Raw genomic sequence first — 57,671 nt, forward strand, 5'->3', positions numbered from 1 at the left:
TGTTGAAGTTATTGTTCGTGGTATGGAACGCGTTTCAAGAGATGTCGTTTGTAAAAGAAGTGTTCCTTCTGTTGTACTAGAGGAGCAGGCGACTTCATCTTTTGTTGAAAGTTGCGCAGAGCATTCAGTTAAGAGTTCTCAAACGGGAGTTTTTGGATCTCCACTTGATTCTCGTTATACTTTTGAAAGTTTTGTTGAGGGGGCTTCTAATCGTGTTGCTTTAGCCGCTGCGCGTTCTATTGCGGAGGGGCATAAAAGTGCTTTACGTTTTAATCCTCTTTTTATTCACGCATCTGTTGGCTTAGGAAAAACACATTTGCTTCAAGCGATTGCTGCTTCTGCATTGAAGCGTTTAACGTCTGCGCGCGTTATTTATTTAACTGCTGAATATTTTATGTGGCGTTTTGCAACAGCTATTCGTGATAATGATGCTCTTTCTTTTAAAGAACAGCTTCGTGATATCGACCTTTTAATTATTGATGATATGCAGTTTTTACAGGGTAAGTCGATACAACATGAGTTTTGCCATTTGCTTAATATGTTGCTTGATAGTGCAAAACAGGTTGTTGTCGCTGCAGATCGTCCACCAGCAGAATTAGAATCGCTTGATCTTCGCGTTCGCTCTCGTCTTCAGGGAGGGGTGGCCCTTGAAATTGAAGCACCAGATTATGAAATGCGTTTGCAAATGTTGCGCCAGCGGTTGAAGGTGGCACAACAAGATGATGGCATGGTATCAATTTCTGATGATATCTTGGAATATATTGCGAAAACGGTTTTAGGGTCGGGGCGTGATATTGAAGGTGCATTTAATCAGCTCTTGTTTCGTCAATCTTTTGAGTCTGATTTATCTTTAGAGCGGATTGATGAGTTATTAGGTCACTTGACACGTCCTGGTGAACCTAAGCGTATTCGGATTGAAGAAATTCAGCGTACGGTAGCACGCCATTATAATGTTTCTAAACAGGACTTGTTATCTAATCGTCGAACACGTACGGTTGTGAAGCCACGGCAAGTTGCAATGTATTTAGCAAAAGTATTAACTCCTCGCTCGTTACCAGAAATTGGGCGCCGTTTTGGTGGGCGTGATCATACAACAGTTTTACACGCTGTGCGTAAAATTGAAGATTTGGTTTGTGGTGATCAGACCTTGGCTAAGGAACTTGAATTGCTTAAGCGGTTGATTGGAGAACAGGCTGTATAGTGTTTATCGTTTCTTTCCTTGGAGAGACTTTAAAGAATTTAATGAAAAGATTTATTTTTTCTTATGCAGGAGTGACTTGCCATTTTAAGAGAGGTTTAATAAACTCTAGCAGGCGATTCTTAAAGAGGGTCTATTCTTTAAGTCTAAAGAATTCTTATAGTTTTTAGTAAATCATACGGGGCTTTTATGCGTATTACAGTTGATCGCAGTCAATTTCTCAAGTCTCTTGGTCGGGTTCACCGTGTGGTAGAGCGCCGTAATACTGTTCCTATTTTATCGAATGTGTTGATTGATGCAGAAAATGGCCGTGTACAGTTAAAAGCAACAGACCTTGATTTAGAGGTTATGGAATCTTTTGCAGTTAATGTTAAACAAGCTGGAGCAACAACTGTTCCAGCACATTTGCTTTATGATATCATTCGAAAACTTCCTGATAGCAATGAAGTTGTATTATCCGTCGATGAGAATCAAGCAGGTACAATGTCCGTGGTTTCGGGTTGTGCACATTTTCAGCTTCAATGTCTTCCGAAGTCAGACTTTCCAGAGTCGCTTCCTGGGCAGTTTGGTTATCGTTTTTCTTTATCGGCATCAGGCTTAAAACATTTACTTGATTGTACACAATTTGCTATTTCTACTGAAGAAACCCGTTATTATCTTAATGGTATTTATTTCCATATTATTAATGATGATGTTTTGAAATTGCGTTTGGTTGCAACTGATGGTCATCGTTTGGCACAAGTTGAGATGGAAGCTCCTTCGGGAGTTGAGGGAATGCCTAGTGTTATTGTTCCCCGTAAAGCTGTAGGAGAATTGCAAAAACTTCTTTCAGAAGAAAATGATAGTGATGTGTGTATAGAGCTTTCAGAGACAAAAATTCGTTTTTCTATAGGCTCTGTGATTTTTACATCAAAATTAATTGATGGAACATTTCCGGATTATCAACGTGTTATCCCTCTTGGAAATGATAAAGAATTAATTGTTAATAGGCAGGACTTTTCTTCTGCCGTTGATCGTGTTTCAACGATTTCAAGTGATCGGGGGCGTGCAGTTAAATTAACGATTGAGCATGGACAGTTAAGGCTTGTTGTTAATAGCCCAGATTCGGGCAGTGCAGAAGATCAATTATCAGTAACTTATGCATCTGAACCGCTTGAGATAGGGTTTAATTCACGTTATCTTTTGGATATTGCTGGGCAGCTTTCAAGCGATGAGATGGTTTTTATGTTGGCTGAGGCTGGAGCACCCGCTCTGATTCGTGATAATGATGATGTGGATGTGCTCTATGTACTGATGCCTATTCGCGTTTAGGGGCGGTTGTTTTGCAATGTATGGCCAGTCATGTGCACAAAGTGGCAGTGAGGCAGCTGAAGCTTTTACGTTATCGCAATTATTCTTTTTTCAATATTCATTTTTCTGGTCAGCATGTGGTTTTTACTGGCCATAATGGTGCTGGTAAGACGAATCTTTTAGAGGCGTTATCTTTTCTTTCTCCTGGCCGTGGTTTGCGGCGCGCTGTTTATTCTGACGTTAGCTTTGTAGATGGTGGTGGAGGATTTGTTGTATTTGCGCGTCTTGAATGCGCTCTTTATGGTGAAGTAAAGATTGGTACAGCTTTCGAGGTTAGTGATAACAGTCGAAAGGTCCATATTAATGGTGTGAATGAGTCGAGTGATTGCCTAACAGATTATTGTCATATTAGTGTCCTAACACCGTCTATGGATGGTCTTTTTACAGGTCCTTCACTTGAGCGCCGTAGTTTTTTGGATCGTATGGTTTTGGCGATTGATCCCTTGCATAGGCGCCGCATAGCCGATTATGATAGAGCTATGCGCGCACGTAATCGTTTGTTTTTAGATGGAAATGAAGATTGTGCTTGGTTTGATGCTTTAGAAAAGCAGATGGCAGAACTGGCGACAGCTATTTCTGCGGCGCGTGTTGATGTTATTCGTCTTTTAAATGACATGTTTACGCAAATGCCATCACAGATACCTTTTCCACGAGCTTTTTTGCAAATTGATGGTTTTTTGGAAACAGCTCTTAGTGAAATATCAGCAACTGAAGTTGAAGAACAATTTTGTGATCGATTACGGCATAATCGCGCAATGGATCGTGCTGCTGGTCGGACGTTAGAAGGACCACATCGTGCAGATTTGCAGGTTTTTTATGCTGATAAAAATAGAGCAGCAACATCTTGTTCAACAGGTGAACAAAAAGCGCTGCTGACAGGTTTAGTTTTGTGTCATGCACGTCTAACAGGTATGATATCGGAAAGATCTCCCATTCTTCTTCTTGATGAAATGGCTGCCCATCTTGATTCGCATCGACGTGCTGCTCTATTTGATATTCTTGATGATTTAGCTGTACAAACATTTATGACAGGAACAGATCGTCTTTTATTCGATGACTTAAAAGGACGCGCAGAATTCTTTGAGATTAAGGATGGAGCTTTATTGCCATAAAAACATGCTAAATATTTTTTTAATAAGTGATAGGTCTGAAAGAAAAGGCTTGCTATGTCAGAGATAATAACAATTTTAAATGGTCCTAATTTAAATTTTCTAGGTCAACGTGAGCCAGAAATTTATGGAATTGAAACTCTAGAAGATATTGAAAAAAGATGCAGAGAATGGGCAAAAAAAAATGATATTATAATAAATTTTTATCAAAGTAACTGTGAAGGGCAATTAGTAGCATGGATACAAGAAGCAATAGAGGCAAGTTCTGGATTGATCATTAATCCAGCGGCTTACAGTCATACATCTGTTGCACTTCTTGATGCCCTAAAAATGTTTTCAGGGCCGAAAGTAGAAGTTCATTTATCTCATATTTATCAGCGTGAAGCTTTTCGTCACCATTCTTATACATCTGCAGGTGTAGACGCTGTCATAACTGGGTGTGGAGGTGATGGATATTGGTTTGCACTTGAGTATATTGCAAAACAATTAAGCAAAACAATTAAATTGTGATAGATAAAGAGTAGGCGTTTAATAAGAGTAATATAGGCATTGAATTCTCTTGATAATTATTTTCAAATCTGTACAATGTGAGGTATATATTTATGACAATTTTTAGTGCGTATGACGGGGGTAAATAAAGGTGAAAAGCTTTGTTAGACAATTAGAAATGCTTGTGATTTTAGGGGGAGCACTGCTTTTGTCTGGTTGTAAAATTGATGTTATACAGCCATCAGGTTATGTTGCACGTCAACAGCTCATTTTGATCGTTGTTTGTGTGGTGGTGATGCTTTGTATTGTCATCCCAGTTATGGTGAGTGTGGTATTTTTAGCTATAAAATATCGTGCATCGAATATGAAAGCGGACTATTCTCCTGATTGGGCGCATTCAAATAAAATTGAAGCATTGATGTGGGGTATTCCAGTTGTAATTGTAATGGTTTTAGGTTCATTAACAGCTTATTATACCTATAAGCTTGAACCTACAAATCCTCTTCCAGTGGAAGTTGTGGGTGAAGGAAAGCCATTACAGATTGATGCTGTTGCTCTTGATTGGAAATGGCTTTTTATTTATCCTGAATATGGTGTTGCATCGATTAATGAGATTTATGCGCCTGAAGGACGTCAAGTTTTATTGCAATTAACGTCAGAGAATTCTGTCAATGCTTTTTGGGTTCCCAAATTGGGTACAGTTCTTTACGCTATGCCGCAGATGAATGCTAAGTTGCATTTGGTCGCTGAAGAGCAAGGAGTATTCAAAGGAGCTTCAGCAAATTACAGTGGTGATGGTTTTTCGAGTATGCGGTTTAAGTGGCATTCTGTGTCTTTGCAGGATTTTGAGGATTGGATTGTAAAAGCTCGGGCTAATGGTCGAGTACTTGATCGTGCATCTTATCGTCAACTTTCTATTGCGCCTCGTATGGGTGATATTGCTGCGAAGGAAAAAGATGCTGAAGTTCGTTATTTTGCACCTGTTGAGAAGCGGCTTTACTATCGTGTTGTTAATCGATGTGTCGATGAAAAGACGGTATGTAATGAAGATTTAATGAAACGTGCTGCTGCTCAGACGCTGTGGGGTGCACTATGTTCAGTATTTGATCCTGATGTTATTTAACAGAGTCAATAAAGTAAAGAGCCCTTTTAACAAAGGTTTCTTTTAAACTTGAATTTCATTTGAAATGGGTTGAGAAATGTTTGGAAGACTTACAGATCCTACGGCAGGTGCTTTTCATGCGCTTGCACATGAACCGATCGTTTTGTATACATGTATTGCGATTGTTTTGGTTGGTTTAATTGCTGTTATTGCTTTAACAGCACTTGGGTGGTGGGGAATTCTATGGCGAAATTGGATTACAACGGTTGACCATAAACGCATAGGTATTATGTACATCGTTCTTGGAATTATTATGCTTGTTCGCGGTTTTGCGGACGCACTTATGATGCGAACGCATCAAGCTTTAGCTCTTGGGAGTGAAACAGCGGGTTATTTGCCCCCTGAGCATTTTGATCAAATTTTTTCGGCGCATGGTACGATCATGATTTTTTTCATGGCCACGCCTATTTTATTTGGTCTTTTTAATTATCTTATACCGCTTCAAATTGGTGCGCGTGATGTTGCTTTTCCCTTTGCAAATAATCTAGGTTTTTGGATTACGGCTGCGGGGGCAATATTAATTAACATATCCCTAGGTGTTGGTAATTTTGGTCGTGGTGGTTGGCTGATGTACCCACCTTTTACAGAATTGCAAACGAGTCCAGATACAGGGGTAGATTATTATTTATGGTCACTTCAGCTTTCTGGTATTGCAACAACAATGGGATCAGTAAATTTTATTGCAACGATGATTAAAATGCGTGCTCCTGGAATGACAATGATGAGAATGCCTATTTTCTGTTGGAGTGCTTTTGTCAGCAATGTTCTTATTTTAGTTATTTACCCTGTCTTGGCTGTAGCATTTGCACTCTTGGCATGCGATCGTTATTTGGGCATGAATTTCTTTTCTAATGTTGGTGGCGGAAATCCGATGGTATGGATTAACTATGTTTGGGTTTTTGGTCATCCTGAGGTTTATGTTTTGGTTGTTCCTGCTTTTGGAATTGTTTCTGAGGTTGTGTCAACTTTTTCTTCAAAGCGCCTCTTTGGTTATACTTCGATGGTATGGGCCATGTTGGTTATTTTGATTCTTTCGCTTCTTGTTTGGGGACATCATTTTTTCACAATGGGTGGCGGTGAAGCTGTAAATACTTTCTTTGGTATTGCGACAATGATCATCGCAGTTCCAACAGGTGTAAAAGTCTTTAATTGGCTGCTTACGATGTATAAAGGTCGAATTCGCTTTGAGCCTCCAATGCTTTGGTGCATGGGCATGATCTTTACATTTGTTGGTGGTGGATTAACCGGTGTTTTATTATCTATTGTCCCTGCTGATTGGCAGTTTCATAATTCGCTCTTTTTGATAGCACATTTCCATCATACAATTATTGGAGGTGTGGTTTTTGCGTACTTAGCGGGGATTGCATTTTGGTTTCCAAAAGTTTTTGGTTATAAACCAAATCGCATACTAGGTATTGCATCTTTTTGGTGTTGGTTTATTGGTTTTTACCTTGCCTTTTTCCCCGTTTATGCGCTTGGTTTAATGGGGGCGACGCGTCGTCTTCAGCATTACATGGAACCTAGTTGGCAGCCGATGTTTATTATTGCTGCATTAGGTGCTTGTATTATCTTACTTGGTATTCTTTGTTTTGTGTTACAGGTTGTTTTGGCGATTTGGTACGGTATTAAGCATAAAGGTCACTTACCGGTAACATTAAATGATTCTTGGGGTGATGCACGTACACTTGAATGGTTTACCTCTTCACCGCCTCCTTCCTATAATTTTGCCCTCCTTCCAAAGATACAGTCTGATGACGCTTATTGGAATATGAAGAAAAGTGGTTATCAACGGCCGACAAGTGGATTTACAAAAATTCATATGCCATCAAATACATCTGCTGGAATTATTGCGGGATTCTTCTCATTAGTTGTTGGTTTTGCACTTGTTTGGCATATTTGGTGGCTTGTTGCGGTTGGACTGGTTGGTTTTATTGCAACGCTTGTGTGTCATTCATTAACAGGTGATCATCATGGTTACTATATTCCAGCTGAAGAAGTGCAAAAAACTGAAGATGCCTTTACGGCTGTTCTTAAAGAACAAGGAGTGACAGTATGAGTGCTGTAACAATGAATAACGCGAGTACTATAGATGAACTTCACCACGATAGTAGCTCGGTAATGACGTTTGGTTTTTGGGTCTATATTCTTTCAGACTTAATCCTGTTTTCGACATTGTTTTCAAGTTTTGCTGTATTTTCTGCTTCTTATGGCGGTGGTAAAGCGGGTAATGAGTTTATAGATTTAAAGTTTGTTTTGGTTGAGACTGCTTTCTTGTTGTTTTCATCCGTCACTTATGGCTTTGCAATGGTACAAGCACATAAAAATAACATCAGTGGTGTGCGTTTATGGATGGCTATTACCTTTGTATTGGGGTGTTGCTTCATTGGTATGGAACTTTACGAATTTCATGAACTTTTGAGTGAGGTTTTTTATTACGATCCAAATGCTTATGCGGGTATTGATCCTGCAACAGGTTTACAGCTTTTTGGACGGGAAATTCTCTCTGCTTATTGGTCAGCATTTTTTGCTTTGGTTGGCACCCATGGACTTCATGTAAGTGTTGGTCTTCTTTGGATGGTTGTGATGTTTTTTCATCTTCGTCGTAATGGTTTGGATCAGAACAATAAAACACGTTTAGCATGCCTTTCCATTTTTTGGCATTTACTTGATATTGTATGGATTGGTGTTTTCACCATGGTTTATCTATTAGGAGCGTTGTGATGAGCGTGCAAAATGAAACACATGGTCCCAGTACTGGTTCCTATTTGGTTGGTTTTATTCTGGCTGTATTTTTCACTTTGGGTTCTTTTGTTCCTGTGATGTATGGAATGATGGAAAGTTGGGCAGTTAGTACAAAGGTTGCGTATCTTATTGGGATGGCGATTATTCAGATTATAGTACAAATTGTTTTCTTTTTGCACTTGAATTCTGGTCCAGACGCCAAGTGGAATTTAAGCGCGTTATGGTTTGCTGCTATTTGCGTTTTTGTTATTATTGGGGGAACTTGGTGGGCTATTTCTCATTTAAATTATAATATGATGGGTGGTTCAGGACGTGTTATTGAACCGGAAATATCAAGTAGAGATGATTCTTCAGTGTCTGAGCAGTTATCAAACAAAGATATATCCGTAAGAAAACAGCCAGAAAAGATACAGGGTTCAGAAATGCCCATTGGGCAGGATCTAAGTACGCAAACTCCTGTAGATCAAGCAGCTAGTTCAGAAATGCCCATGGGGCAGGGTCTAAGTACGCAAACTCCTGTAGATCAAGCACCTGGTTCAGAAGTACCCATGGGGCAGGATCTAAGTACACAAACTCCTGTAGATCAAGCACCTGGTTCAGAAATACCCATGGGGCAAGGTCTAAGTACACAAACTCCTGTAGATCAAGCGCCTAGTTCAGAAATACCCATGGAGCAAGGTCTAAGTACGCAAACTCCTGTAGATCAAGCGCCTAGTTCAGAAATACCCATGGGGCAGGGTCTAAGTACGCAAACTCCTGTAGATCAAGCACCTGGTTCAGAAATACCCATGGGGCAAGGTCTAAGTACACAAACTCCTGTAGATCAAGCGCCTGGTTCAGAAATACCCATGGGGCAAGGTCTAAGTACGCAAACTCCTGTAGATCAAGCGCCTAGTTCAGAAATACCCATGGGGCAAGGTCTAAGTACGCAAACTCCTGTAGATCAAGCGCCTGGTTCAGAAATACCCATGGGGCAAGGTCTAAGTACGCAAACTCCTGTAGATCAAGCGCCTAGTTCAGAAATACCCATGGGGCAAGGTCTAAGTACGCAAACTCCTGTAGATCAAGCGCCTGGTTCAGAAATACCCATGGATCAAGATCCAAATACACAGTTTCCTGTGGAGTAGTTGTTAGAAATATCTATGGAGCTGATGCGGCATGTATCAGCTCGTAGAAGAAATTCGTAGGATATAAAGAAGGGAAGAAATACAAGATATCAGTGGATATGAGTATCATTATTTTGAATATACTTTTAATTTAAAAGAGAAAGTCCGTGGGGTATTTAGTCAAGCTTTAATTTTTGAGACAAATAGCTATTTGTAGAATATACAAAAAGTGATGTTTGTAAAATTTACTACAAAGAAAGAGAATGTGAGAAACAAGTTTTTATGTTGTGTGAGATAAAAAAACACGAAGCAGTAATGTTTTTAGATTTACAGAATTTATATTAAAGATAGCATTAAAGTTATTTGTAATAATAATATGCAATTGAAATCAAAAATTTAGAGAATAATCAGAAAACTTAATGAAAACCGTTGCAATGACAGTTATTGGTGCTGGTTCTTTTGGTACTGCATTAGCGATAGCTCTTGCCCGTAATGGTCATAATGTTTTACTTTGGGGATATAGTCCTCAACATATCAAAGAATTACAGGAACAACGTTGTAATCAAGTATATTTACCCGATATTCGATTTCCTGACAATTTATTACTTGAAGCTTCGCTTGAAACTGCAATAACGGCGAGTCACAATATATTAATCGCAGTTCCAAGCCATGTATTTCATCAAGTTTTGTGTAATATTCAGCCTTATTTAGATCAGCATTCACGTGTTATTTGGGCTACAAAAGGTTTAGAACATGGTACTGGACGTTTTTTACAAGAGGTTGCTCGTGAGATTTTAGGTGAAAAAATTCCTTTAGCTGTTTTTTCTGGACCAACTTTTGCTCAAGAACTAGCTATTGGTTGGCCTACTGCAATGACGATAGCAGCTTCTGATGTTGAGTTTGGTAAAGAATTGCAGCAACTTTTTTATTGTGACAAAAGTTTTAGAGTTTATAAAAGTTCAGATATGATTGGTGTTCAATTAGGGGGAGCAGTCAAAAATGTTATTGCTATTGGTGCAGGAATATCAGATGGCATAGGTTTTGGGGCAAATGCACGAATAGCTCTTATCACACGAGGACTAGCTGAAATCAGTCGTTTAGGGGGGGCTATGGGTGCTGAGCTTTCCACATTTATGGGAATGACAGGCTTAGGTGATCTGGTTTTGACATGTACTGATAATCAGTCACGTAATCGTCGTTTTGGAATACTTCTTGGTAAAGGAATAGATATAAAAGAAGCGGAAAAACAAATTGGTCAGGTTGTGGAAGGATACTTAAATACCAAGGAAGTACATACGTTGGCGCAGCGTATTGGGGTAGAAATGCCCATTGTAGAACAAATTTATCAAATTCTCTATTGTGGTAAAAACATAACTGAAGCGGCAAATACATTACTAAGCCGCGCCCTCAAGGACGAAATACAATGATATCCTGTTTTTTAATAATTCAAATCGTAAAAAATAGAAACATGCTATGATAGACATATAAAATAGATTTTATTGATGGTTGTATAAGGTAGTCATATTCCAGCAAATTATAGATTCATATCATTCGATTCTTTATGAAACATGGCTGAAATATAAAAGTTTTTGCTTTTATCTAAGAGCTATCTCTTTGAAGATAAATTATCGTTTCCATTTACACATGTTTATGTAATGTAATGAACAAGATATTTTTATTGTCTCTTAAATTCATCTCACAATGATATTTGCAAACAGAATAATACAAGACTCATTAGGTAGAAGCATCTTATTTATGTAACGTATAAGTTAAGAATATCGGGGCAGGGATATTGTGAATCTCTGTTTTTGTAATTCTTTAAAACAAGAAGACAATCTAATTTGGGAAGAAGATGAAATTTTAAAGCTGAAAATCAGTTCCCATTTCTACAATCATTTTTAAATTCAATTTTACGCTATCTAAAGCAATATCTTTTAAATAATGGAGATTATCTCACACCTTTATTTTTCTCATTTTTTAATGAAAGCATTTCTCTGATGTGTCAGGTAAAATAGAACGCCCAAAAAAACACGATAGCTGTTGTATATTCACGCGCTTGTTTTAAAGAGACCTCTCTTAAAACTTCCAAGTCCACTTCGCGACGGTAACCGTGAATAGTGTAACGATAAAGCTATTGTGCACATCCCCATCTTTACGTTTATGAAGGAGGAAGCCGAGCATCATTACACCCCCCAATGTTGAGACAGCTCTAAGCACTTGAAGCTGTTCAGTAGAAATATTTAAGTCTTTTATTTTCTCACATGTCAATTCTGTTTTTTATATGCAAGAAATGATTTTTGGAATTATAACTTTGAAAGTCTAAGATTGAAAAAAATATTATTGTACTTGTTTGTGGCTGTCATTTACACTGAAAAATAATGTGATTATAAAGATAAAAAATTGATTTATATAAATAATTCATTTTATTTTTGTATTGAGTTAATTAAAAATATGTGTTTGCTTGTCACAAGCGGGTTAGTATGTGGATAAAAATTATTAAAGATACTTCTAATGAATCATCTCAAGTGTCAAGGGTTGTTTCAATATTAGAACATGGCAAGTAAAATGACGGTGTCGGTTTGTCATCTGTATAAACATTAAAATGGTGGTAAAAAAAGGATTTTATGTACTTCACAGGGATTTTTTATACGTTCTACAGGTACCATTGTGAAATGGAATGGCGTGCATTGAGAGATATCTTTAAAAAATGCATGAAGGAGAAACAGCTATAGTGTTTTTGGGTGTTCTATTTTACCTGACACATCAGAGAAATGCTTTCATTAAAGAACAAGAAAAATAAAGGTGTGAGGTAAAGCGTAACCTCCATTATTAAAAAAACATTGATGTACATGCTTTTAAAATCGTAAAGCCTCATTAAAGAATAATAGTAAGATTAATGATTGATTTCTTTACGCCTTCATATTCGTCCTAAATTAGATTGTATTTGCGTTTCAAGAATAAATCAAACGGTAGGAATATTTTTTTCAATTTGCTACACAAAAGCTGAAACTAAGGATTTTAATAATTCTCTAATCTCTGTTTCAAACTACGGTAGCATGAGGGCTGGATATTGATTTATAAGCAACGACAAAAGCGTATGCTTTAGTAAGGTAAATAACGTCATAAAATACACACTTTATCAACCATGGATTGAAGAAATACTCCGGCTTTTTATAAAATATTTTGCGAAACAAGGCATCGTACATCTGGTTTTGTATTGACTTATTCTTACAAACATTTGCACATATGCCTTACGTCATATTATTATAAGTCAATACACTATTATATAGCTGAGAAAGTACTCAATACCCGATTAAAGCACTATGTACATGATTTATTTTCTTTTTTAGTGCAATGAAATAAATTTTATTCTTCTTGGGAATCGTCACTTTTTTTCAGTTCTTCAAGTATTGGCATAGACATGATGTTATAGCCTGAATCAACATAATGGATTTCACCTGTAACACCTGATGATAAGTCAGAGAGTAGATAAAGAGCAGATTTTCCAATTTCATGAATATTTACGGTACGCCGTAATGGGGCATTACGGCGTTGATGTGAAAATATTGCCCGCGCAGCTGCAATACCATTACCTGCTAAAGTTCTAACAGGACCAGCGGAAATCGCATTGACACGGATATTTTGAGGACCAAAGTCCGCTGCTAAATAACGTACCATAGCTTCTAAAGCTGCTTTAGCAACACCCATGATGTTATAATTAGGCACAACTTGCTGTGAAGCACCGTAGGTAAGAGTTAAAAGTGTTCCTCCATTGGGCATAAGCTTACCCGCGCGCTGAGCAATTTCAGTAAAGGAATAAGCTGAAATAACCATCGTGCGTTGAAAGTTTTCACGTGTTGTAACATCAACGTAACGCCCTTTTAGCTGAGTTTTATCTGAAAAACCAATGGCATGGACAATAAAATCAATTGTTTTCCATTCTTTTTCAAGTTGCTCAAAGACGTAATCAATATTTTCACTTTTTTCAACGTCACACTCTAGCACTAATTTGCACCCAAGTTTATCTGCTAGGGGATGAACACGTTTTCCAAAAGCATTTCCTTGATAAGTCAACGCTAATTCCGCTCCTGCTTGTGCGAGCTGACAGGCAATGCCCCAAGCAATTGAATGGTCATTCGCAATTCCCATAATAAGGCCGCGTTTGCCCTCCATCAAACCTTTCATATTATTCTCCGTAAGACCGTACTTTTTTCAATTACTAAGAGCTTTTGTTTATACATAACGTTGGAAAACAAGCGTTGCATTGGTACCGCCAAAGCCAAAAGTATTCGACAATACGGTATTCAGTTGTTGATGATCACGTCGTTCACGAACGATTGGCATATCAGCAAAAGCTGGATCAAGTTCTTCAATATGGGCACTTTCACAAATAAAATTATGATTCATCATTAACAATGTATAGATTGCTTCGTGAACACCTGCTGCTCCCAAGGAATGTCCTGTTAGAGACTTGGTAGCAGAAATGGGGGGACATTGATCACCTGCTCCAAAGACACGACGGATAGCTTCTATCTCAGGAGGATCACCAACAGGAGTTGCTGTCGCATGGGGATTGATATAATCAATTTTATTATTGACTGTTGCAAGAGCCATGCGCATGCACCGCTCCGCTCCCTCTCCTGATGGGGCAACCATATCATGTCCATCGGATGTCGCACCGTATCCAACGATTTCTCCGTAGATTTTTGCACCACGTGCTTTAGCAAGTTCTAAATCTTCAAGGACTAAAACGCCAGCCCCTCCAGCAATGACAAAACCATCACGATTAACATCATAAGCACGTGAAGCTTTGTGAGGAATGTCATTATATCTGCTGGACATAGCGCCCATGGCATCGAATAAAACAGATAGTGTCCAATCCAAATCTTCGCAGCCACCGGCAAAGATGCGCTTTTGTTTACCATATTGAATCATTTCGTAAGCATTACCAATACAATGATTGGAGGTAGCACAAGCTGAAGAGATTGAATAATTGATTCCCTTTATTTTAAAGAAAGTTGCTAATGTTGCAGATGCTGTAGAACTCATCGCTTTAGGGACAACAAAAGGTCCAACACGTTTTGGGCCTTTTTGGCGTGTAATGTCAGCAGCTTCTACGATTGAATGTGTTGAAGCACCTCCAGAACCCATAATAATACCCGTGTGTTCGTTCGATACTTCATGCGGTTCTAGACCCGCATCAGCAATCGCCTGATCCATGGCGATGTGATTCCATGCTGTTCCACGCCCATGAAAACGTAGAGCACGTCGATCTACGAGTTCTTCTATATTAATATCGGGTTTGCCATAAACTCTGCTACGAAAGCCTAATTCGGCATATTGAGGTGCGTAAGAAATTCCGGATTTTGCTTCACGTAAACTGGTTAAAACATCTCTAGGGTTATTTCCAATCGCGGAGACAATTCCCATTCCGGTTACAACAACTCGACGCATTCATACCTCCTCGTTCCATACAGAATAGTGAAAAGTTCTTTCTGACGGAAATAACGTTCAATCTTCTTTGAATAAAGCAACGCGTAAATCATTCGCCTTATAAATAGTCTCTCCATCTGCTTTTAGCCACCCATCAGCTATTCCTAAGACTAAATTTCCACGTCGAATACGCTTAAAATCTATTTCATATTCAAGAATTTTGGTTTGTGGAGTTACCATCCCTGATAACTTTACTTCACCTGTTGATATTGCTCTTCCTTTTCCTGGTTCGCCTAGCCAACCAAGAAAAAAACCTGTTAATTGCCACATACCATCCAGTCCGAGACATCCTGGCATGACGGGATCGCCTATAAAGTGACAATTAAAGAACCACATGTCTGGTGTAATGTCAAATTCGGCGCGAACCATTCCTTTATCGTATTTACCATCAGTTTCACTAATTTGAGTGATTCGATGAATCATCAACATTGGCGGTGCTGGCAATTGCGCATTACCTCTACCAAACATTTCGCCGCGAGCGCAGCTTAGAAGCTCTTCATATGTGTAGCGAGACTTTTGTTCAGCCATTGTTACTCCATTTATTTGCATATATCTTTAATTTCTGCGCTTTTCCCAACCTACTTTTAGAGCAAATTTTAAAGAGAGGGAAATGATTTTATATCATTTTTAATGACAAAAGCCTTTTTTTATGTATTCTACATAGGTAATTATTTAAAAATGGAATACAAGATTACACCATACTATTCCCATTTTTTTGTATTTTGATCTTATTTAGCAGGAATGTATTTGGGTTTGTAATATGTCAGTGAGTGCAGACAATTTAGATATGAATGAAGAGCAACAGTGCACAAAAGAGTGTGGAAAAATTGTGCAATATTATTCCATTTCTATGTTAGAAAAACGTTTGCGTCAAAATGGTCTGCGTCCAACACGTCAGCGGTTGGAACTTGCACATATGATTTTTTCTCAAGGAAATCGTCATATTACTGCTGAAGAGCTCTATGAGGAAGCGGTGAGGGCAGGTGTACCTGTATCTTTAGCAACGGTTTATAATACGCTTCATCAATTTACGGAAGCGGGATTATTACGGATTATTGCCGTAGAGGGCTCAAAAACTTGGTTTGATACCAATACCTCTGATCACTACCATTTTTATATAGAAGGTGAAAATCGTATTCTTGATATTCCTTACAATTTGGAAGAATCTCCCATTATTAGAAATTTGCCTAAGCCACCAGAGGGTATGGAAATTTCACATGTTGATTTAATCGTGCGATTGAAACCAAAAAATCGATCTTGTGATAGGCAGTGAGGATATTCAATAAGGAATAAAATTAAACTTATTGAGTTTGAGTATTCACCAGCCTTTTACTTTTTCATCAGGATAGATTCCCCATAACTGTGGTTGTTGAAGCCATCCGCGCGTATTATTAATATTTAGTTCGCACCATTGTCCATCACATTGGCGGATATTACCAATGACATTAGGTTCTACTTCTGCTACAAGTTCTGCGTTGTCGGTGGGGTTTTTTCGTAGCATCAGTCTTTTAGTTTTATCTTTTTGCCATGGAATAGTTATGGCAGTTCGCTTTCCCGATAAAAGCGATTGATACACCCACCCCTCATCGCCTTCTGCATCACGAATTTTGCGCCATTGATCATATTCTTGAATGATTTCAATAGGTAATCCCTTCTTTTTGTAGGTAAAAATGATAGAATAGTTGCTTCCTGGTCCGACGCGTACATTAACGCTGGTGGGTTTAATCGAAGCAAATCGCGGAAGTGGTAAACCACTGGGCCCTAAATTTTGATTAAATGTTTGTGCATGCAACAAATGAGGTGAACCTAATACAATGACTGTTGCTATTAAGATACATGATGCGAGTATTGAAACGCGAAACCAACGAGAATTTTGCACACCGAACTCCTTTATTTCATCATATATTGGAAATTTAAAATCTGAAAGATAAGACTGGAAACTGATAAAAAGTATGACACACTGCTCGTTAAAGAGATCTAAACGATGAAAAAATTGCTACAAAAATATCAAAATAAGGAAAACAAAAGCTTGTATTTCTTAGTGCGTATCTTTTTTATGAGGGGATAGATATAAATAAACATTGGATTTTTATGTAGCTGTACGCGTGATAAAACAGTAAAGTATTACTGGAGCCTTAGCAGTTTTTGTACAGGAAATTAGGGCTAAAGTATTGCATCTCTTTTCTGAGTTTGTTTCTCGAAGTAAAAGTGCATGTATGCATACTACGAACAAAGAGCTGTTCAGAAAGGGATTATTGTGTGGCTTGAAAAGAAGTTTTGAATGAACAAAATAATACGATAAATAAAACATTTAAGCGTAAAAATATGAGCTACATTATAGAGTAGATTGATATATGAAGGGCTAATTTTAACAGGACACTTTTTCGTGATAATTCCATTTATAAAATTTGCTACACTCTAATCTTATGCCATGATAATGCTTATCCGTATGGTAGATAAGCGGGCTTCATCGTTCTATTTACCAGCTTTCAATGTTATGCAGTTCCTATTATTTATAGTGTTCATAAGAAGCATTTTTGTTTTTTCTTAAATAGCTTTTATTCTATTTGCATACGGATCCCGCTTATGATGTACAAGAAGATAATCTTGATTGATTCAATATGAGAAGGCATTGAGAAACTTTACGTTATTCAGAATTATTAATTAATATGAAAAACAATTACTTATAATAACAAATCACTGCGTTAAAAACTTTAACTCGTTATTTAAATTGTAAAAATATTTCCATCAACAATGGTAATAAAAGGCACATTCATCCATCTTAAAATACAGTGTTTTCTCTGTTTATTGTCAAATTTCTTTTTCTCTAACTCAGTATAGACGAAAGTTGAAAGAAATAGAAGGGCTTATTCGATACAATTATGAGGGTAATTACATAAGTGATGAATAGAAGAAATTTATCAAGAAAAAAGAATTTATAGTTCAGTGGTTGAAATTCGTCATCCTTTAGAGAGACAGAATCAAGAGATATAAAAAGTTATGGAATTATATCGTTTCGTTACATAACTGAAGGGAAAGAGGATTATGAATTTGATATTATATTTTACACACAATCGCATATTGCGATAGTTATTTTTGTTTTGTAATCAGATCTAGGATGATCGAAAGATGTAGAATATTTAATGACAAAAAAGAAGTTCATCATGAAATTTGTACATAAGAAGCAGTGATGTAAGAGATATCCAGAAGGAGAAAATTATAGTGAAAAGTGATAATAAAACACCTCACACTCAATTCACATAGGAAAAAGTCGCTTAAATATCTAAAGTGTAGTTTGTTATCTATTTTTAAAATATAAGAGTGAAATAAAAACCACCTTTATGATAGAAATCTTATTATTTTCAAATAACTAACATATTAGATAACATTGTACACAAAAACCTACACACAAGCAATTTATTGCAATCGCCTATGAAGAAAAATTTTCTAGTAGCTTATTACCTATTGGTTATGCAGTTATATAATATCATAAAGTATATTACTTTACCGCAACAGTTCGTCCGTTACTAACAAAACCTTCTCTTTGTGCACGCTTACGAGCAAGCTTACGTGTACGACGAATAGCTTCAGCTTTTTCACGAGCACGCTTCTCAGATGGCTTCTCATAATAACTACGCATTTTCATTTCACGGAAGATACCTTCACGCTGCATCTTTTTTTTCAACGCACGGAGCGCTTGGTCAACATTATTATCACGAACGAGTACTTGCACTATCTATCCTGCTTTTTTCAGTGTCATAAATGATAGGAAAAAACCTACGTCCTTTTAAAGGCATATCCAAAAGGACAAGCACTTATATCATATAAATAAGACATTTGTCTATATCGCTTTTTAAAATTCTATTTTTTTTACAATAAAACGCTTTTTATAATGAATGATAGAATTTACGGTTATAAATTTATGAAAGTCCTTGTATTTGATCATTTTCGTCAAGATGAATTTTTTCAGCCGCGGGATAATGGGGTAGTCCCGGCATGGTCATAACATCTCCACAAATGACAACAATAAAACCGGCTCCCGCACAGAGACGAACTTCTCGTATGGGAATTTCAAAATCAACAGGAGCGCCGTATTGCTTGGGATCAGAAGAAAAAGAATAAGGTGTTTTTGCCATACAAATAGGGTAGACGCCAAACCCCTCTTTTTCCCAAGATTCAAGTTGTTTGAGAATAGGGGCTGAGATGATGGCGCCACGTCCACCGTATAGCTTTGTTATAATACAATTAATTTTTTGAACGAGTGGAATATCATCTTGATAGAGAACTTTAAAATCAGAATCGTGCTTTTCAATCAAGGTAACGAGTTCTTGTGCAAGTTCTATAGCGCCTTTTCCACCTTGTTCCCAATGCTTACAGATAATAGCTTTGTGTCCAGTTGTTGCAACTATTTTTTGTAATGTTTTTATTTCAGCATCGCTATCGCTGTCAAAATGATTGATAGCCACAACACAAGGAATACCGTAGTGCTTCATATTTTTTATGTGTCGTAAAAGATTGGCAGCTCCTTTTTCTAAAGCGGTAATATTTTCTTCTGTCAGGTTATTTTTATCCAGACCACCGTTCATTTTTAATGCACGAATAGTTGCGACGATCACTGTAGCATTTGGTACAATACCTGCTTGCCTACATTTGATATTGAAGAACTTTTCTGCTCCAAGATCTGCTCCAAACCCTGCTTCTGTGACAACATAATCCGCAAGTTTTAAAGCAGTTTTTGTTGCTATAACTGAATTGCAACCATGAGCAATGTTGGCAAAAGGTCCTCCATGAACGAGAACAGGATTATTTTCAATTGTCTGTACGAGATTGGGTTGTATAGCATCTTTGAGAAGAACTGCCATTGCACCTTCCGCATTGAGATCAGCAACGGTGATGGGCGTTTTATCATAACGATAAGCAACAATAATTTTTTTGAGTCTTTGTGTAAGGTTTTCTAAATTTTCAGAGAGACAAAGAAGCGCCATAATTTCTGATGCAACAGTAATATCAAAACCTGCTTGACGTGGAAAACCATTTGTTATGCCCCCCAATGAAATGACAATATCGCGCAATGCACGGTCATTCATATCAAGAACGCGTTTCCAAACAATGCGACGTGGATCAATGTTTAGAGTATTTCCCCAATAAAGATGATTATCTATCATTGCGGCAAGAAGATTATGAGCAGCTGTAATAGCATGAAAATCACCGGTAAAATGTAAATTAAGGTCATCCATTGGAATGACTTGCGCATAACCACCACCAGCAGCACCACCTTTTACACCAAAACAGGGACCTAAAGACGGTTCTCTCAAGGTAGCTATTGTTTTTTTACCAATAAGATTAAGAGCATCACTTAGTCCAACTGTTGTTGTTGTTTTGCCTTCTCCGGCAGGTGTGGGATTGATAGCTGTGACAAGGATAAGTTTACCGTCTGGATTTTTATTAAGCGATTTTATGTATTCAGAAGAAATTTTAGCTTTATCATGGCCATAGGGAATGAGATTTTCATGTGAGATACCAATTTTTTGTGCAATTTCAACAATATGTTGCTTTTTAGCAGTGCGAGCAATTTCAATATCAGTTTTAGGCATGGAAAAATTCTTTAAATTTATCTTTTATTAATATTCGAGATCTGTACCCCATGGGTTAATTAGAAAAATTCATAGAGAACAGAAAATATTAAGATATCATAGAAGTCGATGATATGCCATGCAAGAGATAATGCTAAAGAAGCACAAGAAGAGTTTTATTGTTTTTTAGGAAAAAGAATCACTTTGCTTTTAAGCAGTAAAAATACGTTTAATTCAATTAAAAATATTGCAGAAAGAAGCTGTGGTTTGCAACAAAATGCTGATGATATTAATGGATACCATAAGTGTTTTATAGTGGTACGTTTGAGAAGTAGTTTATTTATTCTTTCCAATAACACACTGAAAAAGTTTCACATGGTGGTAACCCGGAATTTATGGCGGCACATTTGAAGTCACTCTTAAGATGGGACTGCTAGGAATAAAATATCCAGCAACATCCAGTTATGGAACAGTTAGAAATAAGAACGTAAAAAATTACCTAACTGATTAGAGAGTATAATCCGGAAGAGACCAAAAACAAGCGCATAGATTGAAAAAAGAAAACAACAATACACGCTACTCATGCAATCGCTACGATTATTAGCTAATAAAAGCCCTTAGGGCTGAATTGAAGGACTCATAACATCTTATTCTAGCAAAATGGCTAAAGAAACGACTCACAACAGAATGAAATAACAAAATACAAAGATAGATAAAAACAAATCACAAAATAAAGAATTTAAAAAGTCTGCTTTATAAGTAAGATATTGATAGATGGCGCACCCGAAGAGATTCGAACTCCTGACCCCCAGATTCGTAGTCTGGTGCTCTATCCAGCTGAGCTACGGGTGCATATATTTCAATTTTTTACATTGTCTAAGACAAAGGGTTCCTAATCGTTTCATTAAAGAAATGCAAGTGAAACTTGGATAGTAATAAAAAAATCTCTCTTTTTTATGAGATATTTTAAAAATATTATGGCTTCAGTTGGTTTTGATATGAACATTTTTTTGTTGTGACCATACAAAGCAATATGAACGATAGTTAACTTGACGTTTTTATAGATGAAAGATAATCAAGCAGAGATGAGATCTGTTTTTTGCGGTGGGGGTAAGACACACACACCCGCTGTTGGGTTTTTGTGTAAAACGCCGATATTACTGTTGAAAACTATTTCAGATAAACATGACACAGCAAGGGCGGATGTATGGCGTTATTAAAAAAGAGCTTTCCATTAGTGTTTTTAATCGTTGTTTTAACGGTTACTTATTGGGCTGGAAAAAAGAGTGCAGAACAACCCATTTCTATGGTGGATAAAACAAAAGTATCAGATAAAACTTCAAATGGAAAAATGGGAAGGCCACCGGTAAATGTTGTCGTTGATCTTGTAAAAATTCAAGATTTTTATGAACAACTTAACGTTTTAGGGAGTGGAAAAGCTCTTGCAGAAGTTGAGCTTACCCCTTTATCCTCAGGTGTTATTGATAAGCTTTTTGTATCAGCAGGTACAAAAGTACAAGCCGATGATGTGATTGCAAAGCTTGATTCTAAAAAAGAAGAAATAGCGGCTGCAAAAGCAAAAGTGCAACGTGATAACAATGCGTTAACGCTTTCGCGCATTCTTAAATTACGCGCCAGCAATACAGCAACGGAAGTTCAAGAAATTATGGCACGCTTAGAGTTGGATAACGCAAATTTAGTTTTGCGTAATGCTGAATTAGATCTCGATCGGCGAACAATTCGAGCACCGATTCCTGGAGTTGTTGGTATTTTGCCCGTTGATGCGGGGAATAACGTGACCCTTAATACTGTAATAGGCCGTATTGAGAATAGAGAACGTATTTTGGTCGATATATGGGCCCCTGAACGATATGTGTCGCGCATCCATAAAGGAGATGAGGTAACGGCAACGTTAGTCGCGCAGCCAGATATGTCTTTTGTTGGTCATATTTATGCGATTGATAATATCGTTGATCCAGAAAGTCGCACACTTCATGTTCAGGTTGAAATCAATAATGAAAAAGATACGCTCATGTCTGGTATGTCCTTTTCTGTTGCCTTGCAATTTCATGGTGGTTCTTTTCCTGTCGTTAATCCTCTTGCAGTTCAATGGAATAGTAAAGGGTCATTCGTTTGGCGTGTGAGAGAAGGGAAAGTAGAGGCTATACCCGTATCAATTATTCAGCATAAAGCAGATCAAGTTTTCGTAAAAGCACCCCTAGAAAATGGTGATCAAGTTGTCATTCAAGGGGTGCAAATGCTTTATCCAGGAAGTAAAGTAACGATTGATGATCCAAAGTCTCATCAACAGCAATTACCAGCAGTTTACGGAACGGATATACAATGAGCCAAGAATTGAGCACAAAACAGCCTACGTCAAAGGTGGAGCAAGGTGGTCTCATTACCTTATTTATTCGCAGACCGGTTTTTACTTTTGTTTTAAATGCTATGATCATCATTGCAGGATTTGCAGCATGGTTAAATGTTGATGTAAGAGAATTACCCGATGTTGATACTCCCGTAACGACGGTTGTGACGGTGTTTTCTGGTGCGTCGGCAGAAACAATTGATCGTGAAGTTACAAAAGTTATAGAAGATGCCGTTTCTCGTGTTTCAGGTGTTAAGACGATTTCTTCAACGTCTTCTTTTGGGCGCTCCCGTGTACAGATTAATTTTAATGTTGGTGTTGATTTGAATGTTGCGGCATCTGATATTCGTGATGCTCTCTCCCGTATTACCTATTCTTTACCGAAAGATGCGGATTCGCCTTTGATTATTAAAGCAGATTCGAATGCTGCTGCCATGATGTATTTGGTTGTGACGTCACCAACAATGAGTGTTGATGATTTAACCACGATTGTAAACGATCAGATTGTTGATGCAATTTCTGCTGTTGATGGTGTTGGTGATGTACAGGTCGATAGTGCTCGCACAAAGATTTTTCAGATTGATATAGATCAAGCAAAACTTGCAAGTTATGGATTAACTGTAGCAGATATTTCACGTGTTCTTGCTGATATGACAACAGATGTGCCAGTAGGGTCATTACGCAATTCTAAGCAAACTTTAGTTGTACGTGCTACTGCACGTTTAACAACACCAGAATCTTTTGAACAAGTTGTTTTAAAGCCTCATGTGCATCTTGGTGATGTTGCGCATGTTACTTTATCGCCGGATATAGAAACAGTTATTCTTCGTATCAATGGAAAGACAGGTATTGGATTAGGTATCGTGCGTAAAGCACAATCCAACACTCTTAATATTTCTGAAGGTGTGAGAGCCGTTGTTGATAATCTCAAAAGTATTGTTCCTTCTTCTGTACATATAGACGTTATTAATGACGATGCAATTTTTATTAAAAGCGCTCTTCATGAGGTTGAAGTTGCATTGGTCATTGCTATTTTGAGCGTTATCTTGGTCATTTTTCTTTTTCTCAGAGACATTCGTGTAACGCTGATACCTGCTGTATCTCTTCCTGTCGCTTTGATTGGTACCATTGCGGCTATTTATCTTGTAGGGTTTTCATTGAATATTCTCACATTTTTAGGACTTGTTTTAGCAACAGGGCTTGTTGTGGATGATGCCATTGTTGTTCTTGAGAATATTGTTCGGTGGCGCAACATGGGATTAGGTTCCAGAGCAGCAGCGGTGATAGGAACACGTGAAGTATTTTTTGCTGTTTTAGCAACAACACTGACATTAGTGGCTGTGTTTGTTCCTATTTCCTTTCTTCCTGGGCAAGTTGGAGGGCTTTTTAGAGAATTCGGTTTTGTTTTGGCAATTTCTATTTTGCTTTCTTCAGTTGTTGCCTTAACGCTTTGTCCCATGTTGGCTTCACGTTTTCTCAAAGAACATATTGAGGATAAAGAGGAAGAGTCCCATCATTTTGCTTTTTTATATAAATTAGGTACTTTTTTTCATAAGGCATATACTTACAGTTTGCATAAGTGTTTAGAAAAGCCTTGGGCTGTTGTTTTTGCTTCACTTATTTTTGGGGGTCTTTGTGTTGGAGGCTATACGAAGCTACAACAGGAATTAACGCCAGCAGAAGACAGAGCTGTGATCTTTTTGGTTATTAATGGACCACAAGGTATTTCAACACAATATTTGAACGAGCAAATAGAGCAAATTGAAGCAAGTCTACAGCCATTACGTGATGCAGGGGAGATTGCTAACAGTTACTCTATCGCGGGTGCTGGCGGTTCACCCAATACTGCTTTTTTGATTTTATTGCTTTCATCTTGGGATAAACGTTTACGTAGTCAGCAAGAAATCGTGAAAGATATTAATGCAAAGGTTAAACAGTTTCCCGCAGTTTTTGTATTTGCTGCGCAGGGAAATTCTTTGGGTGTGAGAGGAACTGGGCAAGGGTTGCAATTTGCAATTCTTGGCAATGATTATGCAACATTACAACCCATTGCTGATAAGCTGGTGAGTGCTTTACAAGATGATCCGCGTTTTATTCGCCCACGCCTTACTGTTGATGCAACACAACCGCAATTTTTTATTGAAATCAATCGAAAAAAAGCCTCCGATTTAGGGATTGATATCGCCAATTTGGGCGATACATTACAAACAATGTTGGATGGTAAAAAGATTGGTTCCATTAACGTGGATGATCATTCTTACGATGTTAAATTGATATCGCGTACAAATTCTATGAAGAGTCCTAGCGATTTAGAAAATATTTTTTTAAAAACCAAAGACAATCGATATGTTCCTTTATCGGTTATTGCGCGTTTACATGAAAAAGCTATTGCTCCTCAATTAAAACGGGAAAAACGCATGAATGCTGTTGTTTTAAGCGCAAATCTTGCTCCAGATATCGCTTTAGGGGAAGCTTACCAAACTGTACAGAAAATTGCTTCTCCTTTGTTATCAAAAGGAACCTATTTGGTTCCCTTAGGGGAAGCCGAAACGCTTAATGAAACATCTTCCAATTTTATGATTGTTTTTGGCATTGCCTTTTTGATTATTTTATTGATTTTGGCTGCTCAGTTTGAAAGCTTTATTTCAGGATTCATTATCATGGCCACTGTCCCATTAGGGATTGGTTGTGCTGTAATTGCTATGCTATTAAGTGGTGTGAGTCTTAATATTTACAGCCAAATTGGATTAATTTTGTTAATTGGTGTTATGGCAAAAAATGGTATTCTCATTGTTGAATTTGCAGATCAATTACGTGATCAGGGAAGAAGCGTGCGTGAAGCCGTAGAAGAAGCAGCAAACATTCGCCTTCGTCCAGTTTGTATGACAATGATTTGTGCAATTTTAGGAGGTATTCCTTTGGTTTTAGCCAAAGGTGCTGGCGCAGAAGCTCGTATAGCTTTAGGTTGGGTTATCGTTGGTGGCTTAGGTTTAGCAACTATTTTTACGCTTTATGTTACACCGGTTGTTTATCTTTTTTTAGGGCGTTTTATAAGACCAAAAGCAGAAGAAGATTTACGTTTAACAAAAGAACTCAATCAAGTTAAATGATGTATATGATAGAAAAGATTTGAAAGTTTATTCTTGTAAAAATATCATTTTCGGATCTTATCCTTTATATTTTGTATATTCCTTCATTTTTATGTGAGCAGTGAAAATAGCGAGTAATAAAAGAGATGCTTTCTGCTTTGTTATTGTTTGGGCATAGATTTCATTATCAATAACCATATAGGATAAGCTTATGGGAGATAGCTTTTCGATTCGAAATGAAATGGCTTTTGAAGCCACATTAAAAGCTTTAAGAAACCATGCCGCAAAGGATGGGGTCTATGATATTCGTCGGCATTTTGTAGAAGATGAACAGCGTTTTTCCCATTTTTCCCTCAGACTTGATGATCTTCTTTTCGATTTTTCAAAATGTGGTGTGACATTTAAAACATTGCAACTTCTAGATGATTTAGCGGTTGCAGCAGATGTGTTAGGCCGGCGTGATGCAATGTTTTCTGGTAAGGCGATTAATACAACTGAAAAACGCTCAGTTCTTCATATTGCATTACGTTTACCTGCTGATGAAATTTTCATGTTGGATGGTCATAATCTTATTCGCGATATTCAAGACGTCCTTGAAGATATGGAAAGATTTTCTGAAAAGGTGCGTGATGGAAGCTATAAGGGAAGCAGTGGCGAGAGAATAAGTGATATTGTCAATATTGGTATTGGTGGTTCTGATCTTGGTCCTGCAATGGTCACATACGCTTTAAAACCTTATCATGATGGTCCACAGTGTCATTTTGTTTCGAATGCTGACAGTGCCCATATTTCTGATACTCTCTCTATTTTGAATCCAGCAACAACGCTGTTTGTCATTGCTTCTAAAACTTTTACAACGGCTGAAACAATGGTAAATGCTCAAGTTGCACGTCAGTGGATTTGTTCACATTTAGGAGAAAAAGCCGTTTGTACGCATTTTGTTGCTGTTTCAAGTGCGCTTGATAAAGTGGCAGAATTTGGCATAGATTCCACAAGCGTTTTTAAATTTTGGAATTGGGTTGGAGGACGTTATTCAATTTGGTCAGCCATTGGACTTGTTGTTATGTTTGCAATAGGTGGTGGAAATTTTCGCAAATTTCTCAACGGTGCTTTGCAAATGGACCAACATTTTAAAACTATGCCTTTGCATAAAAATATTCCTATTCGTTTTGCTCTTTTAGGATTTTGGCATCGTGTTATTTGTGGTTATTCATCACGTTCGATCATTCCTTATGCACAGCGTTTAATACATTTTCCAGCTTATTTACAACAGCTTGATATGGAATCAAATGGTAAGCAAGTTTCGCTGGATGGAAAACCATTAAGTTTTTCAAGTGGTCCAATTGTTTGGGGGGATTCAGGAACAAATAGTCAACATGCTTTTTTTCAGCTTCTGCATCAAGGAACAGATATTATTCCTGTAGAATTTATTTTATTTATAAAAGGGCATGAGAAAAATTTACATTCTATGTATGAGATGTTGCTAGCAAACGGTTTAGCACAATCAAAAGCATTGATGAAGGGGCGTAGTATTGAAGATGCTCGGCATATCTTGATAAAAAATGGAGTTGGTGAGGGTGAGGCAGATCATCTAGCACTTCATAGAAGTTTTAAAGGAAACCGTCCTAGCATTACGTTGGTTCAAGATTTATTAACACCTTTTGCACTCGGTCGTCTTATTGCACTTTATGAACATCGTACTTTTGTTGAAGGGATTTTAATGAATATTAATTCATTTGATCAATGGGGGGTTGAACTTGGTAAAGAATTAGCAAACGAGTTACTACCAATTCTTCGTGGAGAAAGTAAAGCGGATAATCGCGATAGTTCAACATTAGGGTTGCTAGCACATATTCAAGCAAGACGTGCAAAATAAATATAATTTGACAGTAGGTTTTGCACTAACTAAGCAAAAGTAGAATGAGAGAGAAATATGAGATAATTCTTTAATTTTACTATGCGTTCTCTTATTATCTGAACTAGATTTATGTAACAGAAAATAAAAAAAGTGCAAAAATTGTAAAAAGGAGAATTTATTCGCAAAAACGATAAAGACCTTCGAGAGGTCTTTGAAGACCCTTTGAGCCCCCCTTAAAATCCTTCGAAAAAAATAAATTGGTACAAAATCTAGTGTCAAATTATACAAAACCCGCTGGCAAGCTACAACCGGCAAACTACGATTAAAGACATTTTAATAATATCGTTTTATAAATTAATGGCGGAGAGAGAGGGATTTGAACCCCCGATAGAGTTGCCCCTATGCCGCATTTCGAGTGCGGTGCTTTCAACCACTCAGCCATCTCTCCATAATAAAGTGAAACAAAAATCGGCACTATTTGAGTGTATAAGGGGTAGATAACCTTCAATTGTTTTTGGTACAACCTTTTTTTCTTTTTTATGGGACTTTATTGACAGAGAATAGAAATTCCTTCATATATACAAAATATAAGCGTGGGGAAATCTGCGCATATTTGTGTTGAAGAAGGTTTTATCCTTCTTTGAGATTTATTACGACTGATAAAAAGCAGCCTATTTTCCCTTATTTCAAGGCAGAAATTAAATAAGAGCTGGAGTGAACGGAAGGATAAAAAATGTTCGCAGTCATTAAAACTGGTGGTAAGCAATACCGCATTGTTGCTAATCAAGTGGTAAAAGTTGAAAAAGTTAGTGGAAATGCGGGTGATGTTGTTGAATTCAATGACATATTAATGGTTGGGCAAGAAGGTAATGCGGTTATTGGTACCCCTGTCGTTGCTGATGCATTGGTGACAGCTGAGATTTTAGAACAGGCACGTGGGCGCAAGGTTATCGCATTTAAGAAGCGCCGTCGTCAAAATTCTAAACGCACGCGTGGCCATCGTCAAGAATTTACGAGGCTTCGTGTTTTAGAAATTTTAATGGGTGGTTCAAAACCTAAAAAAGTTGCTGCAAAACCGATAAAAGAAGAAGCAACTACACCACAAGAAACAAAAGCTGCTGCTTCTATTGAGAAGACGGCTAAAAAAACGGTTGAAAAAAAGACTGCGCCGCAGAAGAAAGCGTCTGTAGCAACAAAGAGTAAGAAAGATTAAAGGAGAGCGTCTATGGCACATAAAAAAGCTGGTGGTTCCTCGCGTAATGGTCGTGATTCAGAATCGAAACGTCTAGGCGTTAAAAAATTTGGTGGTGAAACCGTTATTGCCGGAAATATTATTATTCGCCAGCGTGGTACACGTTGGCATCCTGGTAACAATGTTGGTATTGGAAAAGATCATACGCTTTTTGCATTATCAAATGGAAAGGTTTCTTTTCAACGCAAAGCGGGTAATCGTTCCTATGTTTCAGTCATTCCTATGCTGGAGGCAGCAGAGTAATCTGTAACACTCTCTAGCAATCAACAGGATTTCATTGAATTATAGTTGTGGTTTTATAAGTATTAAAAGGGAAAGATAGAGTCTTATCTTTCCCTTTTTGCGTTGGTACTATAATAAATGTAGAAGATATACGAAAAAGGTAGAATTGAGGAAATGGCTTTTCTCAATGAGGGAAAAAGTTTGTGCGATGTTATGTTAGTATTTAGTACTGAACATATTGATATTATGATAGAATTTGTTGATAAATTTCTGTATAATAATAGTGAGAGAGACTTTCTTTTTATGCATGAAGAAGTGTCTAGTGATTTCTTATAAGAGAAGCAGTTTGTTTTCAGAAAATTATGAGAAATTTAATGAGAGCATTCTTTATGTAATCATTTTGATAAAGATGGGTCTTTTTATCGGCATTGTGGTATTGATGAGTTGTCATACTGTTTTTAGGTGGTAGTGTGGATAGGTGTGGCTATTCATTTAAAAAGACATAGGGATAAAAAATCCATAAGAAGGCAGCCAAAACTACTTTGAAAGTGACATGCATTAAGGAATTTTCGGTAAATCAAGAGTGAAATTATATTTTTAAGGAGGACGGTGTTTAAAGATATAAAAATAACCAACGCGCAATCAGCGCCCTTCAAGAATATTTTTTCTGATTTCACTATTATTGTGTATTGTTGAAAATAAATAAGCATAAGAGCTAGGGTTAAGGCAATCATTGCGTTTCATTTTTTACTTTATTTATCTTATTTGTAGAGTTTTTCTTTATTTTAGTAATTGATGATGGTGCTTGGGGGGATGTTCGTACTTTGCAAATGTGCGACAGAGAGTATTGTGTATTTGCGATATTGATTGAAGTAAAGGTGTAGCTTAAAATATATAAATATTATATATCGAGGGTTTGATATCATAAGATGGGCAGCACGGAATTTTAAAGATGATAAGTTGCATGGAGCAATTTGTAATTATGTAATGAATTTATAAAGAGGGATAATAGGTTAAATAAACTTTGAGGAATCAATCAAAATATTAGCTGAAGTTACGGATGATTGGGAAGGATGCTTTCTTGTAGGAAAAATAATGAAAAGTTATGTTGAATAACTTAGGATAATGAGAGCGTTTCGAAAACATAGTTTTTCAGGTGATTGGTTCTGTAGAAAATGGGGTTTTGTCTTTGTAAAGTAAAAGAGTAAGAGGCAGATTTGCTTATAATGGTTTTAAGCACTTCGCTAGATAATAATATCCAATTGTTTTATCGGTTATATTGAGGTATTTAAGCACCTCACTTAGCTATATTCCGTAAAATATAAATAAAGCTGTGGTGGTATTTATAGCTTGTATTTTGGGAAATGCAGCTTTGAAAAGGAATGTGTCAGAGATATTGGTGTTCAAATGTGAGGCAATTTGAATTCATGATGAGATATGAGAAAGCAGAAGCAATGAATGTAGATTTTGCTGATGGTGAAATCTTGTCTATAAGATCTGTACAACTTGCAGCTGCTTTTGATCATAAAAATGATGCAATTTATGCTGCTGCTGAATTGCTTGTGCAGGTTGGTGCAGTTGATAAGTGTTATCTGGCAAGCATGCTTGCACGTGAAGAAACAACCAATACTTGGCTTGGAAATGGTATAGCCATTCCTCATGGTATGGCTGAAAATCGTGATTTAATTATCAAGGATGCTGTTGCTGTTATACAGGTTCCTGCTGGTGTTGAGTGGCAGGATGGCAAGAAAGCATATTTGGTTATTGCCATTGCAGCGTGTCCAGATCGCTATAGAGAAATTTGTAAAAAATTGACGTCTCTTTTATTTGATAAAAAACAGCTTGAAGTACTTGCAACAACTATGGACAAACAACAAATTGTTACAACTTTGTTTGACCAAAATATGAAGATAGAAAAAACTTTTATTGGTGACCTTTCTGTGTGTCAGGAATGGACTTTAGATTATCCAAGTGGTCTTCATGCACGACCAGCTTCTCTTTGGGTTGATTTTGCGAAAAAGGCTCAAAGTTCCATCAGAGTTCGCCATGGTCAATATACCGTTGAAATGAAAAATTTGGTTGGTTTATTGCAATTAGGAGCAAAAAACGGTGATGTTCTGATTTTTTCTACAGATGCTTCAGAAGGAGCACAACTTCTCAATGATGCCATTGCTATTGCAAAAAAAGTGAGTATTAGTGAAAAATGCCTGATGAGAGCAATGGAATCTCAAACAAAGGCTTTTCATGGTTGGTATCCACGCTCTATGCAAAAAGGCATTTCTGGTGTTGGAGCGAGTTCAGGATTAGCATTTGGTAAGATTTTTGTTTTAAGGCAAAATGATATTTCCATAATAGACCAGCCAATTGATTTTGCAGCTGGTGCAGCATGTCTTGAAAATGCTCTTACAAAAACAAAACATAAAATGGCATCTGTAATTTCTGATATTACAGTGCGTATGGGAGCAGATTCTGCTGCAATTTTTTCTGCGCAAATGGTTTTGCTTGAAGATGAAAATTTAATAGCTCAAGCTTGTCGTTTTATAGCGGAAGGTCATGGTGTCGCTTGGTCTTGGGATAGAGCGGTTCGTCAATTTTCAGATATGTTTTTTAAGGTAGATAATCCTTTGTTAGCAGCACGTGCTGTTAATTTAGTTGATGTTGGTCGACGTGTTTTAGGTGAAATCAATCCATCCTATAGATCGTTCTTTTTAAATGATATTCCACATGGTGTAATTCTGGTTACAAATGACCTTTCTCCTTCTGATGTAGCACAACTTGATTGTACAAGGGTAAAAGGATTAGCAACAGCATGGGGAGGTCCATTATCTCATACAGCTATTTTGGCGCGTACTCTTGGTATTCCAATGGTTGTTGCTACAGGTGATGATATTTTAGCGATTCAGTCTGATATTCAGGCTATTATTGATGGCGATAACGGGTTTATTTACCTTGATCCTACGCTTGAAGACGTTGAAGATGCTCAAAGGCATATTGATATTGTTGCGCAAAAACGTGTCAGTGAAATAAGTGCGTGTAGATTACCAGCGCAAACGATAGATGGTCAAAGAATTCGTATCATGGCCAATGTCAACTACGCAAATCAGGTTCCTGTTGCGCTTGATTTGGGGGCTGAAGGTGTTGGACTCATGCGCACGGAATTTTTGTTTTTAGAGAATCCACATATTCCGGATGAAGAGCTACAATTTAATATATATCGGACGATGATTACAGCTGTAGGAGATAAGCCATTAATTATTCGTGCACTTGATATTGGTGGGGATAAACAGGTTACGCATTTACATTTATCTAAAGAGGACAATCCTTTTTTAGGTGTTCGAGGAACGCGGCTTTTGTTACGTCGACGTGATCTTTTGGTGCCTCAATTACGTGCTTTATATCGAGCAGCAAAAGAGGGCGGAGATCTATGGATTGTGTTTCCGATGGTCATGTCTGTTTCAGAGATTGTCGCTATAAAAAAGATTGCAGAGGAAATCCGCAACGATATTGATGCACCAAAATTAAAACTTGGTATTATGATCGAAGTTCCAGCAGCGGCCATTATGGCAGATGTATTGAGCGCCCATGTTGATTTTTTTTCAATTGGAACCAATGACCTAACACAGTATACAATGGCTGTTGATCGGCAAAATCCGTACCTTGTGTCTGAAGCTGATAGCCTTGATCCAGCAGTTTTGCGTATGATTTATCAGACTATTCAGGGAGCTGCACAAAATAAGTGTTGGGTTAGTGTATGTGGTGGTATGGCTGGAGATCCTTTTGGTGCAATGATTTTGACTGGATTGGGAATTAATGAGCTTTCTATGATATCTTGCGATATTTCTCCAGTAAAGGCGTGTTTACAGACTCATAGTTTTGAAGATATGAAAATTTTAGCACAAAAAGCATTACAATGTGAAACTGCACGAGCTGTACGTGCTCTAAGCAAGGATATAAGGTGATAGAGAACATTAAGGGGAAAAAACGAGCTCATTTTTCAGACTAATCAGATCTTTAGTGTTGTAAAACATTATCCTTTAGGACAATTATAAGCAGCATATTAATTTGTAATGGTAATTTATCGTGTTACATAATGAGAGCCTTAAATATTGTAGGGTTTTCTCGTTTTAAATTTCTCTATATTAAATTAATAAAAATTATTCTTTTATACATTACAAAGAGGAGTAATGTATGGATAAAAACACTCTAAGAAAGAATAAATGCCTTTTATGCATTCTCTCAAATCGCAATGGATGTTGTAATATTAGGTGATAAATAGCGTGATGGTACTTGGCTTTTACTTTTTATTTAAGGAAAGATGATGCTATCCAATAGATTTTATGCCATTCATAGACACCGTATGAGGTAGATGTGACAAGCTTTAAGAGATGTTTTTTAACAAACGTGTGGATGAGAAAGAAAATAGTATTTTTAGAGTATTCTGTTTTGTTATGAGACCATATCCCACTTAAAGAATGCGATAATCAAAAGTATGAAGTAATACGTAATCTCTTTTAAATAATAGAGATTACTTTAGATATTTTGAAAACTGTAAAGCTGAATTTAAAAGTATATGGTAAAAATGAAAACAGGTTTGCATTTTTATGATTTTGTATTTGACCAAAATGACTATTTTTTCATTTCAGAAAATAAGATATATTCATACATATTAAATTAAAAATGCAAAGGTTTTTTTTGTCTGAATTTTATTTTCTTTAGTATCAACTAAATATAGAAGTGTGAAATTGAATAGAGAATTTAGAGTAGGGCTTATTCTGTAATCCTATGAAAGAGAAAACTGACACCATCACACTATTTTACAGCCCTCAATGTTGCAAGAATTCGTGCTATTTGAAAAAATACATAAGAGGCACTTATCCTCTCTTAAAATGTTCTTCTCCCACATACCATCCCCGCTTATGACGTATAAACGATAATTTATTATTATAAATCAATATTTATATATTATCTGAAACATAAAAGTGATTAGCAGGTAGATCTCATTTCAAGAGAGAGTTGTTTGTAATCAAAGTTACAGTGATTAAGTATTTTCATCCTTGGAGGCAAGAAGAAGGTTGAAAACAATTTTTATTGAAATGAAATTTATTATCTGAATAAACAATTTTAATATTATATACATATAAGAAGTTCATATCGTTATTATTCTATTTATTATTAGGGTAATCAATGGTGTTAAGTGAGAGATATTAATTATTTGGTTATGCAAAACCATGGACTGTATGCCAATTTTAAGAGAAGTATTTTTTTGTGAAGCAGAAAGTGCGTAAATGAGTATGAAAATTTATAACTGGTGACAATCTTTTTATTCCCATTATTGTATTCTACAAACCTATCCACGAAAAAAGTTTTTTCTTAAAAAGAAGGGATGTGCTTGTTATTCAACAGATATAAGCTCTTACTTTAATAAATGAATTTATTTTTTGGGTTTTGAATGTATAGTTTAGACTTGCACGTTATTTCTTTCTGGGTATAGTGCAAACTTCTGGAGAGGTGGCCGAGTGGTTGAAGGCGCACGCCTGGAACGCGTGTATATGGGAAACCATATCGAGGGTTCGAATCCCTCTCTCTCCGCCATTAATTTAAAACGAACTTTCATATGCTTGATATGACATAGTTTAAAAAGCTCAGCATTTGCAGGATTTTTTGCTGTTGCAATTGACCAGTTCGCGCCAATCTATACCTGTCATTATGTACACCTGGAAATTGCTGTTGAATTTCCATGAATTTTACACTTTTTAAGCTCCTCTCCTCTCGATCTTGAGATAACCTGATCTAGCATAAACGATCTCTTCAAATATCATTAAAGGATTTTTGCCATTATCACTAACTTCTGGTAGAGCTTTTAGAATTAATGGTGATCATAGTGCTATTTGCAATTTCGTTGCTTAACGGGCTAAATGCGTTTTATCCACATGAGAGGTAACAAACACCTCAGCTTTTCTCACGCAATGTGCTTATTTAAAATTAATGTCATGAATATTTGTACAACATTTTTATCTATACGATAATCAAAAAAAGGCTAACATAATATAATAATTGAATATCATTCATGCGGCGCTTTCTTTTATCTTTAAGCTTTGTATGTAAATAGATAGTCCGTGCAAAATAAATAAAGGGGCGCAAAAGCCTATAAATACACATAGGACGTATAATATAGAAAATGAAAAAAATTTTCCTGCATATAAAAGCACAATAGAGAATAAAGCTGTTATGATGCGTACACTGGCATCGCCTGCCAAAATCACCTCGGCTAAATTTTCATTAGGTGTGATAGCTTGTCCAATTGTTATTCCCGATATCCTAAAATAAAATTGCCCAATACCTAATAAAAACCCCATAATATAAAGGGAATATTGAGTAAAATTTAAATATAAAACAAAAGAGATTGCGATCACGGCAAAAGCCGGTGCCCCCCATACAAAAAAACGAATTAAAGATGGAAATTTCTGTAAATAATAAGATGAGATAAGACCATTGATCACAAAACCCAGTGCTGACAAAGCAAAAATAGAGTTTTGAATAGCTGTAAATTTTATATTATCTGATGTTATAGAAGCAAGCACAAGTGGCAATAAAACAATAGGCCCCGTATAGAGAGAATTATTCAAAATACGATTAATCGTTAAAAAACGCAACGCAGAAATCCGCCAAAGGCACCTGAACCCAACTCCATAAGCTTTTTGAGATGGCTTTTTTAATAGCTCTTTTGCTCTGTTTAGTTGTTGTATAGACTTTATACGAAACCATAAGCAGGCATTCAAAAGATAGATAAATACAATAAAGGCTATGGCTATTTTGTGCCCCAAATGCGCAATTATAAAATATATAAGCAATGGGGATATAATAACAAAAAACTGACAGCAACTAGTGTAAAATGCAAAAATTCCAGCTTTTTGTTTGGGAGCTGGAACCAGCTGATTCAAGGCACTATTGTTATTTGGGTTATCAGCCCCCATCAAGAGAGCAAGTAAAAAAAATACAAATAAAATAAGTACTGGATTGTTCATAAATAATAAGAAAGACAATAAACAAGCGCAAATAATTTGACTATAAAACCCAATTATAAAGCCTTGATAGTGCGCCAACACGTTTCCCAAACATAAGCCAGCAATTCCAATTGCGATTAAATTAACGACATTTAAAGTAGCAGACGCTTCTCCTGTTGTATCTTGGAATTGTAACAAAGAAAGGCCAATAGATAATACACCACTAGCACAAAAACTCGTCAAACAACCAATCACAATCATAAGAAAAACAGAATTACGCAATAGCCTCTTTCCTTTTAAACAGAGACTCAAGCCATTTTATGATTTTCTCCATTGTCGAATATGGTTCGGTACTAAATTCCAGTTTTTCATAAAAGTTTAGTTCAAATGCGTTATAGGCACTTATTTTTTGAAAGTCATCTGTCAGCATGAATTCTATACTTGGCAACGTTGTACCCATAGATTGAGATAAATAATAGGAAATTACTTTCCAATACATATAGGTACGCTCTCTTGCCAAATAATTTTCCAAGGCATATTTCAAGTGACAACCACTTAAAATATATTTCGGACAATGGTGCAACGGATAATAAATACAAATAGCACCGGCTTCGTGTCCGGGACAAGAAGAAATATTAATATTTTTATCATTTCATAATATTACAAAAACGCTCAGTGAGAAGATCTTCCAAATTTAGTCTAGTCACAACAAGATTGGTTGCTAATTTTTGAGAGACATGAGACCAAGCCAATCTTACTACTAAAGTTCCAATAACCTTTAAGTCAGATTCTGGATAAGCTTTTTTAAAATTTTCCACCCATATGTCTCTGTGACATATAATAATTGGCTCATCTCGTCTGAATGAACAAGATGTAATTCTAAACCAATATTATCACAAAGTTTTGAGCTCTTGAATTCTCCGTATCCTAATCTGGTATTCTTAAATCATCATAGGAACTAAGAATTTTTAAGTATTCCAACTTTTATTAAACTTTGTAACAATCTATTGGAATCTCCCCTTCACTGACTTCGACAATTATTTTCTCACCACTACAAGAACAAAAAATTATCTTTGAATTTGCTTACTTTTAGAAAAAAAATGAGCAACACTCTTTCTTAACTAAAAGAAACACGCTCTCTACCTTTTTCTTTATGATTATCAAAAGTCTATTCTGTTACAATGCGATCATCAATTATTAGGATAAATATTCTGCGTTTAGCCTAATAAACTGTTATAATCAATGTTTCTCTCTGTTCTAAAAATCAGCGTTTTTTCTCCTAGAGATACTCATAATTTCTGTACAATCTTTCCCAAAAAGGCCCCCCTAAACATTGCTATTAACACGATCATCCTGAGAAGTTTTATACATACACACTGCATTCTATGTATTTTTTGGAAAATCCCTTTGAATCTCTATCGAGCCTTGTTTTGGCAGTATCATTTTTAATATATCATAAATATTTTTATTTAATTTAATTTTAGAAAACTTAGTCATTATCGTGTTTCATTAGATGATATGAGCAAGGTAGGGATTCAATAGTGTTGTCTTGCAGAAAATATTGCGTCCATTCTCTATTTTGGAGTTTGCTATATTTTCTTAAAAAAGGAGATTTTGTGATAATATCAAAAGGTTCAGGCCTTTTTCCTACAACGAGAATACATTTTGTTCTGTATCGAGCAGATCAGAAAAAACCCACCTAGGCTGGAAAGTTAACATAAATATAGAACTTACTTAATTCTGTTTATATGGGATGGGGTATTGCAAGCTATAAACATAGGTTCGCCATGAAAGCAGAACTCTCATAGATGATTGTACATATTTTTTTTGTATATGCTTAGGTCACTCTCGGTTGTCAAAAGCTCGCAAATTTTTAAGTGTAGACCAGAATTTTTCTCTATAAAATTCGATACTTTGTATGGGGGCAGGCTCCTCGAATGCAACAAAAGATGTGTTCTTTCCAAAACTTTTATAATTATCGCAATAAGTTATCAGGTCTTCCATTATATTTTTTGAAGTCAGCTTGTTGTAGAACCCAAATCTAAGCATATTTTTTGAGTATCCATTTACACTGAATAGGCAGAAAAGGCCTAATTGTGTTATTCATGGTTGCATTGAATTCTTTAAAAATGACTTGCTCCCATTTTTAATATTTGTCTATATTTTCAATTATTTGCGCTTCTGAATCCATTTTTTCTTCCCAATTGCTGTATTTTATAAGAAATTGCTACGAATGATCCTCTCCAAAGCTGATAATTCATCATCACTGTGTCCCCAAATTGCTATAATAGCTGGGCAGGTATTTAAATCGATGGTTAGGGGGAGGGGCTCGTTTTCTTTAAAAAAGAGCGTAAAATGAACCACATTTTCCCAAGAATGAAGCTTTTGCCGCCATACGTTAACATCTTTTATAATATGACCGTCGATCTCGTTGATAAGGAAGATAATACGCCCTTTTTTCTTAAAGCGACTTGGGGTTTGCGAAAACACGCCTGCAATAAGGTTAACGGAGCTTTCAAGTAAACCATCTTCATAGCAATGCGCGAACAAGGTGGGTGCAATTCCTCCGTGGAGGCGGGCTCCTACTTCGATCATCACTGGACCACGAGCTGTTTGCATGATTTCCATATGCGCAGGTCCATATTCAATCCCCAGTGCGCGAATGCATTGTTTTGCATAAGAGATAAGAGGGGCATAAGAGGGATCTTGAGCATCAAGCACATCAAGCGATTCATAAACAAAAGCACTTCCATTATGAATACCTTTTTTATATCGCGATAAAGCACATACCTTTATAGCCTCTCCATTTACAACGGCGTCGACGATGTATTCCTCTCCCTCCAATCTTTCTTGGAGCAAATAAGCCTCGTTAGGTGCGCCAAAAATATTTTTTTTCTTCCAGTCGATTTCAGAGGTCCACGTTACTACTTCCTCAAGATTAGAGAAAAACAAAACACCATCACTCCCTGCAGAATCATTTGGCTTTACCACATAGCCGCTGTGGCTTTCAAAACCATCGAGAGTACAATCGTTTTTTGTAAGAATCTTTGATCGGATGTAAGATAAACCATTTTCACAAAGGCGTTTTTGCATCGCTGCTTTTTTCCGTCGCCAATCGGTAGTCAAGGGGTTATTCCCAAGACAACCATAATAAGCCGCCAATTGCTCTGCACAATAGATACCTCTTTCGGCACCCGCTATTACAGCCTCTATCGTGCCGATAGGAAAGCGTTTCTTTATCTCATCTACACTATGAAGCTTCGCTTCTGCCATGCCCTTTCCCTGATAAGAAAGCATAAAGTGTGAAAAAGGAGCTGCTTGAGAGACAACACCATAACAAGCATAGCCTAATTTTTGCAAAGCAGGGCCATAGAGGGCACCCGTGGAGAAAGGGTCGACAATAAGAATAGGTTTTCTCATACTTTGTTCCGCTGTGATAAAAGGAAAAGAACATAAATAAAGATTATTAGCCCTATAAGGGGCAGAAGATAAACAGCTGCTTGAGGACCCATAAGGGCAGAGCTTGTAAGAAGACCAAGAATGACATAACCTGCCGATTGGGAGAGAGTATAAAGCATACCGCTATAGCTTCCCACCAGCTCTGCTTGAGCCTCTGTTTTGGTTGCTTCAATCGTATGTTTGCGGGCATTAATTCGCATGGTATTCATTGAAAAGCCAATAAAAAAGCAAAAGACCACAGCCAAATAGGGTGATTGTGTGGTGCTAAAAATAAGATCAGCCATGCTCAACATAAGGGCTGGGAGAATAAATTCAAAACGAGGGATTTTGATAAAAGCAGCTAAAAAAGCGCCCACGCCCGCAACCGCACTGCAAAGCCCATAATATTCAGAACCAAAATTTTTCACACTCTGAAAAAGAATAGTTGCCAGCGTATTATAAGCGCAAATATGAAAGCCAATAAGTCCTATGCAGACGCATAAAAGTTTAAGTTCACGGGAGAGCTCATCCGCTTGCGGTGTAGGCGCTGGCTTCTTACCAGTTTCAAGTGTTGTGGTATCTGTGGCGTTATATTCATCGCAAAAGATAATATATCCGGCTATAAGGCTTATAATGATGTCAAACACACAAAGTGTCACAATCAAACCATTATAACCGATTTCAGCTGCTGCCCCTCGAGGGCTGGTCGCTTCTAAGAGATAACCACTCAGTGCTGCTCCCAAAAATGCGCCAATTTGCACCACTGTTTGCATAATGCGGGAAGCCTTTTGGGCGCTAATATAACCACTAAGTGCTAGTTTAGTATTATAAGTCTCGAGAGTGCTTAAGGTAATCAAAGAGAGATAGCCGATAGAGATAGAGACAGCGATAAAACCAAAGGGGGAATCAGCGTAATGGAAAAGTGCAATCAATAAAAGAAGGCTATAGATAATGATTCGCCTTTTGTATAAATCGACCAACCGCAGTGAGGCTTTAATGTGCACAAGACCGCTTTTTTTCAAAAGATAGGGCATAAGGGTGCCCAAAGCCATGGTTACGCCTAGGAAAACCGATGAGGATGTTATGCGATAAGCATTCCAAAGATTACTTAAAAATAAAACCATATCAGAAAGATACAGCAGGACAACAAGCCCATAAAACCGAAACATCCGTTGTTTGTGCACATTATCCCCCCCATTTCAGAATCTCTTAAAAACACACAGTATTATAAATCAGCACACATGTTTACAAATAATAAATACACACACATATTACTGCGCATGTCAAGTTTTTTGGTAGGGAAAATTTGAACGCTGATGTTTATGGTAGTGATAGCTTATTATTCAGGAGAATGAATAGCGATAGAGGCTGGTATTTTTACTGCGTCTGTTGCGGGAGGCTTGCCAATAAGGGGAGAAAGCCAGATAACGAATATAACTATGTCCTAGAGATATATTTTGCGCTTTCAAGTTGATTTTATTTATACTCAAGGTTGAGGTTTTTCTATTGACCGTTGTTAGATGTTGTTGTGACAATAAACTTCGTTATCTATCAGAAACATTTATGGCATTAGCGCTAAGGTATTGTATTAAAGCCTTTACATAGTAGTCTGTCTGATAGAGAGGTATTATTGGTTCAGTTTTAGGAGGCTTTGTTACGGCTGATTTGGACATTGTCGTTATTTGAAGGCTTATTATAATATTCTTAATTTCAGTTTATGAATATACCGAAAAATATAGTGAAACATTTGATTCAAACGCTTTTGCAAGGCATATTTCAATATCTCAGCGATGTTTTCCAAGAATTGCTCTGCTGCTTTTTGACGGGATCGGATATCAAATGCTTGCGAGGGCAGTGGTTTGAGAAAAGATAGAGTTGATTTTATTAGCTTCCTATGGAGCGCAATCTAGTAGCAGCTCTTAAGGGACAATAATATACTGAGATCGAACTCATTTCTATACACTTACACGACGCTATAGGAGTAATCCTCAGAAACTCTACTAGAATTCGTTAAAAAATGGCAGGTTATGGAGTGTGAACAAAAAAATATATTTTTTACAAATACTTAATCTCATTTTAAGTTGTCTAAAATATAACCTTATCTTAAAACTAAGTCTATATACCGCCATTTATCATAAAGTTATACAAAATGCGGGAGTATTGTGTTTTTTTATTTAGAGACGAGTTAAAAAACACCTTATTAAACATTAAGAGATTTCAGACATAAAACAATTTAACTTATGGAAAGTATATAGACAAAATGTATCTTGATAAAAAAGTTTATAATTCCATGGGGTCTCCAAAGAAATTTTCTGGTTCTTTGATTGTCTTATGCGGGTTTGAAGGGAGTGGAAAGACAACACAAACAAAAGAAATTGCTCGCCATTACTCAACAGAAAAACATATAATAAAAACTTTTCAACCCAGTTATTGGTATAGAAATAATCCAGAAATTAGAGATTACTTAGATAATTGAAAAGCAATTGATCCGTTGCTTTTAGCACTCTTATCAGCGACAGATAGACGCAAACATACGCTTGAAATTATTGAACCTTACTTCACGTCATCGCAAAATTTATTAATTAGCGATCGATATGTTTATTCTAGTCTTGCTTATTTTTATGCTCGAGACTTTCTGTTGAAAGTGTAGTTAAATTAAATCAATCTATTCCAAGACCTCATATTACATTTTATCTTCATTTACCGCCCACTACTATACTAGAGCGGTTGCAGAAAAGGGATGGTTTAAACTTAAAATACGAAGAAAAACTCTCTTTTATTGAAAAAGTTTACAAAGTATACAAAGTTTTATCAGAAATAGATGAGCGGTTTATAACAATTGATGGAACTGCTTCTGTTTCTTTAATTCATCATCAAATACGACATCATATAGATGAAGTTTGTTTTTTATTATGAATAAAATCATTTATTAATCAATTTATCCACGATAGATCCTCCTTTATGTATTCGTACTCTAAATCTGAAACTTTAGAGATATGATTGCAATAATTTAACTGTTCAGGAAAAATATCACGTTATATATTTTAATTAAAAAACTAACTGTAATGAGCTTGTTTTAAAAGATTTAGAGAAGGGGAGTAGAAAAGTTAGCAATATTTATTGTGAGGATAATAGTATGTTTATTCTTTTAGAGACGAAGTGTGGTGATAGAAGAACGACATGGAGGAATATACTCGAGCATATTTTAGTGCACGGAATAATAAGGACAATAATGTGAGTGAAGCTTCCATACCGTAAAATTGTTTCACATATGTATAAAGGTGTAGCTTCTGAATAAAACGCACATAAAATATTAATTTTGTTTTTGTCCATAAATGTTCCGTTTTCATAGAAGAATTAATCATAAAACAGCACAAAGATTGTAAAAGCCTCAAAAAAGAAATTTTGCTTTCTTAAATTTAATGATCTAAAATGAAAATTGTAAGAATGCCTGTTTTTAAACAGGATGTATCATGCATATCGACTGGTATTCATTTTAGAGGATAATTTATGTTCACTTCAAATTTGAAGGAACGCATTGCTTTATTTGAAAATAGAACTTTTCTCTATTTTACTTTGAGCGGCTTATTTGCTACATTTGGAAGTGGACTAAATTATATTACATTGTCATGGCTCGCTTACAATCAGACGGGCTCAATCCGTGGTGTAGCGTTGATGATGCTTTTTCTTTGGACGCCTGGCATTATTTTTGCGCCTATTTTTGGCATATTGGCAGATAAATATAATCGTAAAACGCAGATTATTATTTCAAATCTTGTGAGAGGTTTGGTAATTGTAAGCTGGGTAATGCTTTGGCATTTTGGTATAGAAATTGAATTGATGGTCTTATCTGCTCTTTTGGGTATTTTTATCCCTTTTTATATGCCATCAGCTATTTCTTTAATTCAAAGTATTGTGCTGAAGGAACAGCTCATCAATGCAAATGCGACCATCGATATGGTTTATGAACTTGGCACTATCGTAGGTATGGGCTTAAGTGGATTTATACTGTCCTATGCAGGAACAAAAGGAACTCTTCTAATAGGTGGTATATTCTTTATCATTGCTGGTTTATTTAATTTTGCAATGAAGGTACCTAAAAACCGAAGATCTAAAAATCAAAACCAGCAAAATTGGTGGGAAAATTATACAGCATCCCTTCATTATTTTAAACAGAATCCGGCTCTTTTTGTACCTTATATAAGCCAGATGATTATTATGACTCTTTTGATGACCATTCCTGTTATTCTCGTTCCTTATATACAAGAGGTTTTACATGCAGATAGCAGTATCTTTGCAATATTTGAGGTGCTTTATTCTATGGGCGTATTGACAGGTGCGTTTTTTTCACCACTTCTTTGTAAAGTTTTATCTATCAGGAAAACATTAGCCATTTTATTAGCTTTTATGGCTATTGGCCTCGCTATTCTATCTGTTAATACACACAATTTTGTTGTTTTTCCTGTTTACTTTATGATTGGATTTGGACTTTCGAGTTGGGCTCTTTCGATTTCTTTATCACAACTCTCTTGTGATCCTGAATACCAAGGAAGATTGCAGGCAAGTTTTAATGGTATCTCTGGATGCTTGATCCTCGGAGTCTACCTCATTATGGCAAGCGATAACAGTAGCATATCACCTCAATCGATATATTTTTTTCAAAGCATTGTTGCGTTTGTTGGAATACTCATAGTGCTGTTTTATAGACATGAAAAACAATAAATTACGTTTAAGAGTGGTCAATATACGCTATTTTATAAACATTTACGCTGCAGCACATTTCATATTTTGCTTTTAAAGGAGAGTTGAGAAAATGTAAAAGTTGGTGCTTAATGAACAAAGCATAAATTGATGTATACTAGAGAATACTCTCTATTTTTTGATAATGATCTAAAAGAATTGATGCGTTTCTTTAATTCATCTCACTGTTGTTAAGAAGACGAAAACGTAACACTTTAAATCTTCTTGAGAGTTTTTTGTTTAAGCGTAGTAGAAAGTAAAGCAATGAGGTAATATCGTATCATATGGGGAGAGTATTGTATTATTTTTGTTTTTCAAAATCCATATGAAAAATTGTATCAATTTCATCTTCATTGGAATGGGTATTTCTACGACGATGCAAGGTTTGCACAATCTCTTTTTTTAAAACAGCATCTGTTTCACTTAAACGATGAATACTGAGTTCCAATTCAAGAGATAACGCCAAATCCACGCACAATTTAAGCTCTTCTCCAATGTCGAAACCGCGTTGATAGTCGTCATAAAGACCAACCAGTGTATCAGATAATTCTTTATCGCATAAAGAGGTCATGCTTAATTCCTCAACGTTGCGGGTTTCCATGCAGCTTTTTTAAGTATCACTCCACTATCATCACTTAAAATTGCCATGTATACGAACCTCATGGTTTTGTCAATTTTCTGCAAAATACGCGCTTTTAAATCAATGCCTATTAAAGATTTTATTACTCCAAGTTTTTGAAGCGCCCAATTGTAAATATGGATGGCAATGTGTTTACTATAGAACTTATAGCATTTAAAATACACTGCCAAAAGGCTTTTAATGTGCGTAGAGGAAGAGTATTCTGACGATAAACCAAACACCCTGAAATCTCTATTGCCAATTACAGCTAACTCAGTGTCATTAATATATAAAATAAGCAAACAGGGTTTGTAAACGTCTAACTTTTTAATAACGAGTGATAATCTCATTTTTTGTAGAATACCAATTATTTTGCCTATTTTATATTGATTTTTAGACATTGATAAACTTTTTACCTTATAAAAACCTATGGGAAATGAATTTGCATATTTTTGTAATAAGATTTCAGTGGTATATTGCACAGCATGGAATGAAGAGAATCGTATTAGGCTTTTTGCTTTTGGAAGAATATGACTGTGACTTGTGAGAAAGCAGTTGGCAAGAATTGGCTTGGCATGCAAACTGATAGAGTTGGCAGTGGCGCATTTAGCTTTTTCATTGGGCTGTGTCCAAATGTTTTTGACTCTGGAAAATAGCCTCGGATAGGCTTGAGTTTTTCCAAGGTTATATTACAGGGGCGCAGTTCAGTAAAATACCACGGCGATTGCATTTTTTGTGTAATTGTCATAATTTTCGCTCCTGCTTAAACGGATGCTGCAACATCTGTTTTTGTGGGGTTATGTATGTGATAACTGCTCTTTTTAAGGAGCAGTAATAATAGATATAAATCAATATAATTATTTAGTCAACAATTATATTGATTTTGGAGTGTTTTTTGGCTCGTCCGGAAGCAAAACCTAAAACTGAGTTGGCAAAACGTTTTCGTGAAGTGCGTCACGCTCTTGGTTTTACAGAGCGTAAGCAGTTTGCTGCACATCTTGGTATCACTGCTGGCTCTGTAGGAACTTATGAAACTGGTATAAGTGAGCCTACAGCCTCTGCGCTCTCCAAATATCAAGAAATTTGTGGTATTTCCTTAGATTGGCTTGTGACGGGCAATGGCGAGATGTTTTCAGATATGGCAAAGGCAAAAGCAGCTGGTTTTAAACCGCAAGCGATACCTGCTGGGCTGATGAAAAAGCTGGGACATTTAGTTTATACGACCTATCATGATGCAAAAATAGATCTTTCTCCTGAAGATGTTGCGGAATTAGCAGCAGAGCTTTATGGAAGATTGCAAGAGCTTATTCAAAACCTCAATGATATGGAAGAAGTCGAAGCCACTTTGCCACTTTTAAAATTACATTTAAAGCGTAAAATCGAAACTGAAAAGCATATCTAGAAATTTCATAAGATACGAATGAACAGCCTTTTAAAAAAATAAAACTTTTTTGATTTTCTGCTGTATAACCAAGTTTGGAATGTGAAAATCTCACGATCTTCGAGTCTTTTATTCAACCTGAAAAACGAGAAGCTATCATTATAAATCAATATATTGTTCTGATTAAAAATAAAGCAGTTCATAAAAAGAACGACGGGTAGCAATACAAACAAAATTGATTCAAAAAGAAGCTAATATAGTGTCATTCCTGAAATATTTGTTGGTTGAGGGAAAAGATACTGACAACAGTGAAAATACAATGACGATGTTTTGTTCCTATAGAAGGGTAACAGACATATACGCGAGAAGAACGAAAGATCATTTATAGCACTTTTGTCTTTTTATGAAGAGGACAAGATGAGCACGTCGTGCATCATTATATTAAGAAAGATTTCTTTCAAAGATATGCATTATATATTGAAACAGATTATCTCGCAACAAAGAGTGAGATTATCATGATAATCGTTATCTATTACATTGTGCTATAAGTTAAAAAAATCATAAATTTGTGTTTATAAGAACAGCTATTTTATTGAGAAGTATTTTTACAAATTTATAAAAAATTATTTTTTACACTCTTGCCATTTTGCTGATGCGCTTTATTTGAAAAGTAGAATTGCTCTTTAGTGAAACTATTTTGTTAAGAGATAAATCGCAGTATTTTTAAATGGAGATTACGGTATATTTTCAAAGTCTTGTGTTTTTATTGATTTTTTAGCTTGAATCCCTCTAGCTAAAAGGGTTGGGGACTTTTCTAGATTTGATGTTGTTGCAGAGATTTTAGGGCGATGCCGTAAAGATAGCGGTATCGTAGGGGGAGAGTTTTGTCTTGATTTATTGGTTTTTGAAGTGCGCAAACAAGGGTTTTGCCGTGTGTGTTTTCGCACATTGTAATGATGTTGAACTCTGTTGGAGGAGGTTCTTATGAAAAAAAAATATTCCACACCAAATTTAATTAAAGTTGTCTCTCTTAGTACGGTAATGGCGACACTCTTATCGAGTGTTTCTCCTGTTTTTGCTGCCAATCTTGCTATAAGAGGAGCGACTATTAATAGTTCGAATCTTGGTGATGTTTCATATGCACATGGTAGTCATGGCAGTGTTGTTCTATCTGGTGATGATGACTACTGTGGTGTAGATAACGTTATTGGGCGTGGCGGCAAACAACAAGCGTCAGTTACTCAACGAATAACTGCAGAAGTCCAATATAACAGATTTATCACTGATCAAAAATTTGGTGATCGTAATCCTTATGGCACAACTACTGAAAAGGTCACTTGGGGTGGTAATAGTTGGACAACCCCTCGTGGTGGTTATATGGGAGCCCTAACGAGTGGCACTATTAGTGCTATGCCTGAGGCTTATGGTGTTTATTCTTTTGCTACCGGTTGTGGATCTGCTGCAACGGGTAATTATTCAACCGTTTTTGGTGCAGGTGCGACAGCAAAGGCAGGGGGTGCGCAAGCCTTTGGTGTTTCTGCACTTGCGGCTGGAAAAGCAAGTGTTGCTATAGGTGTGGGATCAGAAGCGTCGGGGGAATCTACGGTTGCTATTGGTGGGCTTGCAACTGCATTAGGTAAAAATAGCGTTGCTATGGGGACAAAGGTAAGGGCAGAAAAGAATTATGCGATTGCTATAGGCTCAGAGGCTGAAGCTCAAGCTTCAGGTTCTATTGCAATAGGGAGCAGACTCTCTGATAGAACTGAGACCGCTAATCCTGAAAGAAGAGTAATAGCGAAAGCTGAAAATGCGATTGCTATAGGTACGCACACATATGCTGAAGCGGAAGATTCTGTTGCTATTGGTGCAAATGCACAAGTAACTGTTTATGATGGTGTTGCTATAGGTGGAGGTTCTCTTTCTGATAGAGAAAAGGGGACTTTTGGTTATGATCCTGCCTTAAATGATAACTCGACAGAAGACGGTATGGCATGGAAAAGCACTGCAGGGGCTTTTAGTGTTGGTGAAGTTGGTGGCAGGGATAAGGGTAAACTAACACGACAAATTACAGGAGTTGCAGCGGGGAGTGCAGACACTGATGCGGTAAACGTAGCACAGCTAAAAGCTATGAGAGAAGTTATAGCAGGGGGAGGGGGCTGGAAACTTTCTGCTAACGATACCGATCCTATAGACGTGAATCCAGGAAGTACAATAGATTTTTCAGTGAAAAGTAAAAAAGACGAAGGAAAAGACAACTTAAAGATTGCAAAAAACACTGAAGGCACTAAGCATAAAATTGAATTTACTTTAAGTGATACTCTCACACTTACAAAAGTCACCACAGGCCAAAGCACGATGAGTGATGATGGCTTTTTTGTTAATGGTAAAGATGGTTCGCGCATGACTGTGGATGGCTTTTTTATTAATGATAATGGTCCAAATATAACTGTGGATGGTATTGATGCAGCCAAGCAAAAGATCACAAATGTAGCAGAGGGGACTGAAGATACCGATGCTGTAAATTATAAACAGCTGAAAGCTGTACAAGAGGCAACCAAAACGAGTTGGCAGCTTGCTGTTAACGGTGGAGATGCTACAGCTATTGGACCAAATGGCACAGTAAATTTCCAAGCAGCTGGAGATGAAGATAGAAAGAATATTAAGATTACAAAAGATAATGATCACAATGTCACATTTGATCTAGCTGATAATATTAAAGTAATGAGTGTCACAGCAGGAGAAAGCATTATGAGTGCTGTTGGCTTTGGGTTTGAAGGTGGTGATGGGCCGAGCATAACTGTTAAGGGCATTCATGCTGGTGATAAAACGATTAAAGGAGTAGCGGCAGGGGAAGACGATACCGATGCTGTAAATTATAAGCAGTTAAAAGACTTTACAGCGGGAATTAAAACGGGTTGGAAACTTGCTGTTGAAGATGAAGAGCCTACAGATATTGGGGCAGAGAGTACAGTAAAGTTTGTAGGTGTTAATGCAGAGGATGGTAATGAAGAAAGTAAGAATATCAAAATTACCAAAAACGGTGACAATACTGTAAAGTTTGATTTGAATGATATTGTCAGAGTTAAACGTGTAATAGCAGGTAAGGCGAATGTAAGCGATGATGGCTTCGTGATTACTGGTGGTCCTAATATGACTACTGGGGGTATTTATGCTGGTAATAAACAAATTAAAGGGGTGGAAGAGGGAACTTTAGAGACCGATGCAGTGAATGTTGCACAATTGAACAAAATAAAAAATGAAATAGCAGGAAATAGTCTTGTTAAATGGGATGAAGTGCAGAAACTTATCACCATTGGTAAGGAAAAAAGTGGTACGAAAATTGATATCGCAGGTACTGATGGAGGGCGGATCATTACAAGCGTCAAAAATGGTGCAATTTCTGAAGATTCAACAGAAGCAATAAATGGTAGCCAGATTAATCAGATATCTGGAGATATTGCGAATTTCTTTGGTGGGAATGCAGCATTTGAAAATGGCGTCTTTGTAGGTCCAAAGTATAATTTATCTACAGTTTCTGCAGATGGTAAGGTAGTGCAGATGGTGTATACTGATGTTGGCTCAGCGTTGACAGGGCTTGATGTGAATGTCAAAAATGTAAATAGTCGTTTGACGCATGTTACTAATGAGTTTAATCAGAAATTTGATGATTTCTCTAAAGATGCTTTGCTTTGGAGCGAAAAAGAGCAAGCATTTGTTGCACTGCATGGACCAAATGGAGAAAAAACAGAAAGTAAGATTACTTACCTTTTGAATGGTGACATTAATGAAGACTCCACTGATGCAATAAATGGTTCCCAGCTTCATTCAGTGGGTAGTCAGATTGCTAATTATTTTGGCGGTGGAGCTAGCTATAAGGATGGAGAGTGGAGCAAGCCTACTTTCAAAATTTCTCAGCGTAATGAGGATGGTACTATTGTTGAGAAAAAGCATCATAATGTTGCTGATGCTTTTGAAGGTGTCGATAATTCTATCACAGATATTTATAATCAGATTAATAATGTGACAGAAAATAGCCTTGTAAAACAGGAAGGAGAAGATGGTCTTATTACTGTGGGTAAAGCAACCGGTGGTACTGAAATTAGCCTTGTAAATAAAGATAATCAAGAAAGAACACTTTCCGGTGTGAAAGATGGAGAACTTTCTCAAACATCAACGCAAGCGGTAAATGGTTCACAGCTTTTTGCTACGAATAAGAAGGTTACAACTGTTACTGGTAATCTATCAAAAGTTGCTGAAAATACATCGAAATATTTTGGGGGTAGTACAGATGTACTCGAAGGTATAGAACCAACTTTCCTTATTCAGGGGCAGACACATCGTAATGTTACGGATGCATTTACTGCTGTCAATACTTCTATCACAAATATTGATAATAAGATTTCCGATGTGGTAAAAAATAGTCTTGTTAAGCAAGACGGAGTTTCTGCTTCTATCACTATTGGTAAGGATACAGCTGGTACTGAGATCAATATTGCAGGATATGGTAAGGTCGCACGTTCCATTTCTGGTGTTAAGGCAGCAGAAAAGGGCGATGAAGCTGTTAACAAAGACCAACTTGATAAAAGCATAAAGGATATTACGAAAGATATTGAGACAGCAAGTGCTGCTGCTGTTCTCTACGATAAGAATGGCGATGATAGCGTTAATTACGGTAGTGTAACTTTGGGTGGCAATAAGAGTAATGGGCCAGTTGCTCTTCATAACGTAAAAGATGGCAGCCTTTCTCAAGATTCTCATGATGCAATCAATGGTAGTCAGATTAATAAAATATCAGCAGATATTGCAAAGTTTTTTGGTGGTGGTGCAAAGTTCATTAACGGTGCTTTTGAAGGGCTGAAATATACTTTATCGGCTATTGTAGGTGGTGAGGTAGGGAAGGCTAACTTTTATGACGTTGGTTCAGCTTTAACAGGTCTTGATAAAAATGTTCAAGATGTGAATCAACGCTTAACGAATGTATCCAATGAGTTTAATCAGAAAATTGAAGATTTCTCTAAAGATGCTTTACTGTGGGATGATGATGAAGAAGCATTTGTGGCACGTCATGAAAAAGATGGGCAGAAAACAAAGAGCAAATTGAAGTATCTTTTGGATGGTGAGATTGCTCAAGGTTCAACAGATGCCATTACGGGCAACCAACTTTATTCCATGAATAACCAGCTTGCTAATTATTTCGGTGGCGGTGCTAAATATGAGAATGGCAAATGGACAAATCCTACTTTTAAGATTGTTCAAGTCAATGCTGATGGTACGACTGTTGAGAAAGAGCACCATAATGTCGCTGATGCTTTTGGTGATATTAATAATGGGATGTCAAATATTAACAACCGTATTGATGATGTCATCAACAAGGTCGATACAGATGCTTTAAAGTGGAACGATAAAGAAAAAGCCTATGATGCTAATCGTGATGGCAAGCCGAGTAAAATTATCAATGTAGCTGATGGTAAAATTGTAGAAGGTTCGAAAGATGCGGTTAATGGTGGACAACTTTGGGAAACCAATGAACGTGTCACGGGTGTTGAAAAAGATGTTAAGCATCTTACCAACAGAGTCGACAATATTTCCACTACGGTTACGGATATTGGTGAAACGGTTTTCAATATTGAAAACAAAGTTAACGATATTGCTGAGGACGCTGTTCGTTATGACAGAGATGAAAACGGCAAAAAGACCAATAAAATCACATTAGCGGGTGGTGATGCCAGTGAACCTGTTTTGATTGATAATGTAGCTGATGGTAAAATTGAGAAGGGATCAAAAGAAGCTGTAAATGGTGGTCAACTCCATGACTATACTAAAGAACAGATGAAGATTATTCTTGATGAATCCAAGCACTACACAGATCAACGGGTTAATAATATTGTGATTGATGCGATTGATGATGCTGTTGATCAGTCTAAACAATATACAGATATGAAGTTTAACGTTTTAAACTACAGTATTGAGAGTGTGAAAAAAGAGGCAAGACAAGCAGCGGCTATTGGTCTTGCGGTGTCTAACTTACGCTACAATGATACACCTGGAAAATTAAGCGTTGGATTTGGTACTGGTTTATGGCGTAGTCAATCTGCATTTGCCTTTGGTGCAGGTTACACCTCAGAAAATGGAAAATACCGCTCTAACATATCCGCAACAACTTCTGGAGGTCACTGGGGTGTAGGTGCGGGATTCAATATGACATTGAACTGATAATAAACAAAATACATAAAAATTCCTTTTCACCCCTGTCTCATGAGGCAGGGGTGAATTGTTGTTACGTATGTAAAAATTATATATAAATTGATAAGCGCTATAACGACAAATACAGGTTTAAAAAACAGAAAAAACCTATACACTTTCAACAAAATGAACCTCTTATTTCAAAATAAGATAATAAGTTTTTCATAAATTATAAGTTCATTATTTTCTTAAATCTGAAAAATCTGTAGCGCTTTACAGATAGAAAAAAACTTTCGCTCTACTACAAATCTATTAAAAAGTTTTCTACTAAGATAAAAGTACACATTCAAATGTATTTCAACTTTACTGGAAGAAGTTATAAAACAATCCACTAAATTAACTCTACCCCTTGCAAAAAACAAACAATAAGTTTAAAAGTTAAAAAAACTAATTACCACAAAGAAATTTACTTTCTTAGGAAATGTAAAAGAGCAAAACACATTAACCATAAAAGCTAAAAACACAACTTCTCTATCTTTGCAGTCCGGTACTAAATTTTTGAATACGTTTAGAAAAACCAAATTTAGGAAACTTTATAGCGTTTAAATGTGTCTTTTTTGTGTTTATAGTTATTTCTTTCATTGGGGAGTTCATTATGAAAAAATTATATACAAAATTAGCAGGGAGCAATTTAAAATTTTCCCGTTTTCCTTTTATTAAAGTCCTATCCTTGACTTCAATAGCTGCACTTTTAGCCAGTATTTCCCCTGTTTTTTCGAATGATCTTGATTCAGGAGAAGAGATTTCTTCAAACATAAGGAATACTGCTGAGATATATCCACAAAGTATTGTCTCTGTTTATGATAGCTATAACAGTGATTTGGATTCTTCTAGTGCATCACAGGAAAATTATTTAACAGCGCTGAATGTTTCTTTGACATCCAAGGTAAGTGCTGCTGATGACTATGCAAATTTTTTAACCAAAACTCTTACTGGTGTGAGCGATTATAGTCCTATAGTGAATGTTTTGGTAAAATCCAGCGATTCGATACGTTCAATTGATATGAATGCTGGAAGTAAAAAAATAACAAGAGCAGCTTTAACTCCAAGTGTTGTAAAGGGAGATCAGATAACTAGGAATACGAGTTTTGGTAATCCTTTGGGTAATCCTCTTGTCTATGGTGAACGAGCTCAGGGAGAATCTCATGATGCTATTGTTTACGGGCAGGTAGCGCAGACGAAGGCTGACCAAGGGATTGCAATCGGCTTAACTGCTTTAGCCGGTAGGAGTAGAAATACTAAAAATAGCATTGCAATCGGTTCTTCTCTAACCGATAGTTATGATGAAAAAGAGAGAACAGCTTCATTAGGTGATTTTTCAATAGCCTTCGGTAGTAAAGCACATAGTTATGCAAATGAAGCGATTGCTATGGGGTACACTGCATATGCACAGGAGCAGGCGCTGCAGGGAATTGCTATAGGCGCTAGCTCTAATGTGACGGTTGCGGCAGGTGTTGCTCTAGGAAGCGATTCTGTAGCTGATAGGGCTGCTGGTGAGCTTGGCTACACTTCTTTGTTGCAGGGGCCTGCAACAAACGTTGAGGCGCAATGGAAAAGTACGCGGGGCTCAGTTAGTGTTGGTGATTATAGTAAGGGTATAACCAGACAAATTACAGGCGTAGCTGCTGGTTCTAATATTACCGATGCAGTGAACCTTAAACAGTTGCAGGACTTAGAACAAGTTGTAAGACAAAACGGTTGGAAATTCTCTGTTGGAGATAAAAATGCTACAACTGTTCTTATGGATAGCGCGGTAGATTTTTCCGCTGGAAGTAGCAACCTAAATATTACAAAGGGCGAAGAGGACAATAAAGTAAAGTTTGATCTGGCTCAAGACATTGCACTGGAGAGCGTAAAGGCAGGTAAAAATACCTTAGATGCAACAGGCTTAGTGATAGCCAATGGTCCGAAAATAATCATTTCTGGGATAGATGCTGGGGGTAAAAAGATTACAGGAGTGTCGGATGGCACTGGAGCGAACGATGCAGTTAATTTTTCACAGTTAAGCAAAACCAATGAGGGTCTTTCGTCCACAGCGAGAAATCTGGAAACGGCTATGGCGAATACATCAAAATATTTTGGTGGGGGTGCAGGAGTTGCTGGTTCTGACATGACGGGACCAACTTATGACTTATCCAAGATTGATACAAAGGGTAATATAACAGAGGGCTCTTTTAAAGATGTTGGTAGTGCATTTACTGGTCTTGATACAAATATCAAGAATGTGAATGCACGGATTAAAGAAGTTTCTGAAGGAGTAGCGCAGGATTCTTTGTTATGGAATGATGAAGCCAATGCCTTTGTAGCGCGTCATGAAAAGAGAAAAGAAGAAAAAGGCAGGGCTGTAAGAACACAAGAAAACAGTAGAATTACGTTTCTAGCAAGTGGTGAGATTACCCAAAACTCAACAGATGCAGTAAATGGTGGTCAGCTCTATACAATGGGTAACATGCTTGCATCCTATTTTGGTGGTGGTGCTGGTTATGATGAAGAGGGCAAATGGAAAGCACCGGATTTCAAGATCAAGCAGTTTGGTGAGGATGGTACTTCTTTTGACAAGAATTATCAGAATGTAGCGGATGCACTTTCCGGTGTTGGTACTTCTATCACGAATGTTCAGAATAAATTGACTGAACAGGTTAATAATGTGATTACCAAAGTGGAAAGCGAGAGCTTTGTTCAGCAAGATAAGACAACGAGTCGTCTCACTATTGGTGCAAAAGTAGGTGGCGCAGAAATCAATATTGCAAATGAAAGCGGTGCTGATCGGATAATTTCTGGTGTTGGGGAAGCTAAGAACAATAATGACGCTGTTAACAAAAGCCATCTTGATAGCAATATCAAGAATGTCAATGATAATCTAACAAATAAGTTTAGCGAACTTACTAAAAACATAACGAATATTACTCAGCAAGTTAAAGGTGATGCTTTGTTATGGAACGATAAAGCTAATGCCTTTGTAGCACGTCATGAAAAGAAGCAAGAAGAAAAAGGCAGAGCTGTAAGGACACAAGAAAACAGTAGAATTACGTTTCTTTTAGATGGTGTTGTTTCTAAAGATTCAACGGATGCTGTCACGGGTGGTCAGCTTTATTCGCTGAACGAACAACTTGCAACCTATTTTGGTGGTGGTGCTGGTTATGATGAGCAAGGACAATGGAAAGCTCCAAGTTTTAAGGTTAAGACAGTTAAGGATGATGGTAAATCTGAAGAGATAGACTATGGCAATGTGGCGGATGCTTTGGCTGGAGTTGGTAATTCTTTCATAAATATTAGAAATGAGATTAGCAAAGAGATTAATAATGAGATTGCCAATGTGAAAGGTGATAGCCTTGTTAAGAAAGATCAAGCAACCAATCTTATCACTATTGGTAAAGAAGTAGAAGGCAGTGAAATCAATATCGCTAATAGTAGCAAAGCAGATCGAACTCTTTCTGGTGTGAAGGCAGCAACACAAAATAATGAAGCGGTTAATAAAGGTCAGCTTGATGAAAGTTTAAAGAAGCTTTCTAACAGTCTTCAGTCTGATGATTCAGCCGTTGTTCACTACGATAAAAAAGAGGGTGATAATAACACTATAAATTATGCGAGTGTGACTTTAGGAAAAGGTGCAAATTCTGCTGCTGTAGCACTTCACAATGTTGCTGATGGTCAGATTGCCAAGGGTTCACATGATACAGTCACGGGTGGACAGCTTCATATCATCACAGATGATTTCTCAAAAATTTTAGGTGGAGATGTATCCTTTGATGGAAAAAACTTTAAAGTACCAGGGTATAAATTATCGAATATTGATAAAAAAGGTGAAGTAACAGATCAATCTCATACCGATGTTGGTTCTGCCTTTAAAGGACTTGATGATAATATCAAGAATGTGAACGCTCGTATTAAGGAGTTTGAAAAGGACGTCTCTTCGAATGGTTTAAATTGGGATGGCAGTGTAGGTGATGGTGGTGCCTACAATGCCGCTCATGGTGAGAAGGATGCGAGCAAGATTGTTAATGTCGCTGATGGTAAGGTAGAGAAAGATTCGCACGAAACTATAACAGGTTCCCAGCTTTATGCACTGGGCAACAAAGTTGCAGAATATTTTGGCGGCGATGCTACGTATGAGAATGGCGTATTGAACAAACCAACCTTCAAACTCAAAGTTTTCAACTTAGAGAGCAATGAAATTGAAGTTGAAGAAAAAACCTACAATAATGTAGCGGAAGCCTTTGACGGAATTGATAAGAATTTCCAGAGTGTGAATAAGAATGTGCAGAACATCGTTAATGATTTTAATGACAAAGTCACGAATATCAAAGAATCTGTTCAAGGCGATGCTCTGTTGTGGGATGGTAAAGCACAATCCTTTGTAGCCAAGCATGGGGAAAAAGATGGAGAAAAGGAAAACAGCAAGATCACATCACTTGCTGCTGGTTCTATAATATCAGCTTCGAGTGATGCGATTAATGGCGATCAGCTTCATGCAATCACTGAGGATTTATCAAAAATTTTAGGTGGAGATGTATCCTTTGATGGCAAAAACTTTAAAGTACCAGATTATAAATTATCGAATATTGATGAAAAAGGTGTTGTAACAGATAAACCGCATACCGATGTTGGTTCTGCCTTTAAAGGACTTGATGACAATATCAAGAATGTGAACGCTCGCATTAAGGAGGTCTCAGAGGGAGTTGCACAAGATTCTTTATCTTGGAGCGATGGTGACAAAGCTTTTATCGCTCTGCATGGGAAAGGTGATGACAGAAAAGCAAGCAAGATCACATCACTTGCGGCTGGCTCTATAGTATCAGGCTCGAGTGATGCGGTTAATGGCGGACAGATTTATGATCTGAATCAGTCGCTAGCAAAGTATTTTGGTGGTGATGCTAAGTATGATGGTGATGGCTGGGCGCTTCCAGGTTTCAAGATAATGACTTTCCAAGAAGATGGAAGCTTTGAAGAGGAGAATTATGATAGCATTGCAGCCGCGTTTGCCGGTGTAAATAAGGTTTTCAAGAATCTTCATAATGAGATTTCAGACAACATTGAGCAAAATGCGTTGTTGTGGAGTGATGATGCAGGTGCGTTTGTAGCACAGCATGAGAAAGAAGGTAACAAGGAAAACAGCAAGATCACGTTCCTTGCGAAAGGAAAGATATCAGAAGATTCGACGGATGCGATTAATGGTGGTCAGATTTATACACTTCAACAGACATTTGCCTCATATTTTGGTGGAGGAGCTGGTTA

General features: G+C 36.9%; 36 protein-coding genes, 3 tRNA genes and 1 pseudogene (2 of these 40 only partly in view). 24 read left to right on the top strand and 16 right to left on the bottom strand.

Features of this window, described 5'->3' with window-relative positions; genetic code table 11:
* From dnaA to gpsA, 9 genes are all read left to right on the top strand, one after another.
* Positions 1 to 1,201, top strand: partial view of a chromosomal replication initiator protein DnaA gene (gene dnaA / locus ACFILH_RS06800; protein WP_375637197.1) — the 3' portion only. The gene continues 371 nt to the left of window position 1, outside the view; the window shows 1,201 of its 1,572 coding nt (coding positions 372–1,572); its start codon lies off the left edge, out of view; the stop codon is at positions 1,199 to 1,201.
* 186 nt (positions 1,202 to 1,387) lie between these two features.
* Complete coding sequence (dnaN, locus tag ACFILH_RS06805; protein ID WP_375642983.1) at positions 1,388 to 2,509, top strand: DNA polymerase III subunit beta; 1,122 nt, start codon at positions 1,388 to 1,390, stop codon at positions 2,507 to 2,509.
* 20 nt (positions 2,510 to 2,529) lie between these two features.
* Complete coding sequence (recF, locus tag ACFILH_RS06810) at positions 2,530 to 3,660, top strand: DNA replication/repair protein RecF (RefSeq protein ID WP_273790275.1); 1,131 nt, start codon at positions 2,530 to 2,532, stop codon at positions 3,658 to 3,660.
* A gap of 54 nt (positions 3,661 to 3,714) precedes the next feature.
* On the top strand, positions 3,715 to 4,167 hold the full coding sequence (gene aroQ / locus ACFILH_RS06815) for a type II 3-dehydroquinate dehydratase (protein ID WP_273790276.1): 453 nt from the start codon (positions 3,715 to 3,717) through the stop codon (positions 4,165 to 4,167).
* Between the two features lie 130 nt (positions 4,168 to 4,297).
* A complete protein-coding gene (gene cyoA / locus ACFILH_RS06820; protein ID WP_273790277.1) occupies positions 4,298 to 5,269 on the top strand; it encodes a ubiquinol oxidase subunit II in 972 nt (323 codons plus the stop codon).
* Positions 5,270 to 5,345: 76 nt separating this feature from the next.
* The gene (cyoB, locus tag ACFILH_RS06825; protein WP_273790278.1) at positions 5,346 to 7,364 is read left to right on the top strand and encodes a cytochrome o ubiquinol oxidase subunit I; all 2,019 of its coding nucleotides are present in this window, start codon (positions 5,346 to 5,348) and stop codon (positions 7,362 to 7,364) included.
* Positions 7,361 to 8,029: a cytochrome (ubi)quinol oxidase subunit III gene (locus ACFILH_RS06830; protein WP_375654271.1), complete on the top strand. Its 669-nt coding sequence runs from the start codon at positions 7,361 to 7,363 to the stop codon at positions 8,027 to 8,029. The genes cyoB and ACFILH_RS06830 overlap by 4 nt, the downstream gene beginning before the upstream one ends.
* Positions 8,029 to 9,177, top strand: coding sequence for a cytochrome o ubiquinol oxidase subunit IV (gene cyoD, locus ACFILH_RS06835; protein WP_375667559.1), 1,149 nt, complete (start codon positions 8,029 to 8,031; stop codon positions 9,175 to 9,177). Before ACFILH_RS06830 ends, cyoD begins: the two co-directional genes overlap by 1 nt.
* A gap of 398 nt (positions 9,178 to 9,575) precedes the next feature.
* The gene (gene gpsA, locus ACFILH_RS06840) at positions 9,576 to 10,583 is read left to right on the top strand and encodes an NAD(P)H-dependent glycerol-3-phosphate dehydrogenase (protein ID WP_375630496.1); all 1,008 of its coding nucleotides are present in this window, start codon (positions 9,576 to 9,578) and stop codon (positions 10,581 to 10,583) included.
* Between the two features lie 1,939 nt (positions 10,584 to 12,522).
* Here gpsA and fabI read toward each other — a convergent pair.
* From fabI to fabA, 3 genes are read right to left on the bottom strand one after another with little or no spacing between them, the layout of a single operon-like run.
* A complete protein-coding gene (gene fabI / locus ACFILH_RS06845) occupies positions 12,523 to 13,341 on the bottom strand; it encodes an enoyl-ACP reductase FabI (protein WP_273790282.1) in 819 nt (272 codons plus the stop codon).
* A 48-nt stretch (positions 13,342 to 13,389) separates the two neighbouring features.
* On the bottom strand, positions 13,390 to 14,610 hold the full coding sequence (gene fabB, locus ACFILH_RS06850; RefSeq protein ID WP_375630494.1) for a beta-ketoacyl-ACP synthase I: 1,221 nt from the start codon (positions 14,608 to 14,610) through the stop codon (positions 13,390 to 13,392).
* 57 nt (positions 14,611 to 14,667) lie between these two features.
* The gene (gene fabA, locus ACFILH_RS06855) at positions 14,668 to 15,177 is read right to left on the bottom strand and encodes a 3-hydroxyacyl-[acyl-carrier-protein] dehydratase FabA (protein WP_273722474.1); all 510 of its coding nucleotides are present in this window, start codon (positions 15,175 to 15,177) and stop codon (positions 14,668 to 14,670) included.
* A gap of 232 nt (positions 15,178 to 15,409) precedes the next feature.
* Between fabA and irrA the strand changes: the two genes are divergently transcribed.
* The gene (gene irrA / locus ACFILH_RS06860) at positions 15,410 to 15,922 is read left to right on the top strand and encodes an iron response transcriptional regulator IrrA (RefSeq protein WP_375621953.1); all 513 of its coding nucleotides are present in this window, start codon (positions 15,410 to 15,412) and stop codon (positions 15,920 to 15,922) included.
* Positions 15,923 to 15,967: 45 nt separating this feature from the next.
* Here irrA and ACFILH_RS06865 read toward each other — a convergent pair whose 3' ends face one another.
* From ACFILH_RS06865 to ACFILH_RS06880, 4 genes are all read right to left on the bottom strand, one after another.
* Complete coding sequence (locus ACFILH_RS06865; protein ID WP_026500127.1) at positions 15,968 to 16,528, bottom strand: SH3 domain-containing protein; 561 nt, start codon at positions 16,526 to 16,528, stop codon at positions 15,968 to 15,970.
* A 1,620-nt stretch (positions 16,529 to 18,148) separates the two neighbouring features.
* Positions 18,149 to 18,382, bottom strand: a complete 234-nt coding sequence (gene rpsU, locus ACFILH_RS06870) for a 30S ribosomal protein S21 (RefSeq protein WP_012754552.1) — start codon at positions 18,380 to 18,382, stop codon at positions 18,149 to 18,151.
* A gap of 187 nt (positions 18,383 to 18,569) precedes the next feature.
* Positions 18,570 to 20,243 carry a formate--tetrahydrofolate ligase gene (locus tag ACFILH_RS06875; protein ID WP_375642979.1) on the bottom strand — a complete coding sequence of 558 codons (1,674 nt, stop codon included), beginning with the start codon at positions 20,241 to 20,243 and terminating at the stop codon, positions 18,570 to 18,572.
* A gap of 754 nt (positions 20,244 to 20,997) precedes the next feature.
* Positions 20,998 to 21,074 (bottom strand) — tRNA-Arg (locus ACFILH_RS06880).
* Between the two features lie 355 nt (positions 21,075 to 21,429).
* Here ACFILH_RS06880 and ACFILH_RS06885 point away from each other — a divergent pair.
* The 3 genes from ACFILH_RS06885 to pgi all read left to right on the top strand — a co-directional run bounded on the left by ACFILH_RS06885 (position 21,430) and on the right by pgi (position 27,555).
* A complete protein-coding gene (locus ACFILH_RS06885) occupies positions 21,430 to 22,569 on the top strand; it encodes an efflux RND transporter periplasmic adaptor subunit (RefSeq protein WP_375630490.1) in 1,140 nt (379 codons plus the stop codon).
* Positions 22,566 to 25,700, top strand: coding sequence for an efflux RND transporter permease subunit (locus ACFILH_RS06890; RefSeq protein ID WP_273790287.1), 3,135 nt, complete (start codon positions 22,566 to 22,568; stop codon positions 25,698 to 25,700). The genes ACFILH_RS06885 and ACFILH_RS06890 overlap by 4 nt, the downstream gene beginning before the upstream one ends.
* Positions 25,701 to 25,890: 190 nt before the next feature.
* On the top strand, positions 25,891 to 27,555 hold the full coding sequence (pgi, locus tag ACFILH_RS06895) for a glucose-6-phosphate isomerase (RefSeq protein ID WP_273790288.1): 1,665 nt from the start codon (positions 25,891 to 25,893) through the stop codon (positions 27,553 to 27,555).
* Between the two features lie 340 nt (positions 27,556 to 27,895).
* On the opposite strand, the gene ACFILH_RS06900 is transcribed toward pgi, so the two are convergent.
* Positions 27,896 to 27,985 (bottom strand) — tRNA-Ser (locus ACFILH_RS06900).
* 285 nt (positions 27,986 to 28,270) lie between these two features.
* On the opposite strand from ACFILH_RS06900, the gene rplU reads away from it, so the two are divergent.
* The 4 genes from rplU (at position 28,271) to ACFILH_RS06920 (ending at position 34,603) form a co-directional block, all read left to right on the top strand.
* Entirely contained in the window at positions 28,271 to 28,750 is a 480-nt protein-coding gene (gene rplU / locus ACFILH_RS06905) for a 50S ribosomal protein L21 (protein WP_375657955.1), read from the top strand.
* A gap of 12 nt (positions 28,751 to 28,762) precedes the next feature.
* Positions 28,763 to 29,032 carry a 50S ribosomal protein L27 gene (gene rpmA, locus ACFILH_RS06910; protein ID WP_100130483.1) on the top strand — a complete coding sequence of 90 codons (270 nt, stop codon included), beginning with the start codon at positions 28,763 to 28,765 and terminating at the stop codon, positions 29,030 to 29,032.
* Between the two features lie 1,406 nt (positions 29,033 to 30,438).
* The gene (gene ptsP, locus ACFILH_RS06915; protein ID WP_375667560.1) at positions 30,439 to 32,970 is read left to right on the top strand and encodes a phosphoenolpyruvate--protein phosphotransferase; all 2,532 of its coding nucleotides are present in this window, start codon (positions 30,439 to 30,441) and stop codon (positions 32,968 to 32,970) included.
* 1,543 nt (positions 32,971 to 34,513) lie between these two features.
* Positions 34,514 to 34,603 (top strand) — tRNA-Ser (locus ACFILH_RS06920).
* Between the two features lie 473 nt (positions 34,604 to 35,076).
* Here the strand turns inward: ACFILH_RS06920 and ACFILH_RS06925 are convergent.
* The 5 genes from ACFILH_RS06925 to ACFILH_RS06945 form a co-directional block, all read right to left on the bottom strand.
* Positions 35,077 to 36,297: an MFS transporter gene (locus ACFILH_RS06925; protein WP_375664215.1), complete on the bottom strand. Its 1,221-nt coding sequence runs from the start codon at positions 36,295 to 36,297 to the stop codon at positions 35,077 to 35,079.
* Positions 36,298 to 37,745: 1,448 nt separating this feature from the next.
* Positions 37,746 to 37,793 carry a hypothetical protein gene (locus ACFILH_RS06930; RefSeq protein ID WP_375664925.1) on the bottom strand — a complete coding sequence of 16 codons (48 nt, stop codon included), beginning with the start codon at positions 37,791 to 37,793 and terminating at the stop codon, positions 37,746 to 37,748.
* A 64-nt stretch (positions 37,794 to 37,857) separates the two neighbouring features.
* Complete coding sequence (locus tag ACFILH_RS06935) at positions 37,858 to 38,064, bottom strand: YqcI/YcgG family protein (protein WP_375660154.1); 207 nt, start codon at positions 38,062 to 38,064, stop codon at positions 37,858 to 37,860.
* A gap of 165 nt (positions 38,065 to 38,229) precedes the next feature.
* Complete coding sequence (locus tag ACFILH_RS06940) at positions 38,230 to 39,435, bottom strand: ATP-grasp domain-containing protein (RefSeq protein ID WP_375667562.1); 1,206 nt, start codon at positions 39,433 to 39,435, stop codon at positions 38,230 to 38,232.
* Positions 39,432 to 40,622 carry a hypothetical protein gene (locus tag ACFILH_RS06945; protein WP_375630723.1) on the bottom strand — a complete coding sequence of 397 codons (1,191 nt, stop codon included), beginning with the start codon at positions 40,620 to 40,622 and terminating at the stop codon, positions 39,432 to 39,434. Before ACFILH_RS06945 ends, ACFILH_RS06940 begins: the two co-directional genes overlap by 4 nt.
* 1,091 nt (positions 40,623 to 41,713) lie before the next feature.
* Between ACFILH_RS06945 and ACFILH_RS06950 the strand changes: the two genes are divergently transcribed.
* The 4 genes and pseudogenes from ACFILH_RS06950 (at position 41,714) to ACFILH_RS06965 (ending at position 44,175) form a co-directional block, all read left to right on the top strand.
* The gene (locus ACFILH_RS06950; protein ID WP_375667564.1) at positions 41,714 to 41,929 is read left to right on the top strand and encodes a hypothetical protein; all 216 of its coding nucleotides are present in this window, start codon (positions 41,714 to 41,716) and stop codon (positions 41,927 to 41,929) included.
* Between the two features lie 15 nt (positions 41,930 to 41,944).
* Positions 41,945 to 42,103 carry a hypothetical protein gene (locus ACFILH_RS06955; RefSeq protein ID WP_375667565.1) on the top strand — a complete coding sequence of 53 codons (159 nt, stop codon included), beginning with the start codon at positions 41,945 to 41,947 and terminating at the stop codon, positions 42,101 to 42,103.
* Positions 42,094 to 42,369 (top strand): annotated as a pseudogene (locus ACFILH_RS06960) (dTMP kinase); the annotation flags it as partial. The gene ACFILH_RS06955 and the pseudogene ACFILH_RS06960, both read left to right, overlap by 10 nt.
* A gap of 594 nt (positions 42,370 to 42,963) precedes the next feature.
* Positions 42,964 to 44,175 carry an MFS transporter gene (locus ACFILH_RS06965; protein ID WP_273790295.1) on the top strand — a complete coding sequence of 404 codons (1,212 nt, stop codon included), beginning with the start codon at positions 42,964 to 42,966 and terminating at the stop codon, positions 44,173 to 44,175.
* Between the two features lie 319 nt (positions 44,176 to 44,494).
* On the opposite strand, the gene ACFILH_RS06970 is transcribed toward ACFILH_RS06965, so the two are convergent.
* The 3 genes from ACFILH_RS06970 to ACFILH_RS06980 all read right to left on the bottom strand — a co-directional run bounded on the left by ACFILH_RS06970 (position 44,495) and on the right by ACFILH_RS06980 (position 45,560).
* The gene (locus tag ACFILH_RS06970; RefSeq protein ID WP_012754562.1) at positions 44,495 to 44,764 is read right to left on the bottom strand and encodes a hypothetical protein; all 270 of its coding nucleotides are present in this window, start codon (positions 44,762 to 44,764) and stop codon (positions 44,495 to 44,497) included.
* 2 nt (positions 44,765 to 44,766) lie between these two features.
* Positions 44,767 to 45,213, bottom strand: coding sequence for a hypothetical protein (locus tag ACFILH_RS06975; protein WP_375630477.1), 447 nt, complete (start codon positions 45,211 to 45,213; stop codon positions 44,767 to 44,769).
* A gap of 104 nt (positions 45,214 to 45,317) precedes the next feature.
* The gene (locus ACFILH_RS06980; protein WP_375667567.1) at positions 45,318 to 45,560 is read right to left on the bottom strand and encodes a hypothetical protein; all 243 of its coding nucleotides are present in this window, start codon (positions 45,558 to 45,560) and stop codon (positions 45,318 to 45,320) included.
* A 147-nt stretch (positions 45,561 to 45,707) separates the two neighbouring features.
* On the opposite strand from ACFILH_RS06980, the gene ACFILH_RS06985 reads away from it, so the two are divergent.
* The 3 genes from ACFILH_RS06985 to ACFILH_RS06995 form a co-directional block, all read left to right on the top strand.
* Positions 45,708 to 46,214 (top strand): helix-turn-helix domain-containing protein, encoded by a 507-nt coding sequence (locus ACFILH_RS06985; RefSeq protein WP_273790298.1) that lies wholly within the window; start codon positions 45,708 to 45,710, stop codon positions 46,212 to 46,214.
* Positions 46,215 to 47,177: 963 nt separating this feature from the next.
* Positions 47,178 to 52,406, top strand: coding sequence for a Vomp family autotransporter (locus ACFILH_RS06990; protein ID WP_375667569.1), 5,229 nt, complete (start codon positions 47,178 to 47,180; stop codon positions 52,404 to 52,406).
* A 625-nt stretch (positions 52,407 to 53,031) separates the two neighbouring features.
* Positions 53,032 to 57,671, top strand: the 5' portion of a protein-coding gene (locus ACFILH_RS06995) for a YadA-like family protein (RefSeq protein WP_375667571.1). The gene runs 919 nt beyond the window's last position; 4,640 of the gene's 5,559 nt are visible here — the first part of the coding sequence; it begins with the start codon at positions 53,032 to 53,034; the stop codon falls past the right edge of the window.

The sequence above is a fragment of the Bartonella sp. CL435QHHD genome (assembly GCF_042195095.1).
Lineage (GTDB): Bacteria > Pseudomonadota > Alphaproteobacteria > Rhizobiales > Rhizobiaceae > Bartonella.

Coding starts and splice junctions, on each gene's coding strand:
- dnaN (WP_375642983.1), top strand. CDS start 1,388: ATGCGTATTACAGTTGATCGCAGTCAATTTCTCAAGTCTCTTGGTCGG.
- recF (WP_273790275.1), top strand. CDS start 2,530: ATGGCCAGTCATGTGCACAAAGTGGCAGTGAGGCAGCTGAAGCTTTTA.
- aroQ (WP_273790276.1), top strand. CDS start 3,715: ATGTCAGAGATAATAACAATTTTAAATGGTCCTAATTTAAATTTTCTA.
- cyoB (WP_273790278.1), top strand. CDS start 5,346: ATGTTTGGAAGACTTACAGATCCTACGGCAGGTGCTTTTCATGCGCTT.
- ACFILH_RS06830 (WP_375654271.1), top strand. CDS start 7,361: ATGAGTGCTGTAACAATGAATAACGCGAGTACTATAGATGAACTTCAC.
- cyoD (WP_375667559.1), top strand. CDS start 8,029: ATGAGCGTGCAAAATGAAACACATGGTCCCAGTACTGGTTCCTATTTG.
- gpsA (WP_375630496.1), top strand. CDS start 9,576: ATGAAAACCGTTGCAATGACAGTTATTGGTGCTGGTTCTTTTGGTACT.
- fabI (WP_273790282.1), bottom strand. CDS start 13,341: ATGAAAGGTTTGATGGAGGGCAAACGCGGCCTTATTATGGGAATTGCG.
- fabB (WP_375630494.1), bottom strand. CDS start 14,610: ATGCGTCGAGTTGTTGTAACCGGAATGGGAATTGTCTCCGCGATTGGA.
- fabA (WP_273722474.1), bottom strand. CDS start 15,177: ATGGCTGAACAAAAGTCTCGCTACACATATGAAGAGCTTCTAAGCTGC.
- irrA (WP_375621953.1), top strand. CDS start 15,410: ATGTCAGTGAGTGCAGACAATTTAGATATGAATGAAGAGCAACAGTGC.
- ACFILH_RS06875 (WP_375642979.1), bottom strand. CDS start 20,243: ATGCCTAAAACTGATATTGAAATTGCTCGCACTGCTAAAAAGCAACAT.
- ACFILH_RS06885 (WP_375630490.1), top strand. CDS start 21,430: ATGGCGTTATTAAAAAAGAGCTTTCCATTAGTGTTTTTAATCGTTGTT.
- ACFILH_RS06890 (WP_273790287.1), top strand. CDS start 22,566: ATGAGCCAAGAATTGAGCACAAAACAGCCTACGTCAAAGGTGGAGCAA.
- pgi (WP_273790288.1), top strand. CDS start 25,891: ATGGGAGATAGCTTTTCGATTCGAAATGAAATGGCTTTTGAAGCCACA.
- rplU (WP_375657955.1), top strand. CDS start 28,271: ATGTTCGCAGTCATTAAAACTGGTGGTAAGCAATACCGCATTGTTGCT.
- rpmA (WP_100130483.1), top strand. CDS start 28,763: ATGGCACATAAAAAAGCTGGTGGTTCCTCGCGTAATGGTCGTGATTCA.
- ptsP (WP_375667560.1), top strand. CDS start 30,439: ATGATGAGATATGAGAAAGCAGAAGCAATGAATGTAGATTTTGCTGAT.
- ACFILH_RS06935 (WP_375660154.1), bottom strand. CDS start 38,064: ATGCTTAGATTTGGGTTCTACAACAAGCTGACTTCAAAAAATATAATG.
- ACFILH_RS06940 (WP_375667562.1), bottom strand. CDS start 39,435: ATGAGAAAACCTATTCTTATTGTCGACCCTTTCTCCACGGGTGCCCTC.
- ACFILH_RS06945 (WP_375630723.1), bottom strand. CDS start 40,622: ATGTTTCGGTTTTATGGGCTTGTTGTCCTGCTGTATCTTTCTGATATG.
- ACFILH_RS06950 (WP_375667564.1), top strand. CDS start 41,714: ATGTATCTTGATAAAAAAGTTTATAATTCCATGGGGTCTCCAAAGAAA.
- ACFILH_RS06965 (WP_273790295.1), top strand. CDS start 42,964: ATGTTCACTTCAAATTTGAAGGAACGCATTGCTTTATTTGAAAATAGA.
- ACFILH_RS06970 (WP_012754562.1), bottom strand. CDS start 44,764: ATGACCTCTTTATGCGATAAAGAATTATCTGATACACTGGTTGGTCTT.
- ACFILH_RS06975 (WP_375630477.1), bottom strand. CDS start 45,213: ATGTCTAAAAATCAATATAAAATAGGCAAAATAATTGGTATTCTACAA.
- ACFILH_RS06980 (WP_375667567.1), bottom strand. CDS start 45,560: ATGACAATTACACAAAAAATGCAATCGCCGTGGTATTTTACTGAACTG.
- ACFILH_RS06990 (WP_375667569.1), top strand. CDS start 47,178: ATGAAAAAAAAATATTCCACACCAAATTTAATTAAAGTTGTCTCTCTT.